The following is a 56,719-nucleotide window of genomic DNA, read 5'->3' on the forward strand; positions in this document are numbered from 1 at the left end:
ATGACCATCCTCATGCGGCGCAGACTCGCCCGCGCCCACGCGCGCACAGCCCCGAAATGATCAGTTCGCGGACAGGCACTAAGCGCTCCGCTGGAAGTCCGGTGCGTCACCTGCGGGTCCGTTGTGGCTGGTGGTGTCCGGGCGGCAGAGCCGCATATGTCACAGCCCCGCGCCCCTTTGGAGCGCTGCCCAGCCGTACCGGACTTCGCCGGACCCGCTTCGCGGCAGTCGGTACATGGGCGGACATACGGCCGCGCGGGGCGGCGGGCCGTGTCGTCGTCCGGACGTACGGCCTGCCGCCCCGCGCGGCTCAGCGGCTCCCGAACCGGGTCTTGGGGACTTGCGGTGCGGCGCTGACGGTGTGCTGTGCGCGTGGTGCTCTGTAGTGCCCTGCAGTTGTTGTGTAGTGCCTTGTGCCGTGGAACAGCGGTTCAGTGGGCCACGGCGCGCGCCATGGATCCGCGGCGCGGTTGCATCGGAACACCCCGAGCGGGTTCCGGTGCGGGCCTGGCTCCGGCGGTGGCCTGACGGCCGGCCGTTGGTGCCGGGCTGCGGCGAGGCTGGGCAGCCACACCGTTCTGGACGTCCATCACGGCGTGCGCCACGAGTCCGCCCATGGGGTCATGCCTGATCAGATCCCGGAGGCGGGAGCGCGAGGAGCGCCCTTCGTTCCCCGGGTAGAGGTGCTTGCCCAGGCCGACGGCGTGCGCCAGCGCGGCCAGTGCGGCGGTCCGCGGGTCCGGCGGTACGCCGGTGCGGATCGCACTGTCCAGCCGGGCCTTGATCTCCCGGCTGATCTCCGTGTCGGTCGCCTGATAGCGAGTCGTCGGGAGCACCCCGCACATCTGTCCCGCGACGGCATGGACCATGCCGCAGCGCTCCAGATGCGATAGGTACGTCTGGCGCAGCCCCAGTCGGGGCCCGCCGATCCAGTGGACGGCACGCACAGGAGCGCCACGCCTTCGCAGCAACTCCAACGCGCAGTCCAAAGTCGGATCTCCGGTCGGCCGTGGTACTACCACGGCGATACGATCCCCGTCTGGGGCTATCCGTCCGGCCAGCGCCAGCTCCACTAGCTGTGCTCCGGCCAGACCAAGGTCGAGCGACTGCGGCTGTGCGGTGGTACCCGTGGTCGGGTCCAGCGCCAGCAGCAGAAGCTCCTCCGGAATCGTTCTGCGGCTCCTGCCCATCCATGCCTCCCCGCGTGGATGAATGACAGGGTGACCCCTCTCACAATGGTCTGTCGAGAGCGCGTGACCGGAATGTAGTGGAACCAGTAGGTATGTCGTTCTCGTCTACCGCAGGTGTTAAGCCCGCACACAGGACACTGGTACACGGTTCGGACAGCGATTCCGGATGTCTGTTGGCGGCTCTTCAAGGGTTCATGGTTCGGTTGGGCGCACGGTGAGTGGCGCATGGAGGAGGCATCGGTGGCGGGCGAGTCCCCCGACAGGTCGAAGCAGCACGAGTCGTCGGCAGAACCGACGTCGGGGAGCACGGCTCCGGTTCCGGGTCCTGCCTCTGGCTCCGGGGGTGGGTCCGACGCGCGTCCCGCGCAGGTTGCGGATCCGCGGCTCGCGGTGGCCCGCGAGGCGGTGGCGGCGGTCCCGCCGCGCGAGCGACGGCGGGAGCGGGGGAGGGTGGACACGGCTACGGCGGTGTTCTCCACGCGCGGGGTCGCGGACGTGTCGGCTTCGGACGTGTCGGCTTCGGGCGCCTCGGGTACGGACGCTTCAGGTTCGGTTGCGTCGGATACGGCAGGGGCGGAGGGCTTGACTGCTGAGGGTTCCCCCGGGCGGGAGGGCTCTGCGGCTGCTTCGGAAGCGGAGGACGCCGCGGAGTCCGGTGCGAACGGCTCCCAGTCGTCCCAGGCGGGTGACACCCGGCTGCGGGACGCTGTGGCGGCTTGGGTCGCGGGGGCGGATGCCGGGGCTGAGGGTGCGGGCTCGGATTCGGATTCGGGCTCGGGTGACCGTGAGTCGCGGGCCGGGGCGGAGAGTGACGGCGGCATCGAGGGTGACGGCGACGCGGCGCCTTCGGCCGACGACGGTACGGCTCCGGAGGCGGCGGCCGACACCGAGGAGGCGCGTACGGACTCCGAGGCAGGTTCGGACTCCGAGCCGGAGGATGCGGTCGCGATGGAGGGCACCTCCGGCACTGTGGAGGCGAAGGACGACCGGTCGGCGGGCGACGCCGAGGCCGAGGCCGCGGAGGAGGCCGAGCGGTCGGAGGCGAAGCCGGAGGACGGCGCCGACGCGCGGTCGGACGCCGAGCCCTCGGGCGAGGACACCCCGGCGGGTAGCCGTGGCTCTGGTGCGGACGAGGCGGAGGCGGACGCCGCCTCCGGCGCCGACGGAGATGCCTCCGGCGAGGATGTGTCCACTGACGCGGAGGGCGACGACCCTGCGGGCGGCTCCGGTGCCGAGCCCTCGGCCGAAGGCGCCGTGGCCGGTGGCCGTAGCGACGACGTGGACGAGCCGAAGGCGGACGCGCCCCCCGGCGGCGAAGCCGCCTCGGCCGCCGCCCCGGGCACTGGCGCGGAGTCTGGCTCCAGCGTCGCTGTGGATGGTGCCACCGCTGACGCGGAGGACGACCGCCCCGCGGGCGGCCCCGACGCCGAGCCCTCGGCCGAAGAGGCCCCGGCCCCTGGCCGTACCGCCGAGGCGGACGAGCCGAAGGCGGACGCCACCCCCGGCGGCGAAGCCGCTCTCGCCTCCGGTGCCGACGCGAAGTCCGAATCCGAGAGCGGCCGGGACGGCGACGCGGAGTCCGGCTCCGCGAGCGGCCCGGACCCCGACGCGAAGCGTGACCCCCGTGTCAGCAGCGGAAACGTCCCGGCTGCCGACCGGGACGACGATGGCGAGCCCGAGCCCAGCTCAAGTGCTGGTGAGGACGAGCCGAAGCGTCCCGTCGATCAGCCCACCGCCACCTTCAAGGTGCGGGCGCCCGCTGTTGATCAGCCCACCACCACGCTCAAGGTGGGCGATGCCAAGCCGGACGAGAAGCCCGCCGGCCCCGAGCCCGACGACAAGCAGGACGAGAAGCCCACCTCCGAGCGTGACTCCGAGCGCACCAGCAAGTTCGTGGCGCTCAAGCCGCTCGACGAACCGGCTCCTCCCAAGGAGAAGCCGGCCCTTCCGCCCGCCGCCGAGAAGACCGCCGCCATTCCGCAGGTCGGGCCGGAGCGGACCGCGCAGCAACCCCTGCCGCCCAAGCCGCCGCTCGACCTGCTGGCGGAGCTGACGAACACGCCGCCGCCTCCGGAGACCCCGGTGCGGACGATCGTGCGGCGGGTCAAGATCTGGACGCCGTTGGCCGTTCTGCTGGCCGTGGTGTTCGCGGTCGTGCAGGCGGTACGCCCCTTGCCGGCGCCCGCCCTCGCGCTGACGGCCGACGAGACGTACACCTTCGAGGGCGACAAGGTCACCCTGCCGTGGCCCGCCGAGGGCCAGGGCTGGATGGACGTCAACGGCATCGGCACGGTCGACAACTTCGGCGAGCAGCAGCCCGTGGCGATCGGCTCGGTCGCCAAGGCCATGGTCGCGTACGTGATCCTCAAGGACCACCCGCTGAAGCCCGGCGAGGAGGGCAAGAACATCCCCGTCGACGCGAAGGCCGAGACGGAGGGCGGTTACGACAAGGACGGCGAGTCCACGCTCAACACCATCAAGGAGGGCGACACCCTCACCCAGCGGCAGGCCCTGGCCGCCATCATGATTCCGTCCGCGAACAATGTGGCGCGCCTGCTGGCCCGTTGGGACGCCGGTTCCGAGGCCGCGTTCGTCAAGAAGATGAACGACGCCGCCAAGGACCTCGGGATGAAGAACACGAAGTACACCGACCCCTCCGGCCTGAAGGAGACGACCGTCTCCAGCGCCGAGGACCAGGTGAAGCTCGGCAACGAGCTGGTTCAGATGAAGGCGCTGACGGACATCACCAAGCTGCCCACCTGGAAGGACCCCTCGGGCAAGGAGTGGCAGAACTACAACCGCCTCGTCCCGTACGACAACGCCATCGGCATCAAGACCGGCTCCACCACCAAGGCCGGCGGCAACCTGCTGTTCGCCGCCACCGAGGACGTGGACGGCGAGATCGTCACCGTCGTCGGCGCGATCCTCGGCCAGCACCAGCCGCCGATCATCGACACGGTCAACGCGGTCAGCAAGACCGCGATGGTCGCCGCCCAGGACGCGCTGACCTCGTCGACGATCCTGAAGAAGGGCGATGTCGTCGGGTACGTGGACGACGGGTTCGGCGGCCGTACGCGGGTCGTCGCCACGCAGGACGTCTCCGCTGTGGGCTGGGCCGGCAAGACCGTCGAGCTGACCTTGAGCGACGACGGTACGGAGATTCCGCACGAGGCGAAGGCGGGAACCAAGGTCGGTTCGCTGAGCGTCGGTGACGGCACGGGCGATGCCGTCGAGGTCCCGGTCGCCCTTCAGTCGGACCTCACCGAACCTGGCTACGGCTCCAAGCTCACCCGCGTGAGCTGACGGCCGGACGGACAGCAGGACGGTCACCCGGGCCGGACAGTCACCGCGCCCCACAGGTGAGTTCACGGCACGTACGTCCCAGTGACACAGCGCGACGTACGTGCCGTGAACCGGCCGTAAACCTGCCGTAGACATCGCAAACAGGCCGGACCCCGCAGACCGCGTCCCGCCCGGGCGACCCGCGGCGGGGTGCGTGCTAGCGTCGCAAGGATCGGGGCAGCTCGACGGCCGCGGAGCCCGGCCGAGAGCGGAACAATGGGACACGGGGAGTGCCTTTCACGTGGCGACAGCGGAGCCGACGCACGCCGAAGACGCCGAGCCGAGCCGAGGAGGAGCCGGCCCGCGAATACGCGAGCGTGCGGGAACGGCCGACGGCCGCGACGAGATCCACGACGGCACCCGCGGAGACACCCACGACGACAGCCGTGAAGCGCGTCAAGGCCGCGAGTCCGATGTACCCCCCACGCCCCCCACCTCCTTCGCCCGCTTCCTCCGGCATCCGGTCACCCTCGCCACCGCCCTCGCCGGTGTGCTGCACGTCGTCTGGTTCTTCACGTTCGCCAACAGCGGTGGCGATCTCGCGGCGCAGGACGCCTGGGCGGAGTTCGTCGGACGGCACCCGGACTCGGCGTACAACCTCGCCTGGTACGGGGGCATGCACCCCGTCTCGTACAGCGTCGTGTCCCCGTATCTGATGTCGGTGCTCGGGGTGCGGCCGACGATGATGATCGCGGGGACGGTCTCCGCGGGGCTGCTCACGCTGATCCTCATGCGCAGCAGGGCCGTACGGGAGCTGCGGTGGCCCGCGTTGATGGGGGTGTTCGCGCTCTTCTGCAACGCCGTGTCCGGCCGTGTGACCTTCGGTCTCGGCATGGTCTTCGCGCTGGGCGCGACCGCCGTCGTCTTCTGCTGGCCGCACCGCTGGCGCTACAAGCGCTGGGCCAAGGCCCTGTGCGCCGCCCCGCTCGCCGCGATCGCGACCGCCGCGTCGCCCGTGGCGGGGCTCTTCGTGGGGCTGGTCGCCGTGGCGCTGTTCCTGCAGAAGCGGCGCCCGGGAGCGTACGCGCTGGGGCTCGCGCCCGCCGCCGTCGTGGGCGTGTCGGCGTGGCTTTTCCCGTTCTCCGGTACGCAGCCGATGATGTTCGGGTCGGTCGTCCTGCCCTTCCTGTTCTCGGTCTTCGTCGTCTTCCTCGTGCCCAGGGAGTGGAAGACGGTCCGGATCACGGCCGGGGTGTACGGGCTCTCCGTGGTCCTCGTCTGGTTGATCAGCTCGCAGATCGGCTCCAACATCACGCGGCTTGCGATGCTGTTCGCGGGTGTCGTGCTGCTGGCGGCGCTGCCGTTCACGGTGCCGCGCTCGCGCAGGTGGTACGCGCTGGTCGTCGCCTCCGCGGGGTTCGTCGCGTGGGTCGGCTTCAAGGCGGTGGACGACACCGTCAACGCGACGCCTGCCGCGTCCTGGGCGCGTGAGCTCGCCCCCATCGTCGACCAGCTTCAGGTGGTGGACGCCGAGAAGGGCCGCGTGGAGGTCGTACCGGCCCGCTCGCACCGTGAGGCGTCCGCGCTCGCGCCGTATGTGAACCTCGCCCGCGGCTGGAACCGGCAGGCCGACATGGAGCGCAACCCGCTCTTCTACGACGACACCCTGAACTCCGCCAACTACCATGAGTGGCTCCAGCGCTGGGCCGTCCACTACGTCGTCCTGCCCAAGGACGAGCCCGACGGGGACGGCGGCGAGCGCGAACGCGAGCTCGTGCAGCGCGGCCAGCCCTATCTGAAGCAGGTCTGGGGCGACGCCAACTGGCAGCTCTTCAAGGTCACCGATCCCACCCCGCTCGCCGACCCGCCCGCCACCGTCGAGCGCGCCGGCCAGGACGAGATGACGATCAACGTGAAGCAGGCGGGCCGGGTCCTGATCCGCGTCCCGTACTCACCGTGGCTCGGCCTCGTCGACGCCGAGGGCAAGAGCGTCGAGCCGCCCCAGGAGACGGAGGAATCCAAACGGCTGCGGGAGGTCGACGACGAGGCCCCGAAGACGTTCGAGAACGTCGCCGGCTGCCTGATGGAGGCGGAGGAGGACGCGAAGGGCGACGAGTGGACGGAGCTGCTGGCTCCGCGGCCTGGTACGTATCGCCTGGCGGCGCGGTACCAGTTGCCTCGGGGCACGGGGTGCCCCGAGGAGATGCGGGAGGCGGTCAGGCCGGGCGCCACCGAGTGACGCCCGGTGTCACTTCACCTACGGATCAGGCGACAGCCTTCTCCACCGCGGAGATGAGCTCGGCGGACTCCGGCTCCGTCTGCGGTGAGAAGCGGGCGAGGACCGTGCCGTCGCGGCCGAGGAGGAACTTCTCGAAGTTCCAGCGGATGTCGCCGCTGTGGCCCTCGGCGTCCTCGGTCGGTACGAGGCGCTCGTACAGCGCGTGGCGTCCGTCCCCGTTCACCTCGACCTTCTCGGTCATCGGGAAGGTCACGCCGTACGTCGCGGAGCAGAACTCCGCGATCTCCTCGGACGTACCGGGCTCCTGGCCCATGAACTGGTTGCAGGGCACCCCGAGCACGGTGAAGCCCTGGGCGGCGTACCGCTCGTGCAGCCGCTCGAGGCCCGCGTACTGCGGGGTGAGGCCGCACTTGGAGGCCACGTTCACGATGAGTACGGCTTTGCCCTTGTACTGCCCGAGGTCGGCGGAGCCGCCTTGCAGGGCGTTGATGTCGATGTCGTACACGGATACGGAAGACGCGTCAGAAGAAGCCATGCCCGGATGCTAACCGGGATCGGTAAGGTCCCCGACGTGACCACGGTGAATGGGATCTACGAGACACTCGACGACCGTTTCCGCACCGGACGCTGCACGTTCGGGGACTCGCGTCTGGAACGCCTGTACGACGACTGCCGCTGGGCGGAGGGCCCGCTGTACGTCCCCGCCTGGCGCCAGCTGATCTGGAGCGACATCCCCAACGACCGCCTCCTGCGCTGGGACGAGACGACGGGGACAGTGGGGGTCTTCCGGCTTCCGGCGGGGCACAGCAACGGCAACACCCTTGACCGGGAAGGCCGGTTGATCACCTGCGAGCAGGGCAACCGGCGGGTGACGCGCACGGAGCACGACGGCCGGGTGACCGTTCTCGCCTCTCACTACGAGGGCCGGCGCCTCAACAGCCCCAACGACGCCGTCGTACGCTCCGACGGCTCGATCTACTTCTCCGACCCGGACTTCGGCATCCTCACCGACTACGAGGGCCACCGGGCGGAGTCCGAGATCGGCGCGTGCAACGTGTACCGGCTGGACCCGGTGACGGGGGAGGTCCGCCTCGTCGCGGACGGCTTCGAGGGCCCGAACGGCGTGATCTTCTCGCCCGACGAACGGCGCTTGTACGTCTCCGACTCCCGGGCCGCCCGCATCCACGTCCACGAGGTACGCGACGACGGCACCCTGTCGCCCGGCGAGGTCTTCGCCGAGGGCAAGGACGGCGTCCACTTCGACAACATCCGCTTCGACGACGAGGGCCGCCTGTGGGCAGCCGCCCTCGACGACGGCGTGCACTGCTACGACCCCGACGGCACCCTCATCGGCCGCCTGCTGATCCCCGAGACGGTGTCCAACATCGCGTTCGGCGGCCCGAAGAACAACCGCATGTTCATCACGGCCACGACGTCGCTGTACTCGCTGGTGATGTCGGTGACGGGCGCGCCGCGCCTTTGACGGGACGCCGAAGCCGAGCGGGCTCGCGGAGAGCTTGGGCCCGCGGGCGGTGTCGAGGGCTGGATCACGGCGGGGCGAGGCGGTGGCGGAGGCCGGCTGTGAGCTGAGCGACCGCGTGGGTATAGAGACCGGTCTGCAGGTCCTCGGGAGTGTTGCGGCGGGTGCGGAAGTGCAGGGAGGAGAAGAACCGCTCGTACACCTCCCACGCGTCGCGGCGCGTCTCGAGGCTGTCCAGCGTCTCGTCGCAGGTGTCGGGGGCGTACCGCAGATAGCTCTCCAGCAACCGGCGGATCCTCGTACGGTCCAGCGGCAGGTACCACGGCGGAGCCGGTACGTAGCCACCGATGTACGCCAGGTCCTGTGCCGGGTCTCCGATTTCGACCCATTCCCAGTCCACGTAACGTGGCGTGCCGGCGTCGTCGACCATGATGTTGGGAACCACCAGGTCACCGTGGATGAGGGTGAACCGCTCCAGGCGCCGGAAGGCGGGTTCCGCCGCCGCCACGAAGGCTTCCACGCTGGGGAGCAGCCGGCTGACCTCCGGGTCGTCGACGACCTGCGGGAATGTCTCGCTCCACCAGGCGAGGCTGGTGGTGAACAGGTGAGTCAGTGACAGCTGCGTGGCTTGTTCCTCAGCTGGTGCGCCGACGTCACCGCACCGGTCGAAGGCCCTGGCGTGGAGCCTGCTCATCTGGCGGGCGTGGGAGGCCAGAAGGCCGTCGTTCCACTCTGCGGGCTGGAACACCCGGCCGGAAACGTACCCGCACACCATGTAGGGAGACCCCAGAGGGTTGTCGCGTGCCTGTTCCAGCAGCACAGCCGAGGGGCCGATGCCGTCGGGAAGGAGGGGGAGAGCGACGAACTCCTTGCTCATCGGCCTGGGCAGGTCCTCGGGAGCCCGGCGTGTGACCCGGACGACCAGAGGAGGACTTCCGTCGACGTCGAGGCGCCAGGCCGTATAGCTCTCTCCCTGTCCCAGCAACCGAACCCTGGTATTCCGTGGTGAAGGTGCTGATGTCCGCTCGGGCAGGCCCAAGCGCCCGGGCTCAGTCTGCGCCAGGTGCTCGATTCGAGCGGCCATGTCGTACGCGGACCGCTCGCAGCTCACTGCGTCGGCTTCCTCGTCGACCTCGGTTCCTCTCCCCCAGCCCGTCCGGTGCGCTCGGACACCACGCCAGCGTAGGACTCAAGGCTACTGAGGACCGGGGATCAGAAACAGCCCTACGACCGCTTTCTCATCGGCGACCTGGGCCAACTGTCCTGTGCGGTCTCCTGGTTCCGCTGAGTGCCGACTGCCCGCTATCCGGATTCGGAGTTCCTGGACAGTATTCAGTGCCCATAGAAAAGGTCTCTCTGTCAAGTGCGACCTTTACCACACTTTCTACGGTCCGATTCAGGACGTCGGCCGGTGCTAGGGTTTTTCTTGTGGTTCAAGGGTGCCATCTGCCCGCTATATGAACGCGCGGGACTATTCCTCTTCTGCAACGAAAGCATGAAGTTCGCTGCCTTATCGGGTGTCCCTTTCCAGTGTGGTCCCGGCCGTTTTCCGGCTGTGCTGCTCCACCGACAAGTCTCTTCTGGAGTCTTTTTTCATGCCCACCGAAAGCGCGGCCGTGGCCGCCGAGGCCCCGGCCGATACGCCCCCTACACGGCCAGGCCGGAGCCGGCACCTCGGGCTGGCCCTACTCGTCATCGCCGCAGCGCAGTTGATGGTGGTACTGGACGCCACCATCACCAACATCGCGCTGCCCGCCATCCAGACCGACCTGAACGTCAGTGACGCGAACCTCGCCTGGATCGTCAACTCCTACGCCCTGGCCTTCGGCGGGCTGCTGCTACTCGGCGGACGGGCCGGCGACCTGTTCGGGCGGCGGCGCATGTTCCAGGCCGGTATCGCCGTCTTCACCCTGGCCTCCCTGCTGGGCGGTCTGGCCCCCGGCGAGAGTCTGCTCATCGGCGCCCGAATCCTGCAGGGCGTCGGTGCCGCACTCGCCGCGCCCAGCGCCCTGGCACTGATCACCACGACGTTCCCGCAGGGCAAGCGGCGTAACACCGCGATGGGGGTGTACGCGGCCATGGGCGGCGTCGGCGCCACCGTCGGCCTGCTGCTGGGCGGCACCCTCACCGACCTGCTGGACTGGCGCTGGGTGTTCTTCGTCAACATCCCCATCGGCCTGGCCGTGCTCGCCGGCACCAGGACCCTCGTCGAGGCGGAACGCCACCCCGGCCGCCTGGACATTCCAGGCGCCATCTCCGGCACCGGCGGACTGCTCGCCCTGGTCTACGGCATCACCCGGGGCGGCGAACACGGCTGGACCGACACCCTGACCCTGGCCTCCTTCACCGGGGCCGCCGCGCTGCTCGCCGCCTTCCTGCTGCTTCAGGCCCGCGCGGCGGACCCGATGATGCCGCTGCGTCTGCTGAAGGACCGTAACCGCTCCGGCAGTTACGCCACGATGCTGTTCATCGGCGCGGGCATGTTCGCCACGTTCTACTTCTTGACGCTGTACATGCAGCTCATCCTTGGCTACAGCCCGGTGAAGACCGGCTTCGCCTACCTTCCGTTCAGCTTCGGCATGGCCGCCGCCGCGGGCATCAGTTCCAAGCTGGCCACGCACGTCGCGCCCCGCATGATCGCCGGTCCCGGACTGCTGGTCGGAGCCGTCGGCATGTTCTGGTTCGCCACCCTGGAACCGGACTCCTCGTACGCCGCGCACCTGATGCCCGCGATGTTCGTCACCGCGCTCGGCCTGGGCATGAGCTTCGTACCGATGACCCTCGGCGCGGTCAGCGGCGTCGCCCACCACGACACCGGCATCGCGTCGGCCCTGCTGAACACCGCCCAGCAGATCGGCGGCGCCCTCGGCCTCGCCGTACTCTCAACGGTCTCCACGTCGGCCGCCAACGACAAGCTCCCGGACGCGGCCACCGCCCTCTACCGAGGGCTCGCCGTCAAGGACTTCGGCCTGGTGGCAAAGGCCGGTGAGGCCCTGACCCACGGCTACACCATGGCCTTCGCCGCCGCCGGAACCATGTTCCTCGCGGGCCTCGCCATCACAGTCCTGGCCATCAACGCCGGACGGCAGCACGCGGAAGACGGCGCCCCGGCCGTCCACATGGGCTGAACACGATCCGGAGACCGCGCGCGGTGCACAGGCCATCCCCTCCCAGGCCCCGACGGGACCTGCCGGCCTGCGCACCGCGCGCACCCCTGGACACGAACCGCCCGCCGACCGGCCGTACCCCGCAAGGAAGTTGTGCACACCATGACGGATGACGCGCTCTCCGCAGCCGAGCGCAACGTGATCGACTCCCTCTCCCGCGCCTGCTCCACCCTCGGTGCGACAGGCAGCGGCCCGCTGCTGTCCGCCCTGGCGAAAGGAGCCACCGAGTTCCGGGAACTGCGACGCAGAGTGCCCGGCGTCAGCGAACGCGGCCTCGCCGACCGTCTACAGGAACTGACCGGATCAGGCCTGATCACCAAAACGGAGTGCGCGGATCCGCCCACCGTCCGCTACGCCCTCACCAGGAACGGCCGGGCTGCGCTCATTCCCCTCGCCGCACTCGCGTACTGGGGACAAGAACACCTCCCCCGGGGAACCTCACGGGCAACGGTTCCACCGAAAGCGCGACCTGGGGTGATCGTCGATCAGTAGCACGCGTGTATGAGGGCTTACTCGCCCAGCCCTCCCCCTGTACGGCTTCATGGCCCGCGATCGGATGCATCGTCGGACCACCCCTGACCGGCGGCATCCCGAACTGCCTGTCCGGCAGGAGCGCATCTACCCCGCAGAGGGCTCGGGGTTGTCGTAACGCGTGCGGGCGGCGCGGATGTCGGGCTGGTTGGCCTCGGCCCAGGCGTTGAGAGTGGTCAGGGGACCCAGAAGGCTGCGGCCGAGATCGGTGAGCGCGTAGTCGACGCGGGGCGGGATCGTGGCGTGCTGCGTACGGCTGACCAGGCCGTCCCGGGCCAGGTTGCGCAGGGTGAGGGTGAGGACGCGCTGGCTGATGCCCTCGACGGAGCGGTGCAGCTCGTTGAAGCGATAGGAGCGCTGTCCAAGCAGGATCACCACGAGCATGCCCCATTTGTTGCTGATCATCTCGTGGATGTCACGGATTGCGCAGTCGCCATCTGCGGGGACCGGTACAGGCACATTCAGGTGCGTGGCTGACATCAAAGTGCCTTCTTACGAGGGGCTCGACGGCTGTCTATATTCGGGTTGTGCACGAGAACAAATCGTAGCGCGGCCAGAGGTCTTTTTTTCTCCATTCTTGAATGAGGTACTGCGCATGAGCGCATTCATGCTGTTCGAGAGCAAGAAGATAACCGACGCGGAGCGATTGGAGGCGTACACGGCCAAGGCTCCGAAGACCGTCGCCGAGTTCGGTGGAACCTACCGCGTAATCGGCGGGAACCCGGCTGTGATCGAGGGCGACTGGCGCCCCACGTATCTTGTCCTCCTGGAGTTCCCGTCCGTCGAGCAGGCGCGAGCCTGGTACAACTCGCCGGGGTACGAACCGCTGAAGCAGGAACGGCTGGCGAGCGTTGACGCCAACGGCATCATCATCGAGGGCCTGTCCTGAGACTCACGCCAATCGCGGCCGGTGAGGGCGCATTCGAAGCCCCGCTTTGACGAGAACCTCGCCCGCCGGCGTTCTGGAGTAGAGCACCGACCGTCCCGCCCGTCGCCGCTGGACGAGCCCGGCGTCGAGCAGGACCTTCAGGTGGCGGCCGACGGAGCCGAGTCCGTGTCCCGTGACGGCCACCAACTGGCTCGTACTCAAAGGGGAGTCGAGCAGCGCGAGTACGCCCGCCCGCGCGGTTCCGAGCAACCGGTTGAGGCTCTCGGGCGCGGCGGCCGGTTCCGCTCCGGCCAGCGCGCCCGAGCACGGGTAGACGACCGCGTACCGGTGCGGCTCCTCCCAGGAGACCCAGCCGTGCCGCTGGGGCGTGACCGGTACGAAGAAGAGCTCGGCGCCGGAGATCTCGCGCGGCGGATACTCGTGCAGGTTGACCTGGAGCCGGTTCTCGCCCAGCCAGCGCATGCCCGGCCGCATCGCGTCGAGCGCGGCGGCCCAGCCGACCTGGCTCAACTGGACGGTACGGGCGACGACATCGGCTTCGAGTACGCGTCGCCGCCGGGCCCAGTAGGGGCGTACGGCTTCGGCCCAGACGTACTGCAGCAGGTCGGCGGCACGGGCCGGCAGGTCGTCGCGGTCCTGGAGGATGCGCGGCAGCGGGCCGCCGCTCAGGGCGACGGCGAGGTGGGCGCGGGCGGCTTCGGGAGACGCGTCCCGTACGCGCGCGACTTCCGTGTCGAAGTCCTCCGGCTCCCCGGTCGGGGTCGGCGTGAGGAAGTCGGCGATCCACTCCTTGCCGAGACCGGCCCGGACGAGGGCGGCGGTGACGGGGTCGTCGGCCAACCGCCGTCTGTAGTCGGCGAGATGGGCATCGAGCCAGACTCGCTCGCCGGGGTGCGCGGCCGTCCCTGAGTGCAGCGTCTTGAGACCGGCGAAGGTCTCGGCGAGCGGGGACAGCACGAAACGGCTCCCGGCGAGGGTGTCGGCGTTGACCTGCCACCAGCCCATGCCTGCCTGCCGCCTCAGGTCTTTTGGTTTCGCATCCGCGCGAAACATTAACGGCCGGGCCACCGACGCTTCGAGACTCCGCTCATGCGCTCCTACCGATCTCTGTTCCACACACCGGAGTTCACGCCGCTGTTCCTGACTTCCCTCGTCCAGGTGGCCGCGCAGACGATGAGCGGTCTGGCCCTGGGCACCTTGGTGTACGCGGCCACCGACTCGCCCCTGCTCTCGGCGCTGAGCATGTTCGGGCCGTCGCTGGCTCAAGTCCTGGGCGCCGCAACGTTGCTGTCGGCGGCGGACCGGCTGCCGCCCCGCGCGACGATGACGGGCATCGCCCTGGCGTTCGCGGCGGGTACGGCGATCCTGGCGGCGCCCGTACCCCTGTGGGCGATCTTCGCTCTGATCCTGCTGCTGGGCCTGGTGGCCTCGTTGGGCGGGGGAGTCCGCTGGGGTCTGCTGAACGAGGTCCTCCCCAAGGACGGCTACCTGCTTGGCCGTTCGGTCTTCAACATGGCGAACGGACTCACGCAGATCACCGGATACGCGACGGGCGGCGTCCTCGTCACGCTCCTGTCCCCGCGCGGCACCCTGCTCACGGCCGCGGCGCTCTACCTCGCGGCAGCGATCACGGCCAGCCTCGGCCTGACCTGCCGCCCGCCCCGCGCGTCCGGCCGCCCCTCCGTGGCCGAGACCTGGCGTACGAACGCGCGCCTGTGGTCGTACGCACCCCGCCGCAACGTCTACCTGCTCCTCTGGATCCCCAACGGCCTGATCGTCGGCTGCGAGTCGCTGTACGTCCCGTACGCCCCCGACCACGCGGGCCTGCTCTTCGCATGCGCGGCGCTCGGGATGTTCGCCGGGGACGTGACGGTCGGCCGCATCCTTCCGTCCCGGGTGCGGCCCCGGTTCGGCATCCCGCTGCTCCTGCTCCTGGCTGCGCCGTACCTGGTGTTCGCTCTGCGGCCGGGGGTGCCGGTGGCGGCGGTTGTCGTGGCGGTGGCCTCCGTGGGCTTCGGCGCGAGCCTGGTCCAGCAGGAACAGCTGATGGCCCTCACCCCGCCCGAACTCAGCGGTCACGCCCTGGGGTTGCACTCCGCCGGGATGCTCACGATGCAGGGGGTGGCTGCCGGGCTGGCGGGGGCGGTGGCTCAACTGACGTCGGCGGGGGCGGCGATGGTGGTGATGGCTGTCGCCTCGATCGCGGTGACGGTTGCGTTGTCGGTGTCAGCTGTACGGTCGACGCTCCGCGCGCAACCGGGCCAGGCTGCCGCTGCGGCCGATGGCGGACCGGCGGGAACGGAAGTTCTCGGGCCGAACGGGTGACCTTGTGCTGCTGAGGTCGTTAGCCCTGTCGACGGACTCGACGGACTCGACGGACTCGACGGACTCGACGGACTCGACGGACTCGACGGACTCGACGGACTCGACGGACTCGACGGATGGGGGTGGGGTGGTGGCTGCGGGGTCGGTGGTGCGTTCGGTGTCGGGGTTGCGGGTGCTGGCCCCGCCCCGGCTGGCGGAGCATTCCGGGGCGATGGCGATCCGCACCCGGCTGCACCTGTCCGAGCGTGATGAACGGGTACTGGCTGAACTCGGGGATTTTCTCGGCGAGTTGGCCAACCGGGATCTGGCCGAACGCATCTTCCTGGGGGCGGAGCACACGGCGGAGGATTTCGCCCGGCGCAAGCGGGAGCTGACCGCACTGTCATCGTCGCGGTGGGCGGGCACGCTCACCCGGGGCAGCAACGATCAGTGGGCGCTGGCCCGCCGCGCCCAGGCCGCACACCTGGCGGAGCTGGAGCAGGCCATCGCCACGGTGTCCGCGCGCCTGTCGGTCCCGGTCGGCGCCTGCCATGCGAAGAGTCGTGTCGAGGGCTATCCCAGCCAGGCCGTGCGGGCGGCCAAACAGCGCCGCCTGGCCCACCTTCAGGCCGAGGCCGCCCGGGTGCGGGTCCAGTGGGAGCAGGGCCGGGTGCGGGTGGTGCGCGGCGGCCGCAGACTCCTGCACACCCGGCTGCATCTGGAGCAGGCCGGGCTGGACGAGGAGCAGTGGCGGCGCCGGTGGGTCGAGGCGCGCACGAGGATCGAGGCGGACGGGGAGAGCGGCAAACGGCACGGCAACCAGAGCATCCAGATCACCCCGGACGGCGCGATCACGATCAAGCTGCCCCCCGAACTCGCCGACCGCTACGCGCCGTGGTGCGACCGGCATGGCCGCTACACGCTCGATGCGCGGTGCGCGTTCGCCTACCGCGACCACGAGTGGCGGGCCCAGGTAGGCGCCCATCGCGCGGTCGGCTACCGCATCGGCTTCGAGGACGGGCGCTGCTATCTGACCGCCTCCTTCACCCCGGCCCGCCCCGACCTGCCCGACGGCGTGGACGATGCGGCGCTGATGGCCGCCGCCCGGGCGGGCGGGGTGATCGGCATCGACCACAACAGCGATCACCTGGCGGCCTGGCGGCTGGATGCGCACGGCAACCCGACGGGGCGTCCGTACCGGATCGACGTCGACTACACCGGCACCAGCGGCCGCCGGGACGCCCAGATCAGGCACGCCTGCTCGCGGTTGATCCGCCTCGCGAAGGAGTCCGGGGCCACCGCGCTGGTCATCGAGGATCTCGGCTTCGACACCGGCCGCGAGTCCTGCGGCTGGAACGGCCGGTCCGGGAAGGCGTTCCGGCACATGGTGGCGGGGATGCCGGTGGCGAAGTTCGCGGCCCGGCTGGTGGCGATGGCACACCGCGCCCACCTCGCCGTGATCGTGGTGGATCCGGCGTACTCCAGCCGGTGGGGCGCCCAACACTGGAAGCGCGCCACCAGCACCAGGAGGGAGAAGACTTCCGGTCACCAGGCTGCGGCCGTGGTGATCGGCAGGCGCGGCCAGGGGCTGGGCGCGCGGCGCAGGGCAGAGAAGACCGTACCCCGCAAGCAGACGGAAGCCGTCCCAGCCCACCCCGTCAGGGGTGGCAGGCGGTGCGCGACGACGCACTCCGGGACCGGTACGGAAGACCATCGCCCACCCGCGTTCACCATTCAGCCCGACCCCTGCCGCACCCCCACGGCCCGAGCGCGCCTGGAGGATCGTGCACACGATGCACGCCGCCGAAGACCCCACGCGAGGGCCGAGTCCGCCCAACACCGTTCGGAGCGGGCCACTGACGTGCAGACCTGGACGCAGGACTCACTACCACTCAGTGACTAGGAACGGTGGGTGGCTACCTCGACGCAGTCGCTGCCCTCGCTGCCGCTGTAGGTCGACTTGAACCAGTGCAGTGCGCGTCGGCCGTACGGGAGTTGGCTAGCGCGCCACGAACTGCGTGAGGATCGCCTGGACTTCGTAGATGTCGACGCCCTTGGTGAAGGTCTTCTCGATCGGTGCGGGGGTGCCGGAGATCCAGATCTTCAGCTCGGCGTCGAGGTCGAAGTGGCCGGCGGTCTCGACGGAGAAGTGGGTGATGCTGCGGTACGGGACGGAGTGGTACTCCGTCTTCTTGCCGGTGATGCCCTGCTTGTCGATGAGGATGAGGCGGCGGTCGGTGAAGAGGATGGTGTCGCGGATCAGCAGGTATGCGGCGTACACCTGCTCGTCCTGCCCGAGCAGTCGCGCGTAGTCGTGCTGAGCCTTTGCCGGATCGACGGTGTGGGCGTTTCCGAACAGTGCCATGTGAAGTCCCCCATGGAATGGTGAAGTTGGCGGCTCGCTTACCGCCGACTCACTCTTCAGTGTCGCAGGAGGCCGGTGTAAGCGCGGGCCTGCTCGAGTGATCGTGCCGTCACCTTCCGTTCAACTTTTCCTCCGTCGTTCGGGACCCCTCCCCAACCGCCTGCAGGAGCATAGGGAACCTGTAAAGGGGCAAGATGTCCTGGACGTACGGCAGTTGGGGGAGTGAGTCGGTATGAGTGGGTCCGAAGAGCCGTCGGGTGTCGGTGGCACGGGAGAGCCGTCGGGCAGCGGACCGGAGTCCACGCCGCCGCCTTCGTCGCCTCCGCCGTCCGCGCCGCCTCCGCCGGACGTACCTCCGTCGCCGCCCGAGCCTCCGTCGTCCGCGCCGCCCGTGCCCCCGTCGTCGCCCCCACCCCCGCTGCCCGACAGTCCGCCGCCCGTCCCGCCGGCCTCCGAGTGGTTGACCTACACGCTGCCGGAGGACGAGCCCGAGGACGCCGTGCCCCCGGACCCGTGGCGGGCCGCGGCGGCCGGGCTGTTCAACCTCTCCGGGCTCGGGCTCGGGTACGTGCTCCTGCGGCGCTGGCCGCTGGCCGCCCTGTGCTGGATCGCGACCGCCTGTCTGCTGGTGGCCGCGCTGCCCGCCGACCCGGACGGGGTGCCGGGCGGGGCGGTGTGGGCGTACGGCCTGGTTCTGGTGCTGGCCGCGGTCCACGGGGCGTGGCTGGGGCGCCGTACGCGGATGACGTTGCCGGTGCGGCCGATGGTCGCCGCCGGGCTCGGGCTCGTGCTGCTCGCCGTGCCGGCCGGTAGCGCGGTGGGGTACGAGGCGGCGCGGGAAGAGGCGTACCAGCAGATGCTGCTCGACCGGCTGGCCAAGACGGACCGGCTGGTCACGGCCGCCTCGCGGCAGGACGGCTTCGCCGAGGCCGAGGCGGACTACGAGCGGGCGCTGAAGGCCTACGATTCGCTCGGTGACGACCACCCCGGCAGCCGGGCGGCACAGCGCATCCCCGACCGCATCGACCGGTACTACGCCGCCGTCGCCACGCCGTATCGCGAGAAGGAGTACTGCGAGGCCCTGGAACCGCTGCGGTATCTGTGGAAGCTGCCCGACACCGTGGGCAGCAAGCGGCTCGGCTCCCTCGCCGACTGGCCCGTCGAGCCCCTGGCGACCTCGCTCTACGAGTGCGGCATCGCGAACCTCGGCTCCGACGCCGTGACCGAAGCGGAGGCGAACGGCGGTGCACTGACCGAACTCCTGCGTACGTTCCCCGACTCGGCGCAGGCCGCGAAGGTCGAACCGGCTGTCAGCGAGCAGATCACGAACCACTCCAAGGCGCTGAAGGGCAACGACCCCTGCCCGGCCAGCGAGGAGTTGCAGGCCATCAGCCAGACCATGGTCGACCTGCCCGCGGGCAGCCCCGGCGACGGGCTGCGTACGGACGCCGCCAACGCGGTGGAGTCCGGCGCCTACGCCTGCGGGGTCGACGAGTTCGAGGACGACAAGTTCGGCGCGGCGGCCGCCACGCTCAGCGACTTCGCCGACAAGTACAAGGACAACAAGAACGCGAAGCGCGCCTGGCAGATCGCCATCGCCGCGGAGATCGCCGAGGAGCGGCCCGAGGCGGGCAAGAAGCTGCCGCCGTCCCGCAGCCCGGGCGGCGCCAAGATGCCCCTGGAGATCAGCAACGACGCCCCGACCGCGGTCGAGTTCCTCTACACCGGCCCGGTCACCGGTCGCATCACCCTCGCGGCCTGCGACGGCTGCACCGAGTACTCCAGCGAGTCGGAGGCCCGGGACACCGCCTGCAAGAACAGCTCCATCTTCTACCCGACCGACTTTCTCAACCTGCCCGCCGGCGACTACCACACCCTCATCAAGTACGCCGACGAAGACGCGGAGGACGTGACGAACGAGGCCGACGGCATGAGCATCGATCCCGGCTACACGTACACCAACTGCACGTACGTGGTGAGCGGGAGCAGCTACCCGGGATATCCGACCCTGCCGGATCTCCTCGAGCCGATCGAGCCCATCGAGCCGAGGGTCTGACGCACTCGGCCCACCCTTTCAGGGATGGCTCACTGGAACCGCCGCAGCACCATCCTGACCGTCCCGTCCCGCTCCGTCGTCTCCTCGGCCATGCTGAAGCCCTGAGCCTCAAGGGTGCTGGCCGTGAGGTGGTAGGCGTGGCGGGCGGTCACCTTTCCCAGCCAGGTTTCGTCGTGCTTGCGGCGGTCGTACTCGCTGATCACGGCCAGGTAGTGGCCGTCCTCCTGGTGCAGGAAGCCGATGTCGTTGGAGGCCCGGCCGATGTGGGCGCGGCGGACGATGACATGGGCGCGGTCGGCGCGCTGGTCGCCCTGGTAGCCGTACAGCGGCTGGGGGGCGTCGTGGAATTCCACGTCGCCGTAGCCGACGTCCGCGAGCGCGGCGCGCAGGGCTTCCGGGTCGGTGATCTGGGTGGTCATGGTGGTGAAGTGCGACATGGGGGCCTCCGACAAGTGCATATCGACGGTTCAAGAGAAGGGGCTGGCGGCGCTTCAGGGACCCAGCGGTTCGAGCGGGACCACGAACTGCCGTTCCGCCTCGACCGCTTCGTCGAAGGACGCGGACTGGGCGCGGCCCTCCCGCATCCAGGTGCGCAGCGCCCCGATGGTCTCGCGCTGGGACACCGACAGCGGTACCTGGCGGGCGAGCGCGGCGAGGATGTCGTCGGTGGTGAACTCGCGGTTCTGGTGGAAGCCGACGTACATCGCGTCCACGATGGTCTGCTCGATCTCGGCGCCGACGTAGCCCTCGGACCGCGCGGCCAGCGTCGCGATGTCGAAGTCGCTGGGTAGGCGGCGCCGCTTGCGCAGGTGCACGGAGAAGATCTCGGCGCGTTCCTCGGCGGTGGGCAGGTCGAGGAAGAAGATCTCGTCGAAACGGCCCTTGCGGAGCACCTCCGGCGGCAGGCTGGAGACGTCGTTGGCGGTGCCGACGACGAAGCAGGGCGCCGTCTTCTCCTGCATCCAGGTCAGGATCGTGCCGAACACACGGGTGCTGGTGCCCGAGTCGCCGCCGCCGTGTGCGAGGGCCTTCTCCATCTCGTCGATCCACACCACGCACGGCGCCACCGTCTCGGCAAGCCGCAGTGCCCGGCGGGTGCGTTCCTCCGCCTCGCCGACCAGCGAGCCGAAGAGGGCGCCGACGTCGAGCCGCAGCAGCGGCAGCCGCCACAGTCCGCCGATCATCTTGGCGGTCAGGCTCTTGCCGGTGCCCGGGATGCCGATCAGCGCCATGCCCTTGGGCGAGGGCAGGCCGTAGTCCCGGGCCTCCTGGGTGAAGGCGCGCTCCCGCAGCCGCAGCCACTGCTTGAGTACGTCGAGCCCGCCCACGTCGTCCGGGGTTTCGTGCACCGGATAGAACTCCAGCGCCTCGCTCTCCCGGATGACCTCCTTCTTCTCCCGTACGACGGACTCGATGTGCCGGTCGTCCAGCGCGCCGTCGCGGACGATGGACTTGGCGTACGCGCGGCCGGCCTGCGCGGCGGTCATGCCAAGGGCCGCCTGCCCGAGCTTCTCCCGCCCGCCCGGTGTCAGATCGACCTTGATGCCGGGTGTCTTGGTCAACCCGCTGAGTACGCCGTCGAGTTGGCGGCTGTCGGGCAGTGGGAGCTCCAGGACCTCCGTCTCGTTCTTGAGCTCCTCGGGGACCGTGCGGGTCGGCGAGATCACGACGATGGACTTACGGGTGAACTTCAGCCGCTGCGCCGTATTGCGCAGCTTCCGCTTCACCTGGGGGTTGGACCAGCAGTCGTGGAAATCCTTCAGTACGAAGGTGATGTCGCCGTCGGCCTTCTCGATCTGCTGGATCACGGTCAGCGGATCCTTCGCGGCGGGCAGGTTGCCGGGCTTGCCGCTGAGCGCCTCGAATCCGTCCGCCAGGTCCCAGGCGAGGCAGGGGCGCCGTCCGCGTTCGCAGACCTCGGCGATCGCCTGGAGCGCGCGTTCCTCTTCGAGAGTGACGACCACGACGAGTGTGTAGCGGGCCCGCAGGAACAGGTCGAGTTCCGCCTCGAAGGTCAACTGACCGTCCGCGGCGGCACTTTGGCGGCCGTTCTTGTCGAAGCTCATGCGGCCATGGTCGTTCTTCACTCGCGTACCTCGATGTCGAATGGCTGATGTCGATGCCGCTGACCTGGCGGACCAGTGGCTGCCGGGGGAGCGGTGAGCGGGTCGATTCCGGTGAGGGTCAGCCGCCCGTCGGGGTGGATGACCACCTCCGCGTCCGGTACCGCCTCGAGATCGTGCAGCGCGTACCGGTCGCCGAACAGATGCACCGTCTTGTTGGCGGAGCCCCGCAGGCCCCGGGCGATGCGCTGCCCGGGCTCGTACCGCCCGGCAAGCAGCACGTCGACGCTGCCGCACAGGGCGTCCGCGTCCGGCATACGGGTCACCTCCGGCCAGCGGTACCCGGTGAACAGGACGGCGGACAGGGGGGTTTCGGCGCGGATGCGGGCCAGCAGCCGCAGCACCGGCTCGCGTTGCTGAAGCGGTTCGCCGCCGCTGATCGTCACCCCCTCGATACGGTCACCGAGGCTCCGGATGCGCTCGAACAGCTCGTCCACGGGCGTCTCTTCGGCGCCCCGTTCATGGGTCTCGGGGTTGAAGCAGCCGGGGCAGCCGAGCGTGCAGCCCTGCACCCAGACCACGGCCCGGGTGCCGGGGCCGTTGGCGGCGCTGTACGGCTCGAAGCCGTGGAGGCGCAGGCCGCGCTGTGGCAGCCCGTGCTGCGACTGCTCCCGCTGTGGCTGCCCCTGCCGCGGTCGGCTCATGAACCCGGACCGCGCCGCAGTCGCTCGTCGACACGCTCCTGGAGCAACTCCTGGGCCTCGGCGGTCAGTTCGCGTTCCACGATCTGTCCGCCGAGTGCCTTCTCCAGGTCCTCGGTAAGGTCGAGACAGCCCGCCCCGGCGACCCCGCGCACCTCGATCCTGGTGGTGCCGTCGGGTGCGATGAACACCTCGACTTCCTGCAACTCCATGTGCCCTCTCCCTACGTCAGCTTCACCACGGGGTAGTCGCGGTGGGTGACCCGCCCGCTGACCAGATCGTGCGCGGTCAGCAGCAGCCGCTTGTTGGCATCAATACCGAACTCCACGCGAAACCGCGCCTGCCCGGCGGACGCGGGCGGCTTGGCGTGCAGGAACATCGGGCTCTGTTCGTTGATCCAGAACCGGTTGCGGGTGTCGTCGTCCTCGGCCGAGATCTCCCGGACCCGCCAGGCGCCCGAGGGGTCGCACACCAGCTCCGTACCGCCACCGCCGCCACTGGTGGTGCCGTCGTGGCGGCGGCCGGCGAGTTCGTAGATGGCGAGGCCGAGTTCGTGCTGCCCGTCCTGGGTCGCGCGTACCGTCATGGTGTGCACCGGCTCGGTGGTCGGGTAGGCCGTACCGGCCTTCACACAGGTGCGGTACTCGTAGCGCCCGCTCTTCCGGTCGAACCAGCGCACCGCGTAGTCGTGCTGGATGTGGTCGTAGAAGTCCGTGCCCGCCGCGAAGGCCGCCGCGCCGCGCGCCACCGCGTCCAACGGCCGGTCGCTGAGCACCCGTTCACGGCCGAAGATGCGCTCCAGAGTCCTGCGCACGGACGGGATCAGGCTGCTGCCGCCGACCATCAGCACCGCGGACAGGTCGTCCTCGTCGTAGCCGCGGGTGGCCGCCGCCCGCAGCGCGCGGCGTACGACCCGGTCGATACGGGCGTACAGGTCCCGCCGGTCCAGCAGGTCCTCGAACGACACCACGCGCTCACCGGCGGGTTCCGGACCGCTGCGGATCAGCTCGATGCCGAGTACGGCTCCGGTGTCCGGGTTCATGACGCTGATCTCGGCGCGTTCGCGGCCCGGCTCGGACAGCGCCTCCTTGGCCCGCTCGCACTCCACCAGCAGGGCCCGGCTGAGGCGGCGTACGTCCTCGTCGCTGTCATGGCGTTCGCAGCGGGCGAGGAGTTCCTCGTAGATCCACTGGTCGATGGTGGATCCGCCGATGTCATCACCCGCCTTGCCCAGGACCCGGCAGTACCGGCCGGAGCCCGCCCGGTCGTCCTCATCCTGTACGCGTACGACGGCCGCCTGGACCGTGCCGCCGCCGAAGTCGAACATCAGGTACGCGTGGCCGGGCCGGATGTGCGCGCCATAGCCGAGCACGGCCGCCGACGGCTCGTCGATCAGCCGGAAGCGGGGCATGCCCGCCGTCTCGGCCGCCTCGGCGAGCCAGTCCTCGTAGTGCTCGAACGACTCGACCGGGGCGGTCAGGGCGATCTCCTCGCCCTCGGTGCCCGCCTCGACGGTGGCGAAGGCCAGGACCGTGGACAGGAAGTCGCGGCCGGCTTCGTCGTGCGACACCTTGCGTCCGCCCACGGCTATCTTCTGCGGGCTGCGGTTGGAGATGTAGCGCTTCATCCAGCGGAAGGTGCCCGCCGCGTGGTACTTGCCCGCCGACAGCACCTGGTCGCCGAGCAACTGCCGCCCGTCCTCAGCGTAGTGGATCACCGACGGCACCACGGGCACCCGGTGGGAGCCATGGCCGAGCAGCCGCCCGTAGTCGGGAATGCGGACGGTCACGCTCTCGCCGGACACCTCGTCCCAGACGGCCGCGACGGTGTTGCTCGTACCGAAGTCGACACCAAGTCTTCCCGCCATCAGCGGCCCTCCCTCTTGTGCGTCTCGTCCACTGGAAGGTTGTTTTCTGGCTGCGGGTGCGTCGTGGCTGGTCGCGCCCCCGCGGCGGAGCCGTAAGTGTCAGAGCCCCGCGCCCCTGTGGGGCGCGTGTCGCGCCCGGGGATGTCTATACCCGCCTTGCGTACGGTCCGGCCCTCCAGGGTCAGGCCGACGACCCGGATCAGCACGGGCTCGCCGGGCGCGGGCGCCGCCGTCGCGCTCAGTGGCTCGTGGCGGTCCGGGTCGAACGGCTGCGTCTCGCCCGCCTCGCCGATGGTGTCGACGCCCACGTCGCGCAGCAGACGCAGCAGCCGGGTGCCGACCTCGACGACGTCGCCCGTACGCACCTTCGTGCTGTCCGAGCGATGCAGATGCGCCTGCGTCGACAGCTGCACGAGGGGCGAGCCGATCGTCGTGACCAGCTGCTCCAGATCGGCCCGGGTCCGCTGCCGGGCGCCCTCTTCCGCGCCGTCGCGGGCCCGCGCGAGCTCGACCCGCAGCCGCTCCACGGTCCTGTCGCGCTCGGCGACCTCGAGGCGGGCCTGCCTCAACTCCCGCTGGAGGCGCAGGGCTTGCTCCGTACGTCCCGGGAGCAGCCTGCGCAGCACCCGGCGGGCCCTGTCCATGGGGCTCATCGCCTCCCCTTCCCCTTCTGCTTCCGGTTGCGCCCCGGCCGGCCGGAACTCCGGTCGGGACCTTGGGGGGTGTCGTCGGTCAGCTCCACGTCGTGAGGTGCGGCCTGGTCGCCGTACGACGCGTCGAGGAGTTCGACGTCGTGCCGGTGGCGCCACCGTACGAGGGCGGCGACCAGATCGAACCAGACCCGATCCGCTTTGGTGAACTCGCCGGAGATTTTTGCCAGTTGGCGTATCCGGGCGGGGTCCACCTCGGCGAGGGGCGTACGGACCAGAGTGTCGAGCGGCGACAGCTTGCGGGTCCACCAGAGCATGCGGCCATTGCCCGATCCGCTGGCCAGCAGCGAGCCGTCCGGGCTCACGGCCAGGCACTCGACAATGCCCGTGTGGCCCTTCAACTCCCCGGCCGGATCCCCGGAGGGCAGATGCCACAGCCGTACGACCCTGTCCTTGCCGGCACTCGCGAGCAGCTTGCCGTCCGGCGTCACGGCCAGCGCGCGAATCAGGTCGGTGTGCCCGGTGAGAACGCCCGCAGGCTCACCCGACGGCAGATGCCACAGCCGGACCGTGCGGTCGTAACCGCCGCTGGCCAGCAGCGAGCCGTCCGGGGTGATCGCCAGGGAGCCGACATGGTCGGTGTGACCCTCGAGAGCGCGGATCGGCGCGCCGGCGGGCAACTTCCACAGACGCAGATTCCCCTTCTGCCCCCCGCTGATGAGCATGTTCCCGTCCGGCGTCACGGCCAGGCACGGAACCCAGAGCGAGTCTGCGCGCAGGGTGGCGGTCGGGGTCAGCCTGCCCGAGGAAAGGCGCCACAACTGTACGTTCGGGCCGTATCCCCCGCTGGCCAGCAGGTCGCCGTCCGGAGACAGTGCGACAGCCAGAAGATTGCTGCCCAGCACCGCGTTGCGCTTGGCCATGGTGTGCGCGTACTCCCCGGCCGGTCTGCCATAGGGGAGTTTCCAGAGCTTGATCGCCCCGCCCAGGTCTCCCGTGATCAGCAGCTTTCCGTCGGGAGTGGTCGCCATGGTCAGGACGCGCTTCGACTCGGCGTCCGGGGGCGGGCTCCCCGGCATCTTGAACAAGTCCGCCGGCGATCCCGAGGGCTCCTTCAGCGCTTCCCAGAGCTTGCCCGCCGGCGATCCCGAGGGCGCCACCCATAGCTGCGTGTGGCCCCTGCTGCTGCCGCTGATCACCAGTTTTCCGTCGCGGGTCACGGTCATGGACTGGACATCGGCGGCAGCCAAGACGGCCCGCGCCTGCTGCTCGCCGAACGCACTCGTGGCGGGGAGTTCCGCTGCGCAGGCCCGCTGCGACAGCCGCACCAGCTCGGCAAAGCCGGCCCGGTCGCTCTCGCTCGGCTGCCAGTCCGCGTCCCCCACCGCCCGGATGACCGGTGCCGCCCGCGCCACCGGCGCGTCGAGCGCCAGCCGCCACAGCTCCTCCCACCGCCGGGCGCCCGTCAGCGTCTGGACCGCCGCGTCCCACTCGACCTCGGACAGCGGCCCGTTGCGGCGCGCGGCCCCTTCGGCGACGACCCGCACCCATTCCAGCCGCCCTCCGGCCCGCGCCTTCTCGGCCAGCCGGCGGCGCAGCGCCTCCCCGGCCCCGGCATGGACGCCCCGCAACAGGCTTCCGTCGTAGTCGAGTTCGGCGTACCGGTCGAACTCCCCGGCGAGGAACAGCACCAGGGCATGCCGCCCGGGATCCGAGGGCCTGCGGCCCGCCTTCGCGAGCAGTTCGGCGAGCCGGCCGTCACCGGTCGAGACGAGGGCGTCCGCGACGGCGTCGATCGCGTCCGGCTCCGATACGGCCAGCACGGCAGCGCGCGCGATCTCGGCCACGACCGGATCGCCGCCGTGCACGAACACGTCGGCGAGCACGGCCACGGCTTCGGCCGTGCCGAGCACGGCCAACTCCTCCGCGGCCTTCTTCCGCCGCCGCGCCCCGAACCACTTGGACCCATCCCTCATCCCGGCAGCCAGCCGGTCCAGCCGCGGTTCACTCATAAGGCCTCACGTGTCTCGCAGACCAACGTGTCCGGCGAGCATTGTGATCCGACCCGGCCGGGAGGGGTCCCGAAACGGCCGAACCTGCCGCTCGGTCAGGACCGTTGCTTGCGACGGGCCATACATCGGCTCATTCGTCCCGTCACTTCACAGAATTCACACAACACAAGCCCGCAACTTTAAGTTTCAAGTCATACGCTCGCCAGCAGTCGGGTGGCCGAAACACGGCGGCATGCGTCGCGGCCCTCGTTCCCCCCACAAGGCACAGGAGAGTTGACGTGCGGGACCGCGACGTAGTGGTGATCGGCGGCGGCTATGCGGGCGTCCGTCTGGCGAAACGGTTGGACGGGCAGGCGCGCGTCACGCTGGTGGACCGCAAGGAGGTCTTCTTCCACCGCGTCGCCTCCCTGCGCGCCGGCGTTGATCCGGAGTGGACGGGGGCGCCCTTCATTCCGTACGACCGGCTGCTCACCAACGGCCGGCTGGCCGTGGGCAAGGTGGTCCGCGTGGACACCGGCGAACGGCAGGTGGTGCTCGCCACCGGTGAACGGCTGCCGTACGACGTGGTGGTGATCGCCACCGGCGCCGACTATCCCGAACCGGCCCGTTTCACCGGCACCACCCCCGAGGAGGCGGCCAAGTCGTTCGCCGAACACCAGCACAACATCGCCACCGCCGAGCACACCCTCGTCGTCGGCGGCGGGCCCTCCGGCGTCGAACTCGCCGCCGAGATCCGGCTGGCCCGGCCGGACGCCCGGGTGACGCTCGCCCACTCCGGCCCTGCGCTGCTCCACTCCACGGGCAGTGCGCGGGCCGGGCGCAAGGCCCGCTCCTGGCTGGAGTCGCACGATGTGGAGGTACGGCTCGACTCCTTCATGTCGCCCGGCAACGACTTCGGCACCTATCGCGACGCCCGCGGCAACATCATCGACGCCGACCTCTCCTTCTGGACCACGGGCACGACCCCCAACACGCTCTGGCTGCGGCTGGCCGGGCACGGCGACTGGCTGAACGCGGCCGGACAGGTCAAGGTCGACAAGGCGCTCCGGGTCGAGGGGTGGAAGAACGTGTTCGCGGTCGGCGACGTGAACAACATCAGCGAGCTCAAGCTCACCCCCGCCGCGCTCGCCCAGGCGGACCTGGCCGCCCACAACATCCGTACGTACCTGCAGAGTTCGGGCAAGCACCGCAAGGAGCCCCGCTTCTACCGGCCGATCCACCGCACCCCGCTGATCGTGCCCTTCGGCCCGGCCGACGGGGTGACGATGCTGCCCGTACCGGGCGGCGAGACGGCGGTCCTCGGCGGCCGGACCAGCACCCTGGCCAAGGCGAAGAACCTCATGACTCCGTACATGCGACGGCAGTTGGGGTACACCGCGGCCTGAGAGGTGGTCAGCGAGGCAGGACCACGTCGTTGATCCCGAGTCGGGGACGCGGGCTTCGAGGTCGACGACACGCCGGTCTTGGAAGCGGAGGTTGGAGCGAGCTGCCTTTGGCCTTGGTAGTCCTCGCCGAAATGCCGGGCTATTTGATGCGGTCGAGGAAGTCCACCACTCGATCGGTGGCCTGCGTTGTGGCGTGTTCGTCGTGCGACGGCAGGCTGCTGTCGGTGAACAGGTGCCTGTCGCCGGGGTAGAGGAACAGTTCGGCATCCGCCGCCCTCTCGACGAGCGCCCGGCCTGCGTCCACGTCGCCCTCCCTGGCGAAGAACGGATCCGAGTCCATGCCGTGGACCTGGACCGGGACGTCGTCGGGCCAGAGGTCCTTGACCACGCGGCGGACCTGGTCGGCGGTGACCTCGGCGACGTCGTCGGTTGGCCCCAGCCGCAGTGCGTCCAGGATCTGGCACCAGGAGGTGCGGCCCGATTCCAGCGCAGCGACGAAGGAGTAGGGCCAGCCGGGGACGAACTGGTCCGAGGAGCGTCCGCTGCGGCCGTAGACGTGGCAGAACAAGCGGTCCGGGCTGGTCGGCGCGTCCGGCCGGAGCCAGTGGGTGACGTCCACCGCCAGGACCAGACGCCCGTCGGCGGCCTCGGGCTGCGGCAGCCCGGCCAGCACCTGCCGCAGCCGCGGCACATCGACGTTGCCGCTGTTCAGCGCGTCGTACATCGCGCCGTGCCCGCGCCGGTGCTCGGCCGTCAGTGTGAGGTCTACCGGCGTGGTCACCGGGCCGTCCGCGCACAGCAACGCGTCGGTCAGCTCGAACAGCGTGTCCCCACGCGCGGTCAGGCAATCGAAGAAGTCGTCTCGGAAGTGTGACGCCACCGCGAACGCTTCCCGCTGGACGTCGTGATGCAGCAGACTCATTCCCCCACGGCCTTCGTGCTGGTCAGGTGTCCCGCCTCGCAATCTTGCCTCTGTCTCACCTGACGCTCTCCAATCCGCTTGCGAGGGACAAGGTCAGGTGAGACGACGAGGGCCGGCGTGCCGCTCGGCAGCTCGGGGGAAAAGATCCACGCAACCGGGTGAATGCGCCGGAACCTGGCCACCCAACTCCCCAATGCCCCCTCGCCGATCCCCCACGCCATGAGGGGGACAGTGAGACCTTCCTGCCCCTCGCCAGGCAAGGACTGCACCAGCAGTAGCCACTCTTCGGCGGACGGCGCGGGCGTACAGCTCCCAGATCCCGCTTTCTGATGTTCTGACCGGGATGGTTGATTCACCTGTTTGACGGCGGTTGCGGTGTGTTTCAGGCCGAAGTCGCAGACGATCGCCGCAGAGGGGATCGACGTTCGTATCCCCCGTCCTGCTCTTCCGGTCGACCACGGGAGGAATCCGATGAAGCAGATCCACCCAGGATCTCTGCGCCGACTGGCGCTGGCGGTCGGGGCGATGCTCGCCCTGCTGCTAGCCAGCCTCATGGCGCCGACGTCCGCCGCGGCAGGCGGCGGGGACGGCGGCGCGGCGGACAAGCACGGCAAGACGCTGCAGGTCGTCCTCGTTCATCAAGAGCCGGTCTTCGGCGACCCGGCCAGCATGGACCCAGGCGATGTGCAGCTGTTCGAGGATCCAGCGGTGGTGAAGGGGAAGTCGGCCGGAGATTCGCTCACTCAGATCCAGTTCCTGGAGGGCGGCAGCTTCCTGCTGGACTGCACGGTCCGCCTGGAGGACAAGGGCAACCTTGTCTTCGCAGGCGGTGAGGAGGCCGCGAACCTCGAGACGAAAACGACCTTCGCCGTCGCCGGCGGCACGGGCACGTTCAGCGGCACCGGTGGGCACGTCGACATCACTCCGACGAAGTTCGAAGGAAAGGACGCGTCGCTGCTGACCTTCCATCTCGAGCACTGAACAGGGTCGAGGACTGGAAACGGAGCAGGAGCCACCGCGCCAGTCCCCGACCCCACTGAGAGGGTGCAGGGCACCGAAAAGCCCTTACCTGACAACACAAACTGAGACGACGGCCGCCATGCGCGCCTCACAGGCAAGGCAACCTGAGACACGGGCCTGCGTGCGCCTCACCGCTGATTGCATCCTCCCTGGTCACTGAACTGCCCATCGGCAAGACCGAATGAGACGGGACATCAGGTGCCCCTTTGGTCGGAGCACAGGATCAAACGGAGGCCGTGTTCACGTCCCCGGAATTCTCGTACGAGTGATCACGTTCGGGGCATCGTTCGAGGTCAGACCATAAAGAACAAGCTGAGCGCCTCAGTTGGCCATTGAGTGCTTCACTTGGCCACTCATGCCAGGAGGTCTTCGGCGTGGTGAACGGACGTCTGACCGGTCACTCAAGGGCCTGTGAACCTTTCTGGCCCGAATGCCGACTGTCTCGATGACACATGGTGCGAGACAGGGAGGTGCGGTGAGCGGCGACGGGCGACGCGATGGGCTGCTGGTGGTGCGCTGCCAGCTCGGGGAGCGGGACGCGCTCCGCGAGCTGGTGCGCGTCTGGCATGCCCCTTTGTGGCGCTACGTGCGGGGCATGGTCGGCTCGCCGCACCTCGCGGACGATCTTGCCCAGGAGGCGTGGGTCGCTGTGGTGCGCGGGCTGCCGCGGTTGCGGCAGCCGGAGCGGTTCGCCCCGTGGCTGTTCACCATCGCCCGGCGCACGGTCGCCGACCATCTGCGGCAGGCGTACCAGGCTCCGGAGACGTCCGTGGAGGAGGCGGGTGCCGTCGTCTATGACGACGACTCGCTCGGCGGCGTGCTGACCACGATGCAGGTCGAAGCCGGCCTTACCGGGCTGCCGCCCCTGGAGCGCGAGGTGCTGGTCCTGTTCCACCTGCAGGATCTGCCTCTGGCCGCCTGTGCGGAGGTGCTCGGCGTACCGCCCGGCACGGTCAAGAGCAGGCTGCACCGCGCGCGCCGCATGTTGCGGAGCAGCCTTGTCGAGAGGGGATACGAGGCATGAGCGAGCAGAACCCCGCAGCTCGGCGGGATGTACCCAAGGAGCTGGAGCGCGCACTGGCGGCGGAAGTCTCGCTGGCCTCCCGGATGCGCCACGTGGCCGTGGGACTCGCGGGAGGGTGCGCGGCGGCACTCATCGCGGTGCTGTGGGCCACCGAGCCGCACCCACTTCCTGCACGTACCCAGGCCGCCTTCGCCGGACTGATCGCCGTCGGGCTGGCCTGGGCCGCCTTCGCCGGCTGGGTCCTGAGCAGGCGTCGACCGCTGTTCGCCCGGGACCGGGTGCTGGGAGCACGGCTCGCGCTCGTGGTCACCGCGGTGACCGGCGTCGCCGGGACGGCACTGGCCGCGGCACGCGCCACCACGGCCGAGGCACTGGCCACTGCCCTGGTCGGTGTCGTCCTCATCGCCGCCGCAGGACTCGTCCTGGTCCGGGCGCAGTCCCGCCGCCGCGAACTGCTGCGACTGCGGGACGCCCTGCAACAAGACGTCTCCTGAACCCCCGAATGCATCCGGTCCGGATTCATCCAGCTCATCAAGGAGAACTGCCATGAACAACAAGATCACTCCTGTCGGCCCGCTGGCCCTTGCTCTACGCCTCCGCGGTGCAAGCAAGCGCACAATCTTCCTGGTTACGGCACTGGCGTGCACAGCGCTGCTGATCGGAATCGGCCTGCTATTGACCTGAGCCTGCGACCAGGCCCACGCTCCGGCCCCCAGATGCCACCGTCATTGGCCCCTGCGCGCCGCTGAGCACCAAAGTGGCCAAGTGAAGCAACTCAATGGCCAGCTGAAGCGCTCAGTCACAGGTCGGCGTACGGAAGTTCACCGGGAAACTCCATGATTCTGCGCGGGACCTTCACTCGGTTGGAGCCACGTTTCAGCAGGTCACAGCATTCCGTCGGTTGCCCGACCACCCGTTCCGCGTGGATCGACCACACCGGCGAACTCCCCGTCATCGAGGGCACGTTGATCCGCCTCCAGGTCGACCACCTGCCCGGCGGCGGAGACCCGCTACCCGTGTGGCTGTAGTCATCCGCCACCGGTCTGACCGGCGAGGACGTCGACGTCCGCCGGCAGGCGTTCCTGAGGAGATTCGACCTGGAACACACCTTCCGCATGATCAAACAGACCCTGGGCTGGACCCGCCCGAAGATCCGCACCCCCGAGGCCGGAGACCGCTGGACGTGGCTGATCATCGCCGCCCACACCCAGCTCCGCCTCCTCCGCCAGGCCGCTGCCGACCTCCGCCGCCCCTGGGAGAAGCCCGCTGAGCCCGGCCGCCTCACCCCGGCCCGCGTCCGCCGGGGGTTCAGAAACCTCCGCCCACACCTGCACTGTCCGGCCCGTGCGCCGAAACCCTCAACTCCCGGCCCTGGACGGCCACTTGGCTCAAAGAACCGGCGGCCCGCCACCCGCTACGACGTGGGCAAGACCGTGAAACGACCCGAGAGCATCACCGAACGAAACCTACTCAGACCATAAAAGACAAGCTGAGCACCGCCCACGTCGTCAGGGGGTGCACGCCGCCGCGATCGACACGCTGTTCTCGTACAGGTGGTGGCGGGTGATCCGGCCGCTCTCGACGGTGAGGCGCAGCGCGAAGGGGCCCGCGAAGGGCTTGCCCGTCGCGCGGACGGTCCCCGAGAGGTGCCCCATCAGGACGGCGTCGGTGCCGTCGACGAGGAAAGTGTCGACGGACGCGCGGGCGTCCTCGGACACGGTGTGCTCGGCCAACTCCGTGGACTGGCCGGCGCATTCGGCAGCGGTGGAGCGGGGCCGGATCCAGGGGACCACGGGATTCTCGGCGAGCAGCCAGTCGACTTCGTCGGCGAAGAGTGTGGTGAGCCCCTCGGTGTCTCCGGCGAGGCGGAGGGCGAGGAACTTCTGGACGGTGGCTCGGGTGGCGTCCGCGGTGGTGGTGGGCGTTGGCGTCATGGGACACAGCCTGCCGGGGCGCCGACGGAGCGTCGATTACGTCGGAGGTAAGGGCGGAACGGGGCGGTGGGTTCGGTAGTACCTAACCAAGACGTACGCGGCCGACGACCGGCAAGTGGTCGCTCCCGGTCGCGTCCAGGGTCGAGACCTCGGCCACCACGACACCCCTGCCGAGTACGTGGTCGATCCGCGCCACCGGCAGGGAAGCCGGCCAGCTGAACGCGAACCCTTTGGCGGGAGCGGAGAGTTGGGACGTGAGCGGGTCGAGTCCCCGGTCCTGCACGGTGCCGTTGAGGTCGCCGACGACCAGGAGCCGGTCGGCCGGGTCGTCCGCGATCCGTGCCCCGAGCAGGGCCGCGCTCTCGTCGCGGGCCGCCGACGCCATGCCGGTCGCGCCGAGGCGGATCGACGGCAGATGGACCACGTACACCGCGGTCTCTCCCTCGGGCGCGGCGACCGTGGCCCGCAGACCGCGTTGCCAACTGTCCGGGAAGCCCGCGGGCCGGATGTCCACGGCTTGCACGTCCGATAGGGGGTACGCGGACCAGAGCGCGACCGTGCCGTGGAGTGCCCGGTGGGGGTGGGAGGCGCCCAGGACGCCCTCGTACGTGGGAGCCGCCGCGGGCGTCAGCTCCTGCACGGCCACGAGGTCGCCCCGCGCGCCGAGCAGCGCCCGTGCGGTGGTGGAGTGGTCGGAGTTGTCGTCGGCCACGTTGTGCTGGACGACGGTCAGGTCGTACGAGTCCGGGGACGAGCCGAACCACAGCCCGCCGAACAGCCAGAGCCAGGCGAACACGGGCGGCAGACAGGCGAGCAGCCCCACCGCCGACCGCTTGAGCAGAGCGAGGCAGCCCAGGAGGGGCACGGCCACGCCCAGCCACGGCAGAAACGTCTCCAGGGTGCTCCCGAGACGCCCGACCCGGTTGGGCACGGCGGAGTGCAGAACCAGCAGCCCGGTGACGTCGAGGGCGCACACGACGAGCCCGTACTCCCACCGCCGCCCGCTTCGCCGCTCTCCCCGTACGACTCGCTCTCCTCGTACGCCTCGCAGCACTCGTACGACCACATGCCCTCCTCGCTCGGCCGGAGGACGCGTATCACCGCTGAGCGGTTCCTCCCGTATGCAGCTTCCGGTAGAGGGTCGGGGTCAGGTTCGTCGCCTGGAGCCTGACGGGCTGCCCGCCACGGACGCGCGGCGGCGCCGTGCGTGCCCGCGGGCGGATGACCAGGAGGACCACGGAGGCGTGACCGAAGTCCTGCCGAGTAGCGGGGCAGTCGTGGGCTGCCCCGCCGTGAGGACTGCCGGACTGGTTCAGGAGAGCCAGTCGGCGTAGTGGGTGGGGGCGATGTGGGCGTCCTGCCTGGCGATGAGGACGTCACCGTGGACGGCGGCGAACATGCCGGCGGTGTCGTCGGTGGTGACCGTACGGCCGTCGGGGTGGGCGGCCAGGGTGATCCTGCCGAGTTCGTCGAGGGGGAAGACGTCAGGCCCTGCGATGTTGCGGATGCCCTGCAAGGGGGCGCCCGCGGCGACTTCGGCGACCGCGTCGGAGACATCCTGGGCGGCGATCGGCTGGAGCGGAGTGGTGGGCAGGCGGACGGTGTCGCCGTCGGTGGTCCAGGACAGGACCGCGTTCATGAACTCCATGAACTGGGTGGCACGGACGATCGAGTAGGGGACCGGTCCGGCCTTGAGGATGTCCTCCTGGAGCGCCTTGGCCCGGTAGTAGTCCAGCTCGGGTACCTGGTCCACGCCGACGATCGAGAGGATGACGAAGTGGCCGACACCGCTCTTCTGGGCAGCGGTGAGGAGGTTGTCCATGGAGGTCTGGAAGAAGGCCGGGGAAGCTTCGTCGAAGGTCGGGGAGTTCGTCAGGTTGATGACGACGTCGGCGTCGGCCATTGCCTTCTCCAGGCCCTGTCCCGTGAGTACGTCGACTCCGGTGGACTGCGAGTGCGGCACCGCCTCGTGCCCGGCGGCATTGAGCTTCTTCACGACCTGCGAGCCGATCAGCCCCGTACCGCCCATGACTGCGAACTTCATGATGTGTCCTCCACTGATGCCACTGGTGTGATGCCACTGGTGCGCGACGGTCTTTGCGCCCGGCCACCAACGTCGCACCCGGGCAGTACCGGTCGCATCCGTGGAACACCCCAGTCGAGCCCCTGGCCGACGCGGCCACAGCCCGAGGCACCGGGCAGGGCCGGACCCGCATGCACTCCTCCGGCCGGTGGGCCCGCTACGCCTGCGAGACCGCCCGTTCCGAGGCTTCCGAGGTTCGCAGGGCAACGCGGAGCTGTCTGCGGGAGCTGATGCCGAGCTTCGTGAGCACCTTGCCCATGTGGTACTCGACGGTTCGGGGGCTGATGAAGAGCTGGCTGCCGATCTCCGGGTTGGTGTGGCCCTCGGCACCGAGCCGGGCGATCTGTGCTTCCTGAGCGGTCAGTACCTCGCGCGTGCTGACCGTGCTGACCGTGCGTTTGCGTACGGTCTCTCCGGTGGCGAGCAGCTCGCGGCGGGCGCGCTCGGCGAACGCGTCGGCTCCGATACGGCTGAGCATCTGGTGGGCGGTACGCAGTTGCTCGCGGGCGTCCAGGCGTCGGTTCTCGCGCCGCAGCCACTCGCCGTACACCAGGTGGGCGCGGGCGAGGTGAACGGCGATCCGGGTGCGCCCCAGACGCTCGATCGCCTCGCGGTAGAGGTACTCGGCAGTGTCGCCGTCGCTCAGCAGCGCGCTCGACCGGGCCTGGATGCCGAGCGCCCAGTCCGTGCCCGCCGCTCGTGTGCGTTCGTCGAGCTGCCGCAGGGCGACAGTGGCCTCCTCTTGGGCGCCGCTTCGGGCGGCCGCCTCGACGAGCTCGGCGAGGGACCAGCCGAAGAACCCCAAGTCCTCGTGCCCGCAAGCGTGTTGGGCACCGGCGAGGGCAGCCTCGTAACGGCCGAGACCGTTGTACAGCACCGCCGTCACGTACCCGGCCATGCCGAGCACCCTGCCCTCGCCCCTGACGGTCGCCTCCCGGACGTCGGCCTCGATCAGCTCCAACGCCGGGACCTCCTCGCCGCGCCAGGCCACGAGCACCAGCGAGGTGTACCTCACGCGCGCGTTGCCGGTCGCCGCCGTGATCGCGTCGGCCTCTTCGATCAGCGCCGACGCGGTGGCGAACTCCCCGGCGTGCAGATGCACGCCCGCGCGGTAGACGAGCGCCGTGGGAAGAACGGTGAGCGTGCCGGCCTCGCGGGCGAGCCGGACCGCGCGCGTGGCCAGCTCGTCCCACAGTTCGCCGTCCCACAGCTCGTGGGCGGCCGTTTCCTGTGCGACAGGGCACAGCCCGAGCCAGCGCCTGACGTCGTCCTCATCGCGTAGAGCCTCGGCCCGGAACGCGTGCAGCGCGCGCCGCAGCGGCGGTACGCCTGCCACGCAGCCCTCGGTGAACCGCGTCGCCACGCCATCCAGGAGGAGGTCGATCGGCCGGGGCGGCTGCGGCCCCGGGGACGCGGCACGAGCGGCCTCCGCCACCTCCCGCACCCCTTGGCGGCCGCTGAGCCGGCCGGCGAAGACCGCCGCTCCGAGCGCTTCGAGGTACGTCTCACGTGCCAGCCCGCGGTCCAGGGGTTCGAGCCGCTTGGCGGCATCGAGCAGCAACGGCGGGGCGTCACTCCCACGGCTGCGGGCGAACACGATCTGGGCACGCAGCCGCGCCAGCCGTGCACGCTGAAGCTCGTCCAACGGGCCCAGCTCCGCCGTTGCGAGGAGCTCGTACGCCACATCGGGCGCGGCGGCCTCGAACTTGGCCTGCGCGGCGGCCAGCGCCCGCGCTCCGCGCCGGGCCGGATCGGGGGTCAACTCGGTCGCCCGCTCCAAGAACGCTGCCGCCGCCGCGACTCCGCCGCGGCCCTGTGCCCGGTCGGCCGACCGCTCCAGCTCGCCGGCGACCGCCTCGTCGGGCCCGACGGCCGCGTGGGCTCGATGCCACGCCCGGCGATCGGGATCCGATCGAGGATCGGTCGCCTCGGCCAGTACGCGATGTACCTCCTGCCGCTCGGGCACGCCCGCCGCCCGGTAGGCCGCCGAGCGCACCAGCGGATGACGGAAACGCACCCGGGCACCGAACTCGATCAGCCCCGCGCTCTCGGCCGGGGCCGCCGCGTCGGCTTTGATCCCGAGCCGCTCGGCGGCCCGCCACAACAAGGTCACATCGCCCACCGGCTCGGCCGCCGCTGTCAGCAGAAGTCGTCGCGTGTCCACCGGGAGCGGCTGAATCCGCCGCAGGAAGCTCTGCTCGATCCGGCTCGCCAGCGGCCGCGCGTCGGGAAGCCCGAACCCGCCCGCAAGCTCCGCCGCGGTCAGACTGCGGGGCAACTCCAGCAAGGCGAGCGGGTTACCGTGCGTCTCGGCGACGATCCGGTCTCGTACGCGTTCGTCCAGCCGCCCGGGAATCGCCGAGTCCAGCAGTGCGTGGGCATCGTCCACACTGAGCCCTTTGACCACCAGCTCCGGAAGCCCCGCCAACTCCTGCTCCTGCACCTGCTCCTCGCTGGGCTCGCGCACCGCGAACACCAAGGCGACCGATTCCGCCAGGAGGCGGCGCGCCACGAACGCGAGTACCTGAGCCGACGCCCGATCGAGCCACTGTGCGTCGTCGACCAGGCACACCAACGGCTGCTCCTCGGCCGCCCCGGACAGCAGACCGAGGACGGCCAGCCCCACCAGAAAGCGGTCCGGCGTCCCCCCGGCGCTCAGCCCGAACGCCGTACCCAGCGCATCGCCCTGCGGGCCCGGCAGGTGTTCCAGGCGATCCAGCATCGGCGCGCACAGCTGATGCAGACCGGCGAACGCGAGCTCCATCTCGGACTCGACACCCGCCGCTCGTACGATGCGACACCTCGACGCCCTGACCACCAGGTAATCGAGCAACGCGGTCTTGCCGATCCCCGAGGCGCCCCGCAGCACCAGCACCCGACTTCGCCCCGCTCGCACATCCTCCAACAGCCGATCAAGCGCTTCGCACTCGCTGCGCCGACCGCGCAATCCCCGGTCAGCTGTGCCATTGGGCATGCCCACCGCCAAGGCTTCAGGAGGAACTGTCCGAGAAACGGTATAGGAAGCCACAAGCAACCGCTCGGCGTTGACGGCGGACTTACGCGGCGAACGAACTCCCCGCACGGCACACCTCGCGAAAGCCCGAGGCTAGGTTCTGTCTCCCCGATCTTCGCGGATCAGCGCGCGGCGTCTGGTGCGGTGCATCGGCGTGCGGCCGCATCGCCCTCGTACTGGACGTACTTGGGTGATGCGGCCGTGCGGCGAGGTGCCGTGCCAGGCGTCGTGCGCCCGCGAAGATCGGGGAGACAGGGCCTAAACTCGCCCCGTCCGGAGGGAGCCCTGATGAAGCCATTGGCCGCGGACCAGGTCACCGGAGTGTGGGGCACGCTCCTGCTCCCCGTCGAAGGGCGGGGCGACATCGTCTGGGACCGGCTGGCGGGCCAGCTCGACGTGCTGCTGACCAGCGGCGTCGACGGCATCTACGCCCACGGCACAGCGGGCGAGTTCCACACCCTCGACGAAGCCGAGTTCGACCGGGTGAACGCGGTGCTGGCGGGGCGGTGCGAGGCAGCCGGGTTGCCGTACCAGATCGGTGCCTCGCATCCCGCCGCGCCGACGATGCTCGATCGCATCCGGCGCGCGGCTGCGCTGCGACCGGGCGCCATCCAGGTGATCCTGCCGGACTGGGTCCCACTGCGCGACGACGAGGTCGTGCGATTCCTGGTCGGTGCCGCCGAGACCGCCGGCGACGTGCCGCTGGTGCTCTACAACCCGCCGCACGCCAAGACCCAGGTGCCGCCGCCGCTCCTCGGACGGGTGGCCGCCGAGGTTCTCCAGCTCGTCGGGGTCAAGATGGCCGGTGGCGACGCCGCCTGGTACGCGGCCATGGCGGACGCCGTGCCCCAGTTGTCGATCTTCGTGCCCGGCCACCTGCTGGCCTCCGGGCTGGCCCGCGGCGCGCACGGCAGCTACTCCAACGTCGCAGCCATGTCGCCCCGCGGCGCGGTCGCGTGGTACCGGCTGATGACGACGGATCCGGCTGCGGCCGCCGACGTGGAGCGGCGCATCGGTGAGTTCTTCGTCCGGCACGTCGCGCCGTTGCAGGCCCGCGGGCTGTCCAACCCGGCGTTGGACAAGTTCCTGGCCACCGTCGGCGGCTGGGCAGACATCGGCGTGACGCTGCGCTGGCCGGCATCGTCGGCGCCCGTCGACGCGGTCGAACCGGCCCGCGCCGACGCCCACCGGCTGCTGCCCGAGCTCTTCCCGGCGTAGCCCCTGCCTACGGCCCTCGCAGACCCGACCGGCACTCAGCGCTGAAGCCGCGAAGGCAGCGCCACCCAGCGACGCGGGGCGCGGCGGTCTGCCGCTTGCCGGCCGTCGCTGATCCGCAGGCCGGCCCGCAGCCCGGACTGCCGGCGCGAGTCCGCGCTCTGCCAGCGGGTCTTGCGGAAGACCGACAGATGCAAGGTGGCCGCACGCGGCCACAGCGACCACCCCGTCAGCAGCACCCGGGTGTGCGGACCGGCCCCGGCCACCCCGAGCTGCGACAGCAGCGCCGGCGCAAACCTGTCGACGGGCGGCGCGTACTTCCCGTCGTCCTCTCCCGGCGGTCCCAGCCGGACCAACACGGCCCGCTCAGCGGCCGGCTCCTCCGGCAGTACCAGATCATCGAAGAATCCCATGCGCCGATCGTGGCAGAGAGGCCTGACAATGCCTCAGCCTCTACGGCCTCCACGGCTCAGCTCGGCACACCAGGCCGCCGGCCCGGGGGAGCGGACCGGCGTCCTGGTGGACTGCGAGGTGCCCGGAGGGCTGTTTCGGAAGCCTATTTCTCCGTCAGCGGGGTGACGGCGATCCGGTCGATCACCGGTGCGTACGGGGATCGCTGGTCGTACTGGTTGTAGGTGGTGCCGTCGAAGTCGGGGAGTTCCTCCGCCGTGAAACTGATCCGGTTCGTTCCCTCCTTCAGCGTCACCGGGACCGTCAGTTCCCGGAAGTCGTTGAAGTGGAAGGTGGTCGGGAACAACACCCTGTGCGCCGCCTCGCCGTTCACCGAGAGGTCGGCGTGGCGGGCGATCGGGTCGGGGTTGTAGTGGGTGGCGGGTGCCTGTTCGGCGTTGGAGTAGCGGATGGTCACCGCGTGCCGCCCGGCCCGCTCGGCGTCGACGTCGACGGTGAGGGCGTTCGCCTTTCCGTCGCCGATGTCGGTGACCGCCTTGCCGCCCGTGGCGAAGGTGTACGCCTCTGTGACCTTGGCGGCGCCGCTCAACGTGCCGTCCTCGGCCTGGTACACCTTCGTCACCAGGTTGCCGCTCGACGGGGTGACCCGCAGCCGGTCGACGATCAGTTCCTTCTTGGTGCCGGTGACGGTGATCTTGTTGATGCCGCCGGACAGGAACACCCGCGTGACGTCCGTGCCCTTCTTACCGGCTCCCACCCTGGGGATGTCGAGCTTCTCGCCGTTGAGGGACACCTTCGCCCTGCCGCCGCCGAGGTGGTCGAGGGACACCGTCGCCTCGCCGTCGGCGGGGGAGTGGACCCAGAAGGTCGCGGAGGCTCCCTTGGGCAGCGGCACCGCGCCCGGGCCCGAGGCGCCGGGGTGGGTGTAGCCGGGCAGGGTGCCCGTGAGGGTGGCGTACTCGGCCTCGTAGATCGCCGGCCGGGTCACGTTCTCGTCACGCAGTGACAGGTCGATCTTGTCGATGATCGCGTCGCCCTTGGTGACGCCGAGGTCCGGGTCCTGCGCGGCGAGCGTGATCTTGTGCTTGCCGGCGGTCAGCTTCACCGTGGTGTCGGTGTGGCCCCACACCACCCACTTGTAGCCGAGCGGCAGACGCAGCTCCTGCGGGTCCTTGCCGTCGACGCGCAGGAAGACGTTGGTCGGGCCCTGCTCCTTCACCCGGTCGAACAGGTTGTAGGAGTTGGCGAAGACACTCAGGTCGTACGTGCCGTCCTTCGGCACCTCCACGTCGAAGGCGAGCACCCCGTCGGAGCCGGTGCGCAGGCCGCCGACGTTGTAGTTGCCGCTGGTCGCGAACTTGCCGACGTTGGAGGGCGTGCCCTCGGGACCGTTCTTGGAGTAGCCGCCGCCGGTGTAGGTGGCGTTCTCCGCCTCGTAGGACTTCCGCCAGCTGACGGAGGGATCGGCAGGCTCCCCGCCGTTCCCTCCTGGGGAGAGGATGACCTGGTAGGCGGACATCTCGTTCATGCCGGTCATCGGGAGCGTGACCGTGCCGTCCTCGCCGACCGTGACCTCCTGGTCAGCGAGCCGCAGCGGCTGGGCCGAGTCACCGACCTGGCCGGTCCACGGGATCTCCTGCACGGTGGCGCGCACCGCCGTGCCGAGCAGCTTCGGGTCGATGTTCTTGAAGACGATGTCCGCGTCACCGCTCTTGCCGCCGAAGATCGCCCGGGACTGCTTCTTGTCCTCGTCCAGCGTGGCGACGCCCTGGAGCGTGTACTGCTGGTTGGGGTGCGGGGCGGTCACTTCCACCGTGTGGCCCGACATCTGGCCGTACGCGTTGAACAGCCACCACTGGCCGTTGCCCTTGTTGGCCTCCACGGCCGAGTCGTTGAGGTTGCCGTCGATGTTCCAGTACGCGAGGTCGGCGTCGATCTTCGACTCCTCGATCGCCGAGACCCACTGGATGACCTGGCCGGGCACGGAGAGGTGGTAGTTGTGCCCGTACTCGTTGACGTTGATGGGCAGCGGGCCGATCCCGATCTCACGTTCCCACTGCCGGTACTTCGCGACGCTCGTACGGACCGCGGCCGGGCTGGACAGCTCGTGCCAGGTCATCACGTCGGGGACGACGTCATTGGCCTTGGCGTACTGCAGGAAGCCCTTGATCTCGTTGTAGAGGACGGAGGTGTTCGGGCCCGCGATGCGCGCGTCCGGGTCCAGGTCCTTGATGAGGTGGTAGGCCTCCTTCCAGGCCTCGAAGTAGGGCTGCGGGTTCGTGCGCCAGGAGACCCCGTTGTAGCTCCACTTGCCGGTGCCGAACATGTTCCCTTCGGGCTCGTTGAAGGGGACGTAGACGACGTTGTCCTTGTAGTCGCCCATGGTGAGGACCTGCTGGACCTGCTTCTTGAGCTTCTCCTTGAAGTCGGCGAGCCGCGCGGGACCGTCCGCGCCCGGCCACTGGTACGGGAAGCCGCGGTAGATGTCGGTCATGTAGATGTAGACGTCCTTGCCGCCCGAGTCCACGAACGGCGGCAGGATCTCCAGCGCGTCCGCCCCGGGGTGCTGCGGACCGTCCTGCGCCTTGGTGGACACCGTGCGGACGTGCATGCCCTCGATGAGGTTGCGGCTGGGCGCTCCGTCGCCGTAGATCCCGTACAGGCTGCCGCTGGCGCCGCCGTGGAAGGCACCGGTGTCGGTGGCGAGGTCGATCACCAGTTTCTCCGGCTCCGCCGCGTCGGCCTCTCCGGCGGCGGACATGCCAAGTGTGGAGGCGATGACCGCCGCCGCGATGGCAACGGCTCCCGCCGTTCTTCTTCTGGGTCGCAAGGGGATCTCCGTGGCTTCGTAGAGGAGTGAGGCGTCAGGCGCACGGCGATGCCGTACGAGTGGGCGTACGGGAACCGTGTGCCGCCGTGGGCCCGGTGCCGGCGTAGGGGGAATCCGTGCCGCGACGGATCCCTGTGCTCATCGATGGGTCGAACCGGTTCGAACGCCAACCGGATCGGGAAGCTAGCACCGAGGAAAACCAGCCAGCAATACCCGCGACACGGAAACCTGCGGCGCGTCGACCCGCCGCCCGGTGTGAGTCAAGTCGCGAGATCCTTATATCCGCAGGTGGCAGGCGGCATTCGGAGCTGCGGACGGGGGGAGATGCCGACCCGGCGAGGTTTCGTGACAGTTACGGGAAGTGCGGAGAGGCATTGACACCTCCGTGGCTTGTACTTACCTTCACTTCACGCGAACCGGTTCGACACCCGGTCGCCATCGGTATAAAGCCCTCAGCGCCAGCGGCCGACCTCGGTCTCCTTTCCCGAGATCGTCGAACCGGTTCGAGCAGTTCGAGCAAGGAGTCCCGTGAACATTGGTGAGATCGCCAAGCGGGCAGGTGTCTCGCGCAGCACCGTGTCGTACGTGCTGAGCGGCAAACGGCCGGTGTCGGACGGCACCCGCCAGAAGATCCAGCGGGTCATCGACGAGCTGGGCTACCAGCCCAACGCGAGTGCGCGCGCCCTGGCCAACGGCCGGACCAACACCATCGGTCTGGTCTTCCCGCCGGCCGGTAACCACTACACCGGCATGCAGCTCGATTTCATCGGCAATGTCGTCGAGGCCGCCGCGGCCAAGGACTACGACGTGCTGCTCTCTCCCAGCGGTATGGACAGTGACCGCTCGTTCCAGCGGCTCCTGGGTGAGCGTCGGGTCGACGGCGCGATCCTGATGGAACTCCGGCTCCAGGACGACAGGTTCGACCACCTCAACTCGGTGGGCCTCCCCGCCGTCGCCATCGGCCGCACGGCACATCCGGAGAACGGCTGGTGGGTCGGCCTGGACCACACCGCTCTGGCGGAGGCCTGCGTCCACCACCTCGCCGACCTCGGGCACCGCACGATCGCCTTCGTCAACCGGCCCGAACAGCTCCTGCGAGCCGGGTACGAATCCGCTCACCGTGGGCTCGAAGGTTTCACCAAGGCCGCGGCGGAGCGCGGAGTCACCAGCCGTACGTACTGCTGCGGGGATGACGCATCCTCCGGCCAGGCATGTCTGGAGCGGATCCTGCACGACGAGCCGGCCACCACGGCGCTGGTCACGCTGAACGAGGCCGCGCTGGGCGGCCTCTACCGGGGACTGGCCAAAGCCGGCCGCCATGTGCCGCGCGACTTCTCCGTCACCGGGGTCGTCGCCAGCCGGTGGGCGGAGACGGTGACCCCGCAGCTCACGGCCGCGGACGTCCCCGCGGAACAGATGGGCCGCCTCGCCGTCGACCTGCTGGTCGAGCGGCTCGACCATCCCGAAGCACCGGCCCGGCACCACCTGCTCGCGCCGCCGATCTCACTGCGTGCCAGCACCGGGCCCGCAAGCACCGGGCCCGCAAGCACCGGGCCCGCAAGCACCGGGTGACCCGGCGACGTACGGGCTGAATCCGGCTCCGGCATGAACCCTGACGCCCGCCCCTGTAACCAGTAGCACCCTCCGCGTCCCGCCCACCCTTCCCCTCGCACGCCCTGAACTGCCTTACCGAACCGCCTTATCGGCCGATCGGCCGATTGAAGCCCCTCATCACCCTCCCTGGCACCCCCATGCCAAAAACCAGAGGAACAGCCCCATGAACAGATCCACCGGACGCCGTCTCGCCGCCGCGGCCATGACCGTCGTCGCCCTCACCGCCTCCACCGCCGCATGCTCCTCCGGCGACGGCAACACGTCCGCGGAGTCGGCGGACGGCGGTACGTACACCGTCTGGGACCCGTACCCGCAGTTCGACAAGAGCTCGGCGTGGGCGAAGCTGCTCGACAGCTGCGGTACCGAAGCCGATGTGAAGATCAAGCGGACGGCGTACGACACCAGCGATCTGACGAACAAGGCGCTGCTGGCGGCGCAGCAGGACAACTCCGCCGACGTGCTCATCGTCGACAACCCCGTGGTGTCGACCCTCGCCGAGGGCGGGGTGCTGACCACGACCGACGACAACAAGCTGGACACCTCGAACGTGGACCCGAACCTCCTCGCGGCCGGTCAGACGGACGGGAAGACGTACGGCACGCCGATCGGCGCCAACACCCTGGCGCTGTACTACAACAAGGAGGTCCTCGAGGCCGCGGGCGTGGACATCGCCTCGGTGAAGGACTGGGCCTCGCTGACGGCGGCGCTGGCGAAGGTCGACAAGGCGGGCAAGAAGGGCATCACCTTCTCCGCGATCGGCACGGAGGAGGGCAGCTTCCAGTTCCTGCCGTGGTTCTGGGGCTCCGGCGCGAAGCTGACCGAACTCGACTCGGCCGAGGGCGTCTCGGCGCTGAAGCTGTGGAGCGACTGGCTGAAGAAGGGCTACGCCCCCAACTCGGTGATCAACAACACCCAGACCACCAGCTGGCAGGAGTTCGCGAGCGGCGACTACGCGTTCGCGGAGAACGGCACCTGGCAGCTCGCGGGCGCCGAGAAGGCCGGCTTCGAGTACGGGGTCATCCCCGTCCCGGGCGCCAAGGGAGGCAGCGCCGCCGCCCCGACCGGCGGGGAGTTCGTCACCATCCCGGTGCAGGGCGAGACCGGCCGCTACGCCACCTCGCAGAAGCTTGTGGCCTGCCTGACCAACTCGCAGAACCTGCTCGACACCGACACCACGCTGTCGTACGTCGCGCCCACCGGCGAGGTGCAGGACAAGCAGGTCGCGGCCGACTCCAAGCTGGAGCCCTGGGTGGACGCCGTCAAGGCCGCCAAGGGACGTACCAGTGACGACCTCGGCACCAAGTACCCCAAGATCTCTGAGCAGATGTGGAAGGCGGTCCAGTCCGCCCTGAGCGGGTCACAGTCGCCGAAGGACGCGCTCACCGCGGCGCAGGACGCCGTCAAGTAACCGGAACCCGGGGCCCGTTGATGAACCGCACGACACAGCTGCCGGACCGTCGGACCGCGCATGACCGGAAGGGGGCGGCCGCCGCCGCCCCGCCCCCGCCGCGCAGGGCGCCACGGCGCCGTGCCACCTCCCAGCAGTGGGCCGCCTGGGGATTCCTCGCCCCGGTGACCCTCTACCTCATCCTCTTCTACGCCTATCCGCTCTACCGCAACGTCGACCTGAGCCTCCGTAACTACACGGTTCGCTCCTTCGTCCAGGGCGATGCGCCCTTCACGGGCCTGGAGAACTACCTGACGGTCTTCGACGACCCGACGTTCGGCCCCGCACTGCTGCATACCGTGGTGTTCACGGTGGTGTCGCTGGTCTTCCAGTACGCCATCGGCCTGGCCCTCGCGGTCTTCTTCACCCAGCACTTCCGGCTCTCCGCGACGCTGCGTGCCCTGTTCCTGGTGCCGTGGCTGCTGCCGCTGATCGTGTCGGCCTCCACCTGGTCGTGGATGCTCAACAGCGACTCCGGTGTCGTCAACGCCGCCCTGCACGCCGTCGGGATCGACGCGGTGAACTGGCTGACCTCACCGTCCTGGTCGCTGACCTCCGTGATCCTCGCGAACGTCTGGATCGGCGTCCCCTTCAACCTGGTGGTGCTCTACAGCGGTCTGCAGTCCATCCCCGCCAGCCTGTACGAGGCGGCGGCTCTCGACGGCGCGAACGCCTGGCAGCGGTTCTGGCGCATCACCTTCCCGCTGCTGCGCCCGGTGTCCGCCATCACCCTGCTGCTGGGTCTGGTCTACACGCTCAAGGTCTTCGACATCATCTGGATCATGACCAAGGGCGGCCCGGCCGACTCGTCCACCACCTTCGCCACCTGGTCCTACCAGCTCGGCTTCGGCAACCTGCTCCCCGCCTTCGGCCCCGGTGCGGCCGTCGGCAACCTGCTCGTCGTCGCCGCCCTGGTCTTCGGCCTGGTGTATCTGAGGGTCCAGCGAAAGCAGTACGCCTCATGACCACCGTGACCACACCACGACCGCGCCCCCGTCCGCGCCGGGGCCGGACCACCTGGTGGCAGACGGCGACGGGCCTCGCGCTCACGGCCGTCATGCTCTTTCCGGTCTACTGGATGCTGAACGTGTCCTTCACCCGCGACCAGGACATGCGCAAGTCGCCACCCGACTGGTTTCCCGTGCACGGCACGCTGGACGGTTACCGTGCCGTCCTCGACCAGCAACTTCCCTATCTCGCCACGAGTTTGGTCATCGGCCTGGGCACGGTCGTGCTGACCGTGGCGCTGGCCGCGCCCGCCGGCTACGCCCTGGCCAAGCTGCGCCCACGCGGCGGCGGAGTGCTCAGCTTCCTCTTCCTGGTCGCCCAGATGATCCCCGGCATCATCATGGCGATGGGCTTCTACGCCATCTACCTCAGCCTCGGCCTGCTCCAGTCGGTCCCCGGCCTGATCGTCGCGGACTCCACCCTGGCCGTCCCCTTCGCCGTGCTCATCTTCACCGCGTTCATGTCCGGCATCCCCCGTGAACTGCTTCAGGCCGCGCAGATGGACGGAGCCGGGCCCCTGCGCACCTTCCGGTCGGTCGTCCTGCCGATGAGCCGCAACTCGGTCGTCACGGTGTCGCTGTTCGCGTTCCTGTGGTCCTGGTCCGACTTCATCTTCGCCAGCACCCTGGTCAACGGCGGCGCCAACGAGCCGATCACCCTCGGCATCTACCAGTACATCGGCAACAACAACCAGGAGTGGAACGCCATCATGGCCACCGCCGTCGTGGCCTCGCTGCCCGCCGCCGTGATCCTCGTCCTCGCCCAGCGCTACGTCGCCGCAGGCGTGACCGCCGGGGCCGTCAAGGACTGACCTCCTCCCCGGCCACCGCACACCTCTCCACCCCCACCGCTGAAGAAACGAGTAACCCCTCATGACCGCGGCCCGATCCGGACCGGCCTTCTCCATCCGTGACATTCCGTTCAGCACGTACGGATCCTGGTTCGACATCTCGCCCGTGGTGGCGGAGAAGACGTACGCCGAGGACCTTCACCTGGTCTCGCACCAGAACGGCATGCACGCGGTCCTGCGTCTGGTCCCCCTCGACGTGGCGACGGGCGACCGGGCCGAGACCCGAGTCGAGACGACACCGGGTCTGCTCAGATGGACCGATGCGGACGGGCACATCGAGCTCGCCTACGAGACACCGGACACCATCCGCCTGCGCGGTGAAGGGCTGGACCTGCGTGTCACCGCGGCGGCGAAGACCCTGACCCCGTTCAGCGGCAGCTACTTCTACCGCGACCCGGTGGACGGTGCGTACATGCTCACCTCGTACGAGACCGGTCGCCGCTACCGGATCACCGTGCTGTCCGGCGCCGTGGCCGACTCGTCCGGCACAGAGGCCCTCGGCAGCGGTGACCGCGGTATCACCGTCACCGCGGACGCCGACGGGGCCTGGGAGATCGCCGTCGAGGAGCTGGACTCGGCGCGGCGGCCTTTCACCTCCTCGGCGACGTTCGACCAGGTCGTGGCGGCAGCGCAGCGCTCGTTCGCCGAGTTCGCCGACGTGGTGGCCCCCTGGCGTTCGTCCGGCACGCCGGCCGCCGAACTCGCCGCCTACGTGGTGTGGTCCGCGACCGTGCGTCCGGCGGGCCTGGTCACCCGGCCCGCGGTGCTGATGTCCAAGCACTGGATGGACAAGATCTGGAGCTGGGACCACTGCTTCAACGCCCTTGCCCTGGCCCCCGGTTCACCTGACCTGGCCTGGGACCAGTTCTCGCTGCCCTTCGACCACCAGGACGACAGCGGGGCGCTGCCCGACTCGGTCACCCACTCCGAGGTCCTCTACAACTTCGTCAAACCGCCCATCCACGGCTGGACCCTGGGCCATCTGCGCCGACGCCTTCCCGAACCCCTCGACCAGGCGGAACTGGCCGAGACGTACCACAGGCTGAGCCGCTGGACCGACTTCTGGCTCACCGCCCGGCGGGCACCCGGCGCCGCCCTGCCGCACTACCAGCACGGCAACGACAGCGGCTGGGACAACGCCACGACCTTCGATCCCCAGCGGGTGATCGTCACCGCCGACCTGGCCGCCTTCCTCATCCTCCAGCTGCGTGAACTCGCCGCTCTGGCCATCGAGTTGGGGCGCTCCGACGAGGCCCGGCAGTGGACGAGCACGGCTGAGGCGACCCAGGCCGCGATGCTCGACCAGCTCTGGACCGGCGACCGGTTCGTCGCCCGCGCAGTCCACAGCGGGGACACCTGGAGCACCTCCAGCCTGCTCGACCTGATGCCCATCGCGCTGGGCGAGCACCTGCCGGAGGAGGTCAGCAGCGTGCTGGCCGAACGTATCGAGGCACACCTGACCGCGTTCGGCCTGGCCACCGAACTGCCCACCTCACCGCACTACTTGGCCGACGGCTACTGGCGCGGCCCGATCTGGGCCCCCGCCACCGTTCTCGTCGAGGACGGCCTGCGCCGCGCCGGCCACGAGCGTCTGGCGGACGAGATCAGCGCCCGCTTCCGTGCCCTGTGCGAGACCAACGGCTTCGCCGAGAACTTCGACGCCCTGACCGGTACGGGCCTGCGCGACCGCGCCTACACCTGGACCGCCAGCAGCTACCTCCTCCTCGCCGAGGCCCACGAACTCCGCCGCACCGCGAACGCCGCGCCGACCGGCGGATGAGACCACCTGGGCGCCCCGCCCAGGCAGCACTCCCCCCAGGAGACCCGCACATGTACACACCCCGCATCCTTCCCCCGCCAAGACGCACCGCCAGAACAGGCAGCGCCAGAACCGGCACTGCGGGAGGCCGTCGCCTCCGCGCCTCCACCGCGCTCGCCGCACTGTTCGCGTCGCTCGCCGCCGTCGCCCTCCCCGGCACCGCGGCGCAGGCCGCCGACACCACGGTCACCGTTGACTTCGCTACGGCCGGGGGCGCCCCCGCCTACGGTGCCTCGGGCACGATCTACGGGATGACCGAGGACGGTTCGCTGCCCCAGGACCACTTCTACGACGACATCAAGTGGCAGTTCATGCGGGCCGGCGGTGCCCAGCTGGACAACCCCGGCGGCTGGGTCGCAGGCAAGTACGACCGCCGCTGGAACTCCACCCGCGTCCAGTACCAGCGCACCAAGGAGCTGGGCGGGACCTTCGTCATCCTGCCGCACGACCTGTGGGGCGCCGACGGGACCACCAGCCCCACCTTCCCCGGTGACAACGGCGACTGGTCCCGCTTCGACGCCTTCTACGACCGCCTCATCGCCGACGTACAGGCTGCCGGCATGACCGACGTCCAGTGGGACATCTGGAACGAACCCGACTGGACTCCCTTCTGGGAACGGTCCCAGGCCCAGTACCTGGAGATGTGGAAGCGCGCCTACCAGCGGATCCGGTCCGCCATCCCGGGCGCGGTCGTCGTCGGCCCCAGCAGCGCCTTCAAGCCCGCCTCGAACGGCTCCACCTGGTGGAACACGTACCTGGACTACGTGAAGGCGAACAACGTCGAGCCGGACATCTACAGCTGGCACGACCTGCCGGGTGACCCGGTCGCCGATGCCAACGCCGTGAGATCGAAGCTGTCGGCGCGGTCGATGACGACGAGCCGTCCGTTCCAGGTCAACGAGTACGCCAGCACCAGCGAGCAGAACCCCGGTCGTGGCGGTTGGTACATCTCGCGTCTGGAACGGGCGGGGGCGGACGGCCTGCGCGCGAACTGGGCCTCCGCCGGCAACCTGCACGACTTCCAGGCGAAGCTGCTGACCAAGACCGGCAGTCAGTACCTGCCGCTGGGGGAGTGGTTCCTCTACCGCTACTACGGTTCGCAGACCGGCAACATCGTCAAGGTCACGCAGGGCACCGGCACCGACGCCCTGGCCACCAAGGACAACACCGCCAAGAACGCGAAGATCCTGCTCGGCAGCAACGGCAACACCGGCAACATCACCGTCGGCCTCGACCGCCTGGACACCACCGGCGTCGTGGAGAACGGCCGCGTCCGTGCGGTCGTGCAGCGCGTCCCGAACAACGGCGGCGCCGCCGTGACCGGACCCGTCACCGTCTCCGATCAGACCCTGACCGTCAGCGGCAACTCCGCTTCGGTCACCGTGCCCTGGACGGACGCCAGGGACGGCTACACCGTCACCCTGCTCCCGCCGTCCAACACCACGATCTCCACGGTCGCGGTCGCCCAGCACAGCAACCAGTGCCTGGACGACACCAACCGGTCCACGGCCAACGGCACGCAGTACCAGCAGTACCACTGTGAGGGCGGCTACCAGCAGATGTTCGACTTCAAGCCGGTCGCCGGCCGGGCGAACACCTACACGGTGGTCAACCAGCACAGCGGCAAGTGCCTGGACGTCTCGGGACGCTCCACGGCCGACGGTGCCGCCGTCATCCAGTACACCTGCAACGGCGCCACCAACCAGATGTTCACCCTCAACGCCGTCACCGCGCTGGGTAACAGCAAGGACTACCAGCTGGCCGCGGTGCACAGCGGCAAGTGCGTCGACGTCAGCGAGATCTCGACGGCACCCGGCGCGAAGATCCACCAGTGGACCTGCGACCCGGCGAGCGCGCTGAACACCAAGAGGAACCAGATCTGGCGCCTGCTCGGCAAGAGCTGAGGCCGGCCGGCACATCCGACGGGGTCTCCCGGCTGTCGCCGGGAGACCCCGTTCGTGTCAGGCCGCGTCACCTAAGGTTCGCTCACCTTGTGCTGTCCGGCACTTATGGGCAGTTGGAGGCGTTCGCGGAGCCGGAGTGAGAAGTAGCGCCCTGATACGAGGTCAACTGCCTCGGGCCCCCTCTCCGACATTCCGGGCGTGGGCGCTGCGGGCGCGCAGCGTGGCGGGGTGGTCGGGTCCCAGGACGCGTACGTAGTCCGTGATGACCTCGGTCAGCAGACGTGCCGCCCTCCCGCGTTCCCCCGTCTCTCCCACATTCCAGGCGTGGTTGTGGCGGGCGCGCAGCGTGTCGGGGTGGTCGGGTCCCAGGACGCGCAAGTAGTCTGCGGCGACGTCAGCGAGCAGACGTGCCGCCTTCCTACGGTCCCCGCCTCTCCGACATTCCGGCCGTGGTTGTGGCGGGCGCGCAGTGTCTCGGGGTGGTCGGGTCCCAGGGCACGTACGTGGTCTGCGGCGACCTCGGTCAGCAGACGTGCCGCCTCCCCGCGTTCCCCCGTCTCTCCCACATTCCAGGCGTGGTTGTGGCGGGCGCGCAGTGTCTCGGGGTGGTCGGGTCCCAGGACACGCAAGTGGTCCGCGGCCAGGTCAGCCTGCAGACGTGCCGCCTCCTCGTGTTTCCCCGCCTCTCCGAGGTAGTAGGCGTGGTCGCTGCGGGCAAGCAACGTCTCGGGGTGGTCGGGCCCCAGGACACGCGCCCGGTCGGCGGCGACCTCGGCCAGCAGACGTGCCGCCTCCAGAGGGCCGGCGGTTTGGCTCGTACGTTGTGCCTGCTCGTGGCGGCTTGCCAGGTCTTCTTGCTCTGGTTCGGCCGCGGTGGACCCGGTGTGGGGTGGAGTGGGGCTGGTGTCGCCTTCCGCGGTCCGCAAGGTGGCGGATGTGGCAGGTGTGGCTCGTGTGTGGATGAGGGTGGTCACAGCCTGGGGCCATGGCGGGGTGTTGGGGAAGTCGTCGGGCGGGTCCCAGTGGGAGGTGATCTCTTCGAGGAGTTGCGCGGGAGTGGGTCGGTCGGCGGGGTTCTTGGCCAGGCACGCGGCGACCAGAGCGCGTACCGGGCCATGCAGCCCGTTCAGCCGCGGTTCGCTGGTGACGACGCGGTGAAGGACCGCCAGAGGCGGGCCCTGGCCGAAGGGCTCGTCGGCGCTGGCGGCGAAGGCGAGCACCGCCCCCAGGGCGAAGACGTCGCTGGCCGTACCCACCTGGTCGTCCTGGGCTTGTTCCGGGGACATGAAGCCCGGCGTGCCCACCATCATGCCGGTCCCGGTCAGCGCGGTGCCGTCCATCGCCCGAGCGATCCCGAAGTCGATCACCCGCGGGCCGTCCGCGGCCAGCAGCACGTTCGAGGGTTTCAGATCACGGTGGAGCAGGTCCTCGGCGTGGATGGCCTGTAACGCCTCGACCAGCCCGGCCGCGAGCGGCCACACGGAGTCTTCCGGCAACGGCCCGGCCTTGGCCACGGCCTCGGCCAGGGTCGGCCCGGGAACATAGACTGTCGCGATCCATGGCGGATCATCGTCCGGACCGGCTCCCACCACCGGCGCGGTGAACGCGCCACTGACAGCCCGCACGGCTGTGACCTCCCGCCGGAAACGACGCCGGAACTCCGCCTGCCGCGCCAGATGCGGATGCACCACCTTCAGCGCCACCGCCCGCCCACCCGGCGACCGGCCCAGAAAAACCGCCCCCATCCCCCCTGCGCCGAGCCGGCCACGCAACACGAAATCACTCACCCGCACCGGATCCCCAGCCGCCAGCGGCTCCATTCCGCCCCCCTCTCCCACCGGAACACATACCGACTCCTACCGGAACACATCCCGACCGACCACCCACTCGACACCTACCCAACGACCAGCCCATTCAGCAAAGCCCCACCGCCCGGGATCGGCACCGCCGCCCGCACCGGCGGCGGATCGGCACCGGCGCCCCCGTATTCAGGTCAGGTTCAGCACCATGGCGTCGTACAGCGGCGCGTCCGCGAACGGCTGTACCTCGCCGAACCAGCCGTATCCCCAAGCCTCGTACAGGCCGCGCACCTTGGGATGATCCTGCTCGACGAGGAGCGTTACTCGCTGCTCGGGCCGGCCGCGCAGCAGCTCATCGTGAATCTGCCGCGCGGCTCCAGTGCCGCGGACCTTGTCGACGACCATCAGCTCGGACAGAGCGAAGGTGCGCGCCCCGTCCTCGACGGTCGCGATGATCGGTACGGGGGTGCGTAGCCCGTTCCACCAGCGGGTGCCGTGCTGCAGGGTGCAGCCGTAGGCGTAGCCGATCGGACGCTCATCGAGGTAGCCGACCACGGCCGCGAACCCCGGAACCTCCGTGTTCCAGCCGAGCCGCTCGTCGAACCGCTCGACGCTGTGGAACTCCTCGCCGAGCCTGTCCGCGTAGACCTCCGCGTACACGTCGAGCAGCTGCCGCCGGATGTCCCCGAGCCCTGCCGCATCCCTGCGCTCCAGTCGCAGCTCGTCCACGCTCACGCTCCCATCTGCCGTATCTGCTCAAGGAAGTCGGCCGCAGCCGGTACGTGCGCGTGGCGCCGCATCTGCTGCCGTAGGTCTCCGAGTTTTCCCCGGATCCGTTCGCTCTGCACCCGCCCCGCGATGCCCACTGCACGCCCCGCCTCGGCGGCAGCCTCCTCGACGTCCCCGCCGTCGAGGAGCGCCTTCGCGCGTTGCGCCGTGTAGTAGACGCGGTTCCGCTCGAATCGGGGCTCCAGCATGGTGAGAGCCGAGGCAGTGAGCTGCTGCGCACGCGCATGCTGGCCGAGCGCCTGGTGCGCAGCCCCAGCAAGTCCTGTGAGCTCCGCGGGCGTGAGGAACGACAGCCACGCCGCAGGCTGCCCCTGTACGCGGTCGTAGGCTTTCTCGGCGCGGACGAGCGACCGTTCCGCACGGGTGCGGTCGCCGATGCGGGCGTGACCGACGGCCTGACGGCAGTGCAGCAGCGCCATCAGCCACGGATCACCCTTGGCCTGCCGGGTCTCCACGGCCGCGCGTCCGATCCGCAGCGCCTCCTGGTCGCGGTCGAGGAGACGCGCCTGCATCGCAAGGTTCGACCAGACGCGCGCCTGCAGCATGCCGTCCCCCGCCAACATGCCCGCCTGCAGCGCCTCGTTGTACAGGCTCGTCGCGTCTTCCTGCCGTCCGGCGTCGTAGGCGAACCAGCCGGCCGAGGCGGCGAGATCCCCCGCCGCGGCGTAGAGGGCACGCTCGATGCGCTCTCCGTAGGTGCAGTGGTTGAGCGCGTGATGGACGTGCCGCAGCGCCTGCGCGGCCACCTCGTGCAGGGCACCCCCGCCGAGCGCGTGATCGTGGGTGTAGAGAGCCGGGACGATGCCGCGGATCCGCTCGACGTCGCTCGTACCCAGGCGTCCCGCTACGGGGATCGCGTCGATACCGAGGGCGGCGGCCAGGCCGACTGCGATGAACTCCCGTCGTCTCACCGGGAGTTGCTCCTTCACGGGGGTCGGCCGCGGCGACGGGATCCGTGAGGACTTGCGCGGTACGAAACCCATCGCTTCCGGGCTACGGCCGAAGATGCGCTGAAGCGGCAGAAGGTACCGCGACCATGGCCACTGCACCTCGCCCGAGATCCAGCGCCGCACGTGCCGGTCGGTGCAGTTCGCGCGCTCGCCGAACTCGTCCTCTGCAAGCCGGTTTACCTCGTCGGCGAGCTCGTGATGCTTGAGGCCGTGCTCCTTGAGCAGGGCCTCAAGCTTGATGTTCCGCTCCCTGGCCATGGTGTCCCCCTGGATGCGCGCGTCTTTCGACGGTAGCCCTACCGTCATCGCCCGCTGATGAAAACTGTCCGGCCCGCCGTCAGTAACTGCCCCGGTTCCGTCCTGATGGGCAACAGGACACTTCCGGGAGTCTCAGGGGCATGAGCAGAGACCGCACACGTACGCCTGTTGAGGCAGAGCCCGGGGTGTTGGTTCACACCCGCGTGGATCGGGAGTTGGCCATCGGTCATTGGTTGTTGGCCGCGGCGGACAGAAGCAGTGAGGCCCGTATGCAGTGGGGCGAGCACGGGATCGCCTTGCTGCGCTGCGGCACGCTGTTCTCCGCCGTCCGCATCGCCGAGGAGATCGTGCATGCCGCCGCCGGGACCGACGAGGCCGAGCGCGTGAACGCGTACCTCGCCGCAGCCCTTCTCCAGGGCCCGGTCATCCACGATCCGCGTCGGGGCCGGTACTACGCGCTGGTGCCCGCCAGCACCGCCGCGAGGTGGCGGGCGCCGGACACGGACTGTCTCGGCCGGGGCTGGCATCTCGGCGTCCCGCGGACCGATGTAACCCGCGACGCCCCGGACGCGTGGCGCCCGTACTGGTCGGTGCCGATGCCGTCACCCGGTGAACTCTGCTCACCCGGGGCCGTCGCGCAGCTCGTTGCCATGGGCCGCTACCGGCAGGCATCGGAGGCACTCGGATGAACGAGACCACAGAGGCCGAGACCGAGCCCTCCACCGAAGAGGAGGTCGCGCCGTCGCTCGGCGAACGGCTGTTGCGGTCGGCCACGCCGTGCGAGCGGGTGGCCGTTCGGGCTCTCGTCGAGGAGGGGCACCTGCTCACCCTGGACGCCGTGAAGGCAGCGCTGGTCAGGGAGACGGACCACGGCCCCGAATGCTGCTGGGACCACCTGAGCGCGCGTCTCTACGAGATGGGCCTGGACGATGAGCAGCGGGCCTTCGTCGACCTCGTCCTGTCGACCGTGACCAGTCATCAGACCAGCCTGGCCCGCGTGATCGGGATGGACGCTCGCCGCCTCGCGATCGTCCTGCGCGCGATCATCCGGCTGTCCGGCAACGACACCCTCGCGGTCGGGACCCGGGTATGAGCGGCACCCGGTGGCAGTGGCGCGACGGCGGCAGCTGGTCAGGGCGTTTGCAGCGGCTCGCACGCAACAGCACGTTCACTCGCGCGCAGCTCGCGTACCGGGCCTTCCTCGACCACTCCATCCCATGCACCGGCTGCGGGCACGGAGAGACGCGGTGCGAGACGGCCGAGGAGCTGTGGCGCGCGTACAGGACTGCGCGGCATTCGTAGGGGAGAACAGGCGATGAAGATCTGCGAGCGCTGTATGCGCGCCATCAAGCCGGGCGAGGAACACCACTCGCACACCAAGCTGAGCACGTCCGGCGCCGGCTCCACGTTCCACTATCACCTGGCGTGCTCGACACCACGCTCTCGCCCGCGAGCCCGTCGCCGCCAGGCCCGTGGCTGACGGCGGGCGGGGGAAAGCGGCCGCTCGATGCCCCAGGCGAGTGGCCGCCGGGCCCGCCGCGGTGCATCCCCACGCGCCGCGGCGGGCCGTCACCGTACGAGCTCGGCGAGGGGCGCGACCGGCGGCGTGACCGACCGGTCACTTCTTCCTGGCGTCCCACGAGCCGGC

The 56,719-nt window shown here is 69.8% G+C and carries 47 protein-coding genes and 3 pseudogenes; 24 read left to right on the forward strand and 26 right to left on the reverse strand.

What is annotated here, in order from left to right:
* Window positions 1–431: 431 nt before the first annotated feature.
* Window positions 432–1,190: a GOLPH3/VPS74 family protein gene (locus tag ACYVO6_RS11100; RefSeq protein WP_461059903.1), complete on the reverse strand. Its 759-nt coding sequence runs from the start codon at window positions 1,188–1,190 to the stop codon at window positions 432–434.
* 582 nt (window positions 1,191–1,772) lie between these two features.
* On the opposite strand from ACYVO6_RS11100, the gene ACYVO6_RS11105 reads away from it, so the two are divergent.
* A complete protein-coding gene (locus ACYVO6_RS11105; RefSeq protein WP_461059905.1) occupies window positions 1,773–4,493 on the forward strand; it encodes a D-alanyl-D-alanine carboxypeptidase in 2,721 nt (906 codons plus the stop codon).
* A gap of 280 nt (window positions 4,494–4,773) precedes the next feature.
* Window positions 4,774–6,711 carry an MFS transporter gene (locus tag ACYVO6_RS11110; RefSeq protein WP_461059907.1) on the forward strand — a complete coding sequence of 646 codons (1,938 nt, stop codon included), beginning with the start codon at window positions 4,774–4,776 and terminating at the stop codon, window positions 6,709–6,711.
* A gap of 25 nt (window positions 6,712–6,736) precedes the next feature.
* Here the strand turns inward: ACYVO6_RS11110 and ACYVO6_RS11115 are convergent, their stop codons facing one another.
* Window positions 6,737–7,246 (reverse strand): glutathione peroxidase, encoded by a 510-nt coding sequence (locus ACYVO6_RS11115; RefSeq protein WP_461059909.1) that lies wholly within the window; start codon window positions 7,244–7,246, stop codon window positions 6,737–6,739.
* Between the two features lie 36 nt (window positions 7,247–7,282).
* Between ACYVO6_RS11115 and ACYVO6_RS11120 the strand changes: the two genes are divergently transcribed.
* Window positions 7,283–8,194: an SMP-30/gluconolactonase/LRE family protein gene (locus ACYVO6_RS11120; protein ID WP_461059911.1), complete on the forward strand. Its 912-nt coding sequence runs from the start codon at window positions 7,283–7,285 to the stop codon at window positions 8,192–8,194.
* Between the two features lie 64 nt (window positions 8,195–8,258).
* On the opposite strand, the gene ACYVO6_RS11125 is transcribed toward ACYVO6_RS11120, so the two are convergent.
* The gene (locus tag ACYVO6_RS11125; RefSeq protein WP_461059913.1) at window positions 8,259–9,176 is read right to left on the reverse strand and encodes a phosphotransferase family protein; all 918 of its coding nucleotides are present in this window, start codon (window positions 9,174–9,176) and stop codon (window positions 8,259–8,261) included.
* Window positions 9,177–9,786: 610 nt separating this feature from the next.
* Between ACYVO6_RS11125 and ACYVO6_RS11130 the strand changes: the two genes are divergently transcribed.
* Complete coding sequence (locus tag ACYVO6_RS11130; protein ID WP_461059915.1) at window positions 9,787–11,319, forward strand: MFS transporter; 1,533 nt, start codon at window positions 9,787–9,789, stop codon at window positions 11,317–11,319.
* Window positions 11,320–11,460: 141 nt separating this feature from the next.
* The gene (locus ACYVO6_RS11135) at window positions 11,461–11,850 is read left to right on the forward strand and encodes a winged helix-turn-helix transcriptional regulator (protein WP_461059917.1); all 390 of its coding nucleotides are present in this window, start codon (window positions 11,461–11,463) and stop codon (window positions 11,848–11,850) included.
* A gap of 126 nt (window positions 11,851–11,976) precedes the next feature.
* On the opposite strand, the gene ACYVO6_RS11140 is transcribed toward ACYVO6_RS11135, so the two are convergent.
* Window positions 11,977–12,294 (reverse strand): winged helix-turn-helix transcriptional regulator, encoded by a 318-nt coding sequence (locus ACYVO6_RS11140; RefSeq protein WP_461059919.1) that lies wholly within the window; start codon window positions 12,292–12,294, stop codon window positions 11,977–11,979.
* A 190-nt stretch (window positions 12,295–12,484) separates the two neighbouring features.
* Between ACYVO6_RS11140 and ACYVO6_RS11145 the strand changes: the two genes are divergently transcribed.
* On the forward strand, window positions 12,485–12,778 hold the full coding sequence (locus tag ACYVO6_RS11145) for a DUF1330 domain-containing protein (RefSeq protein ID WP_461059921.1): 294 nt from the start codon (window positions 12,485–12,487) through the stop codon (window positions 12,776–12,778).
* 3 nt (window positions 12,779–12,781) lie between these two features.
* Here ACYVO6_RS11145 and ACYVO6_RS11150 read toward each other — a convergent pair whose 3' ends face one another.
* Entirely contained in the window at window positions 12,782–13,783 is a 1,002-nt protein-coding gene (locus ACYVO6_RS11150) for an ArsR/SmtB family transcription factor (RefSeq protein WP_461059923.1), read from the reverse strand.
* An 84-nt stretch (window positions 13,784–13,867) separates the two neighbouring features.
* Here ACYVO6_RS11150 and ACYVO6_RS11155 point away from each other — a divergent pair, with 84 nt between their 5' ends.
* Entirely contained in the window at window positions 13,868–15,103 is a 1,236-nt protein-coding gene (locus ACYVO6_RS11155) for an MFS transporter (protein WP_461059925.1), read from the forward strand.
* Window positions 15,060–16,985 carry an IS200/IS605 family accessory protein TnpB-related protein gene (locus ACYVO6_RS11160; protein ID WP_461059927.1) on the forward strand — a complete coding sequence of 642 codons (1,926 nt, stop codon included), beginning with the start codon at window positions 15,060–15,062 and terminating at the stop codon, window positions 16,983–16,985. The genes ACYVO6_RS11155 and ACYVO6_RS11160 overlap by 44 nt, the downstream gene beginning before the upstream one ends.
* Here ACYVO6_RS11160 and ACYVO6_RS11165 read toward each other — a convergent pair.
* Together ACYVO6_RS11165 and ACYVO6_RS11170 are read right to left on the reverse strand one after the other, a co-directional pair.
* Window positions 16,982–17,056, reverse strand: a complete 75-nt coding sequence (locus tag ACYVO6_RS11165; protein WP_352377992.1) for a DUF397 domain-containing protein — start codon at window positions 17,054–17,056, stop codon at window positions 16,982–16,984. The two genes, ACYVO6_RS11160 and ACYVO6_RS11165, sit on opposite strands and share 4 nt — an antisense overlap.
* A gap of 25 nt (window positions 17,057–17,081) precedes the next feature.
* Window positions 17,082–17,447: a PH domain-containing protein gene (locus ACYVO6_RS11170; RefSeq protein WP_033325663.1), complete on the reverse strand. Its 366-nt coding sequence runs from the start codon at window positions 17,445–17,447 to the stop codon at window positions 17,082–17,084.
* Between the two features lie 232 nt (window positions 17,448–17,679).
* Here ACYVO6_RS11170 and ACYVO6_RS11175 point away from each other — a divergent pair, with 232 nt between their 5' ends.
* On the forward strand, window positions 17,680–19,503 hold the full coding sequence (locus ACYVO6_RS11175; protein WP_461059929.1) for a hypothetical protein: 1,824 nt from the start codon (window positions 17,680–17,682) through the stop codon (window positions 19,501–19,503).
* A 29-nt stretch (window positions 19,504–19,532) separates the two neighbouring features.
* Here the strand turns inward: ACYVO6_RS11175 and ACYVO6_RS11180 are convergent, their stop codons facing one another.
* Genes ACYVO6_RS11180 through ACYVO6_RS11210 form a run of 7 tightly spaced genes read right to left on the reverse strand, consistent with a single transcriptional unit; the run spans window position 19,533 to window position 26,796 of the window.
* Window positions 19,533–19,940 (reverse strand): DUF1257 domain-containing protein, encoded by a 408-nt coding sequence (locus ACYVO6_RS11180; RefSeq protein WP_461059931.1) that lies wholly within the window; start codon window positions 19,938–19,940, stop codon window positions 19,533–19,535.
* 54 nt (window positions 19,941–19,994) lie between these two features.
* The gene (locus tag ACYVO6_RS11185) at window positions 19,995–21,569 is read right to left on the reverse strand and encodes an AAA family ATPase (RefSeq protein WP_461059933.1); all 1,575 of its coding nucleotides are present in this window, start codon (window positions 21,567–21,569) and stop codon (window positions 19,995–19,997) included.
* Window positions 21,570–21,586: 17 nt separating this feature from the next.
* Window positions 21,587–22,270, reverse strand: a complete 684-nt coding sequence (locus ACYVO6_RS11190) for a 4Fe-4S single cluster domain-containing protein (protein ID WP_461059935.1) — start codon at window positions 22,268–22,270, stop codon at window positions 21,587–21,589.
* A complete protein-coding gene (locus ACYVO6_RS11195; protein WP_461059937.1) occupies window positions 22,267–22,479 on the reverse strand; it encodes a DUF2997 domain-containing protein in 213 nt (70 codons plus the stop codon). Before ACYVO6_RS11195 ends, ACYVO6_RS11190 begins: the two co-directional genes overlap by 4 nt.
* Before the next feature lie 11 nt (window positions 22,480–22,490).
* Window positions 22,491–24,134, reverse strand: coding sequence for an Hsp70 family protein (locus ACYVO6_RS11200; protein WP_461059939.1), 1,644 nt, complete (start codon window positions 24,132–24,134; stop codon window positions 22,491–22,493).
* Complete coding sequence (locus ACYVO6_RS11205) at window positions 24,134–24,787, reverse strand: hypothetical protein (RefSeq protein ID WP_461059941.1); 654 nt, start codon at window positions 24,785–24,787, stop codon at window positions 24,134–24,136. The genes ACYVO6_RS11200 and ACYVO6_RS11205 overlap by 1 nt, the downstream gene beginning before the upstream one ends.
* Entirely contained in the window at window positions 24,784–26,796 is a 2,013-nt protein-coding gene (locus tag ACYVO6_RS11210) for a WD40 repeat domain-containing protein (protein ID WP_461059943.1), read from the reverse strand. The genes ACYVO6_RS11205 and ACYVO6_RS11210 overlap by 4 nt, the downstream gene beginning before the upstream one ends.
* Before the next feature lie 278 nt (window positions 26,797–27,074).
* On the opposite strand from ACYVO6_RS11210, the gene ACYVO6_RS11215 reads away from it, so the two are divergent.
* Window positions 27,075–28,181 (forward strand): NAD(P)/FAD-dependent oxidoreductase, encoded by a 1,107-nt coding sequence (locus ACYVO6_RS11215; RefSeq protein ID WP_461059945.1) that lies wholly within the window; start codon window positions 27,075–27,077, stop codon window positions 28,179–28,181.
* A 139-nt stretch (window positions 28,182–28,320) separates the two neighbouring features.
* Here the strand turns inward: ACYVO6_RS11215 and ACYVO6_RS11220 are convergent, their stop codons facing one another.
* Entirely contained in the window at window positions 28,321–28,521 is a 201-nt protein-coding gene (locus ACYVO6_RS11220; RefSeq protein WP_461060029.1) for a dienelactone hydrolase family protein, read from the reverse strand.
* 33 nt (window positions 28,522–28,554) lie between these two features.
* Window positions 28,555–29,103: pseudogene (locus tag ACYVO6_RS11225) on the reverse strand (transposase); the annotation flags it as partial.
* A 471-nt stretch (window positions 29,104–29,574) separates the two neighbouring features.
* On the opposite strand from ACYVO6_RS11225, the gene ACYVO6_RS11230 reads away from it, so the two are divergent.
* From ACYVO6_RS11230 to ACYVO6_RS11250, 5 genes and pseudogenes are all read left to right on the forward strand, one after another.
* Entirely contained in the window at window positions 29,575–30,084 is a 510-nt protein-coding gene (locus ACYVO6_RS11230; protein ID WP_461059947.1) for a hypothetical protein, read from the forward strand.
* Window positions 30,085–30,598: 514 nt separating this feature from the next.
* Window positions 30,599–31,147 (forward strand): RNA polymerase sigma factor, encoded by a 549-nt coding sequence (locus ACYVO6_RS11235; RefSeq protein WP_461059949.1) that lies wholly within the window; start codon window positions 30,599–30,601, stop codon window positions 31,145–31,147.
* Window positions 31,144–31,641 (forward strand): transmembrane transport protein, encoded by a 498-nt coding sequence (locus ACYVO6_RS11240; protein WP_461059951.1) that lies wholly within the window; start codon window positions 31,144–31,146, stop codon window positions 31,639–31,641. Before ACYVO6_RS11235 ends, ACYVO6_RS11240 begins: the two co-directional genes overlap by 4 nt.
* Before the next feature lie 52 nt (window positions 31,642–31,693).
* The gene (locus tag ACYVO6_RS11245; protein WP_461059953.1) at window positions 31,694–31,831 is read left to right on the forward strand and encodes a hypothetical protein; all 138 of its coding nucleotides are present in this window, start codon (window positions 31,694–31,696) and stop codon (window positions 31,829–31,831) included.
* A gap of 224 nt (window positions 31,832–32,055) precedes the next feature.
* Window positions 32,056–32,604, forward strand: a pseudogene (locus ACYVO6_RS11250) (NF041680 family putative transposase); the annotation flags it as partial.
* A 51-nt stretch (window positions 32,605–32,655) separates the two neighbouring features.
* Here ACYVO6_RS11250 and ACYVO6_RS11255 read toward each other — a convergent pair.
* The 4 genes from ACYVO6_RS11255 to ACYVO6_RS11270 form a co-directional block, all read right to left on the reverse strand.
* Window positions 32,656–33,081, reverse strand: coding sequence for a nuclear transport factor 2 family protein (locus ACYVO6_RS11255; protein ID WP_461059955.1), 426 nt, complete (start codon window positions 33,079–33,081; stop codon window positions 32,656–32,658).
* A gap of 82 nt (window positions 33,082–33,163) precedes the next feature.
* Window positions 33,164–34,147 (reverse strand): endonuclease/exonuclease/phosphatase family protein, encoded by a 984-nt coding sequence (locus ACYVO6_RS11260; RefSeq protein ID WP_461059957.1) that lies wholly within the window; start codon window positions 34,145–34,147, stop codon window positions 33,164–33,166.
* A gap of 246 nt (window positions 34,148–34,393) precedes the next feature.
* The gene (locus tag ACYVO6_RS11265) at window positions 34,394–35,125 is read right to left on the reverse strand and encodes an SDR family oxidoreductase (RefSeq protein ID WP_461059959.1); all 732 of its coding nucleotides are present in this window, start codon (window positions 35,123–35,125) and stop codon (window positions 34,394–34,396) included.
* A 196-nt stretch (window positions 35,126–35,321) separates the two neighbouring features.
* Window positions 35,322–38,138 carry a helix-turn-helix transcriptional regulator gene (locus tag ACYVO6_RS11270; RefSeq protein WP_461059961.1) on the reverse strand — a complete coding sequence of 939 codons (2,817 nt, stop codon included), beginning with the start codon at window positions 38,136–38,138 and terminating at the stop codon, window positions 35,322–35,324.
* Between the two features lie 327 nt (window positions 38,139–38,465).
* Here ACYVO6_RS11270 and ACYVO6_RS11275 point away from each other — a divergent pair, with 327 nt between their 5' ends.
* Window positions 38,466–39,395 carry a dihydrodipicolinate synthase family protein gene (locus tag ACYVO6_RS11275; RefSeq protein WP_461059963.1) on the forward strand — a complete coding sequence of 310 codons (930 nt, stop codon included), beginning with the start codon at window positions 38,466–38,468 and terminating at the stop codon, window positions 39,393–39,395.
* A 35-nt stretch (window positions 39,396–39,430) separates the two neighbouring features.
* Here ACYVO6_RS11275 and ACYVO6_RS11280 read toward each other — a convergent pair whose 3' ends face one another.
* Together ACYVO6_RS11280 and ACYVO6_RS11285 are read right to left on the reverse strand one after the other, a co-directional pair.
* The gene (locus ACYVO6_RS11280; protein WP_461059965.1) at window positions 39,431–39,805 is read right to left on the reverse strand and encodes a hypothetical protein; all 375 of its coding nucleotides are present in this window, start codon (window positions 39,803–39,805) and stop codon (window positions 39,431–39,433) included.
* A gap of 143 nt (window positions 39,806–39,948) precedes the next feature.
* On the reverse strand, window positions 39,949–42,633 hold the full coding sequence (locus tag ACYVO6_RS11285) for a cellulosome protein (RefSeq protein ID WP_461059967.1): 2,685 nt from the start codon (window positions 42,631–42,633) through the stop codon (window positions 39,949–39,951).
* A gap of 528 nt (window positions 42,634–43,161) precedes the next feature.
* On the opposite strand from ACYVO6_RS11285, the gene ACYVO6_RS11290 reads away from it, so the two are divergent.
* The 6 genes from ACYVO6_RS11290 (at window position 43,162) to ACYVO6_RS11315 (ending at window position 51,275) form a co-directional block, all read left to right on the forward strand.
* Window positions 43,162–44,205, forward strand: a complete 1,044-nt coding sequence (locus ACYVO6_RS11290; protein WP_461059969.1) for a LacI family DNA-binding transcriptional regulator — start codon at window positions 43,162–43,164, stop codon at window positions 44,203–44,205.
* Window positions 44,206–44,410: 205 nt separating this feature from the next.
* Window positions 44,411–45,655 carry a sugar ABC transporter substrate-binding protein gene (locus tag ACYVO6_RS11295; protein ID WP_461059971.1) on the forward strand — a complete coding sequence of 415 codons (1,245 nt, stop codon included), beginning with the start codon at window positions 44,411–44,413 and terminating at the stop codon, window positions 45,653–45,655.
* A gap of 20 nt (window positions 45,656–45,675) precedes the next feature.
* Window positions 45,676–46,659, forward strand: a complete 984-nt coding sequence (locus tag ACYVO6_RS11300) for a carbohydrate ABC transporter permease (protein ID WP_461059973.1) — start codon at window positions 45,676–45,678, stop codon at window positions 46,657–46,659.
* Window positions 46,656–47,513 (forward strand): carbohydrate ABC transporter permease, encoded by an 858-nt coding sequence (locus ACYVO6_RS11305; RefSeq protein WP_461059975.1) that lies wholly within the window; start codon window positions 46,656–46,658, stop codon window positions 47,511–47,513. Before ACYVO6_RS11300 ends, ACYVO6_RS11305 begins: the two co-directional genes overlap by 4 nt.
* 61 nt (window positions 47,514–47,574) lie before the next feature.
* The gene (locus ACYVO6_RS11310) at window positions 47,575–49,332 is read left to right on the forward strand and encodes an amylo-alpha-1,6-glucosidase (RefSeq protein WP_461059977.1); all 1,758 of its coding nucleotides are present in this window, start codon (window positions 47,575–47,577) and stop codon (window positions 49,330–49,332) included.
* 50 nt (window positions 49,333–49,382) lie between these two features.
* On the forward strand, window positions 49,383–51,275 hold the full coding sequence (locus tag ACYVO6_RS11315) for an RICIN domain-containing protein (protein WP_461059979.1): 1,893 nt from the start codon (window positions 49,383–49,385) through the stop codon (window positions 51,273–51,275).
* A gap of 162 nt (window positions 51,276–51,437) precedes the next feature.
* Here the strand turns inward: ACYVO6_RS11315 and ACYVO6_RS11320 are convergent, their stop codons facing one another.
* The 4 genes and pseudogenes from ACYVO6_RS11320 to ACYVO6_RS11335 all read right to left on the reverse strand — a co-directional run bounded on the left by ACYVO6_RS11320 (window position 51,438) and on the right by ACYVO6_RS11335 (window position 55,071).
* The gene (locus tag ACYVO6_RS11320; protein WP_461060031.1) at window positions 51,438–51,848 is read right to left on the reverse strand and encodes a tetratricopeptide repeat protein; all 411 of its coding nucleotides are present in this window, start codon (window positions 51,846–51,848) and stop codon (window positions 51,438–51,440) included.
* Window positions 51,809–53,095, reverse strand: a pseudogene (locus ACYVO6_RS11325) (serine/threonine-protein kinase); the annotation flags it as partial. The pseudogene ACYVO6_RS11325 and the gene ACYVO6_RS11320, both read right to left, overlap by 40 nt.
* A gap of 168 nt (window positions 53,096–53,263) precedes the next feature.
* The gene (locus ACYVO6_RS11330) at window positions 53,264–53,803 is read right to left on the reverse strand and encodes a GNAT family N-acetyltransferase (RefSeq protein WP_461059981.1); all 540 of its coding nucleotides are present in this window, start codon (window positions 53,801–53,803) and stop codon (window positions 53,264–53,266) included.
* Window positions 53,804–53,805: 2 nt separating this feature from the next.
* A complete protein-coding gene (locus tag ACYVO6_RS11335) occupies window positions 53,806–55,071 on the reverse strand; it encodes a hypothetical protein (RefSeq protein ID WP_461059983.1) in 1,266 nt (421 codons plus the stop codon).
* A 140-nt stretch (window positions 55,072–55,211) separates the two neighbouring features.
* On the opposite strand from ACYVO6_RS11335, the gene ACYVO6_RS11340 reads away from it, so the two are divergent.
* A complete protein-coding gene (locus tag ACYVO6_RS11340) occupies window positions 55,212–55,760 on the forward strand; it encodes a hypothetical protein (RefSeq protein WP_461059985.1) in 549 nt (182 codons plus the stop codon).
* Window positions 55,757–56,164 (forward strand): hypothetical protein, encoded by a 408-nt coding sequence (locus ACYVO6_RS11345; protein WP_461059987.1) that lies wholly within the window; start codon window positions 55,757–55,759, stop codon window positions 56,162–56,164. Before ACYVO6_RS11340 ends, ACYVO6_RS11345 begins: the two co-directional genes overlap by 4 nt.
* Window positions 56,165–56,719: the final 555 nt, after the last annotated feature.

This window comes from Streptomyces pseudoechinosporeus, assembly GCF_054783935.1.

What these genes read in the sequence shown, in the direction of transcription:
- ACYVO6_RS11100 (WP_461059903.1), bottom strand. Translation starts at nt 1,190, where the DNA reads ATGGGCAGGAGCCGCAGAACGATTCCGGAGGAGCTTCTGCTGCTGGCG.
- ACYVO6_RS11115 (WP_461059909.1), bottom strand. Translation starts at nt 7,246, where the DNA reads ATGGCTTCTTCTGACGCGTCTTCCGTATCCGTGTACGACATCGACATC.
- ACYVO6_RS11130 (WP_461059915.1), top strand. Translation starts at nt 9,787, where the DNA reads ATGCCCACCGAAAGCGCGGCCGTGGCCGCCGAGGCCCCGGCCGATACG.
- ACYVO6_RS11135 (WP_461059917.1), top strand. Translation starts at nt 11,461, where the DNA reads ATGACGGATGACGCGCTCTCCGCAGCCGAGCGCAACGTGATCGACTCC.
- ACYVO6_RS11140 (WP_461059919.1), bottom strand. Translation starts at nt 12,294, where the DNA reads ATGATCAGCAACAAATGGGGCATGCTCGTGGTGATCCTGCTTGGACAG.
- ACYVO6_RS11145 (WP_461059921.1), top strand. Translation starts at nt 12,485, where the DNA reads ATGAGCGCATTCATGCTGTTCGAGAGCAAGAAGATAACCGACGCGGAG.
- ACYVO6_RS11150 (WP_461059923.1), bottom strand. Translation starts at nt 13,783, where the DNA reads ATGGGCTGGTGGCAGGTCAACGCCGACACCCTCGCCGGGAGCCGTTTC.
- ACYVO6_RS11155 (WP_461059925.1), top strand. Translation starts at nt 13,868, where the DNA reads ATGCGCTCCTACCGATCTCTGTTCCACACACCGGAGTTCACGCCGCTG.
- ACYVO6_RS11160 (WP_461059927.1), top strand. Translation starts at nt 15,060, where the DNA reads ATGGCGGACCGGCGGGAACGGAAGTTCTCGGGCCGAACGGGTGACCTT.
- ACYVO6_RS11170 (WP_033325663.1), bottom strand. Translation starts at nt 17,447, where the DNA reads ATGGCACTGTTCGGAAACGCCCACACCGTCGATCCGGCAAAGGCTCAG.
- ACYVO6_RS11175 (WP_461059929.1), top strand. Translation starts at nt 17,680, where the DNA reads ATGAGTGGGTCCGAAGAGCCGTCGGGTGTCGGTGGCACGGGAGAGCCG.
- ACYVO6_RS11180 (WP_461059931.1), bottom strand. Translation starts at nt 19,940, where the DNA reads ATGTCGCACTTCACCACCATGACCACCCAGATCACCGACCCGGAAGCC.
- ACYVO6_RS11185 (WP_461059933.1), bottom strand. Translation starts at nt 21,569, where the DNA reads ATGAGCTTCGACAAGAACGGCCGCCAAAGTGCCGCCGCGGACGGTCAG.
- ACYVO6_RS11190 (WP_461059935.1), bottom strand. Translation starts at nt 22,270, where the DNA reads ATGAGCCGACCGCGGCAGGGGCAGCCACAGCGGGAGCAGTCGCAGCAC.
- ACYVO6_RS11195 (WP_461059937.1), bottom strand. Translation starts at nt 22,479, where the DNA reads ATGGAGTTGCAGGAAGTCGAGGTGTTCATCGCACCCGACGGCACCACC.
- ACYVO6_RS11200 (WP_461059939.1), bottom strand. Translation starts at nt 24,134, where the DNA reads ATGGCGGGAAGACTTGGTGTCGACTTCGGTACGAGCAACACCGTCGCG.
- ACYVO6_RS11205 (WP_461059941.1), bottom strand. Translation starts at nt 24,787, where the DNA reads ATGAGCCCCATGGACAGGGCCCGCCGGGTGCTGCGCAGGCTGCTCCCG.
- ACYVO6_RS11210 (WP_461059943.1), bottom strand. Translation starts at nt 26,796, where the DNA reads ATGAGTGAACCGCGGCTGGACCGGCTGGCTGCCGGGATGAGGGATGGG.
- ACYVO6_RS11220 (WP_461060029.1), bottom strand. Translation starts at nt 28,521, where the DNA reads ATGGACTCGGATCCGTTCTTCGCCAGGGAGGGCGACGTGGACGCAGGC.
- ACYVO6_RS11230 (WP_461059947.1), top strand. Translation starts at nt 29,575, where the DNA reads ATGAAGCAGATCCACCCAGGATCTCTGCGCCGACTGGCGCTGGCGGTC.
- ACYVO6_RS11240 (WP_461059951.1), top strand. Translation starts at nt 31,144, where the DNA reads ATGAGCGAGCAGAACCCCGCAGCTCGGCGGGATGTACCCAAGGAGCTG.
- ACYVO6_RS11245 (WP_461059953.1), top strand. Translation starts at nt 31,694, where the DNA reads ATGAACAACAAGATCACTCCTGTCGGCCCGCTGGCCCTTGCTCTACGC.
- ACYVO6_RS11255 (WP_461059955.1), bottom strand. Translation starts at nt 33,081, where the DNA reads ATGACGCCAACGCCCACCACCACCGCGGACGCCACCCGAGCCACCGTC.
- ACYVO6_RS11265 (WP_461059959.1), bottom strand. Translation starts at nt 35,125, where the DNA reads ATGAAGTTCGCAGTCATGGGCGGTACGGGGCTGATCGGCTCGCAGGTC.
- ACYVO6_RS11270 (WP_461059961.1), bottom strand. Translation starts at nt 38,138, where the DNA reads ATGCCCAATGGCACAGCTGACCGGGGATTGCGCGGTCGGCGCAGCGAG.
- ACYVO6_RS11275 (WP_461059963.1), top strand. Translation starts at nt 38,466, where the DNA reads ATGAAGCCATTGGCCGCGGACCAGGTCACCGGAGTGTGGGGCACGCTC.
- ACYVO6_RS11280 (WP_461059965.1), bottom strand. Translation starts at nt 39,805, where the DNA reads ATGGGATTCTTCGATGATCTGGTACTGCCGGAGGAGCCGGCCGCTGAG.
- ACYVO6_RS11295 (WP_461059971.1), top strand. Translation starts at nt 44,411, where the DNA reads ATGAACAGATCCACCGGACGCCGTCTCGCCGCCGCGGCCATGACCGTC.
- ACYVO6_RS11300 (WP_461059973.1), top strand. Translation starts at nt 45,676, where the DNA reads ATGAACCGCACGACACAGCTGCCGGACCGTCGGACCGCGCATGACCGG.
- ACYVO6_RS11305 (WP_461059975.1), top strand. Translation starts at nt 46,656, where the DNA reads ATGACCACCGTGACCACACCACGACCGCGCCCCCGTCCGCGCCGGGGC.
- ACYVO6_RS11310 (WP_461059977.1), top strand. Translation starts at nt 47,575, where the DNA reads ATGACCGCGGCCCGATCCGGACCGGCCTTCTCCATCCGTGACATTCCG.
- ACYVO6_RS11315 (WP_461059979.1), top strand. Translation starts at nt 49,383, where the DNA reads ATGTACACACCCCGCATCCTTCCCCCGCCAAGACGCACCGCCAGAACA.
- ACYVO6_RS11335 (WP_461059983.1), bottom strand. Translation starts at nt 55,071, where the DNA reads ATGGCCAGGGAGCGGAACATCAAGCTTGAGGCCCTGCTCAAGGAGCAC.
- ACYVO6_RS11340 (WP_461059985.1), top strand. Translation starts at nt 55,212, where the DNA reads ATGAGCAGAGACCGCACACGTACGCCTGTTGAGGCAGAGCCCGGGGTG.
- ACYVO6_RS11345 (WP_461059987.1), top strand. Translation starts at nt 55,757, where the DNA reads ATGAACGAGACCACAGAGGCCGAGACCGAGCCCTCCACCGAAGAGGAG.